The 53,190-nt window shown below is 60.6% G+C and carries 60 protein-coding genes, 1 tRNA gene and 3 pseudogenes (1 of these 64 only partly in view); 27 read left to right on the top strand and 37 right to left on the bottom strand.

Annotation, left to right across the window (positions count from 1 at the left end; translation table 11 throughout):
• A protein-coding gene (locus tag AB4Z13_RS22545; RefSeq protein ID WP_442206872.1) for a hemin-degrading factor crosses the window boundary here: on the bottom strand, nt 1-872 show its 5' portion. The gene continues 178 nt to the left of window position 1, outside the view; the window shows 872 of its 1,050 coding nt (coding positions 1-872); it begins with the start codon at nt 870-872; its stop codon lies off the left edge, out of view.
• 20 nt (nt 873-892) lie between these two features.
• The gene (gene hemP / locus AB4Z13_RS22540; protein WP_007815260.1) at nt 893-1,078 is read right to left on the bottom strand and encodes a hemin uptake protein HemP; all 186 of its coding nucleotides are present in this window, start codon (nt 1,076-1,078) and stop codon (nt 893-895) included.
• A 180-nt stretch (nt 1,079-1,258) separates the two neighbouring features.
• Between hemP and AB4Z13_RS22535 the strand changes: the two genes are divergently transcribed.
• From AB4Z13_RS22535 to AB4Z13_RS22510, 6 genes are all read left to right on the top strand, one after another.
• Nucleotides 1,259-1,690, top strand: coding sequence for a hypothetical protein (locus tag AB4Z13_RS22535; protein WP_442206935.1), 432 nt, complete (start codon nt 1,259-1,261; stop codon nt 1,688-1,690).
• Between the two features lie 55 nt (nt 1,691-1,745).
• Nucleotides 1,746-3,122 carry a TonB family protein gene (locus AB4Z13_RS22530; protein ID WP_442206871.1) on the top strand — a complete coding sequence of 459 codons (1,377 nt, stop codon included), beginning with the start codon at nt 1,746-1,748 and terminating at the stop codon, nt 3,120-3,122.
• A gap of 108 nt (nt 3,123-3,230) precedes the next feature.
• Nucleotides 3,231-3,638 carry a DUF2325 domain-containing protein gene (locus AB4Z13_RS22525; RefSeq protein ID WP_007815267.1) on the top strand — a complete coding sequence of 136 codons (408 nt, stop codon included), beginning with the start codon at nt 3,231-3,233 and terminating at the stop codon, nt 3,636-3,638.
• Nucleotides 3,635-3,907, top strand: coding sequence for a hypothetical protein (locus AB4Z13_RS22520; protein ID WP_113321675.1), 273 nt, complete (start codon nt 3,635-3,637; stop codon nt 3,905-3,907). Before AB4Z13_RS22525 ends, AB4Z13_RS22520 begins: the two co-directional genes overlap by 4 nt.
• A gap of 10 nt (nt 3,908-3,917) precedes the next feature.
• Nucleotides 3,918-4,232 carry an antibiotic biosynthesis monooxygenase family protein gene (locus AB4Z13_RS22515; protein WP_442206870.1) on the top strand — a complete coding sequence of 105 codons (315 nt, stop codon included), beginning with the start codon at nt 3,918-3,920 and terminating at the stop codon, nt 4,230-4,232.
• Nucleotides 4,229-4,594, top strand: a complete 366-nt coding sequence (locus AB4Z13_RS22510; protein WP_442206869.1) for a bleomycin resistance protein — start codon at nt 4,229-4,231, stop codon at nt 4,592-4,594. Before AB4Z13_RS22515 ends, AB4Z13_RS22510 begins: the two co-directional genes overlap by 4 nt.
• Nucleotides 4,595-4,597: 3 nt before the next feature.
• On the opposite strand, the gene AB4Z13_RS22505 is transcribed toward AB4Z13_RS22510, so the two are convergent.
• Both AB4Z13_RS22505 and AB4Z13_RS22500 read right to left on the bottom strand, forming a co-directional pair.
• The gene (locus tag AB4Z13_RS22505) at nt 4,598-4,969 is read right to left on the bottom strand and encodes a DUF423 domain-containing protein (RefSeq protein WP_439016180.1); all 372 of its coding nucleotides are present in this window, start codon (nt 4,967-4,969) and stop codon (nt 4,598-4,600) included.
• A 2-nt stretch (nt 4,970-4,971) separates the two neighbouring features.
• Nucleotides 4,972-5,373, bottom strand: coding sequence for a group II truncated hemoglobin (locus tag AB4Z13_RS22500; protein WP_442206868.1), 402 nt, complete (start codon nt 5,371-5,373; stop codon nt 4,972-4,974).
• A 246-nt stretch (nt 5,374-5,619) separates the two neighbouring features.
• Between AB4Z13_RS22500 and AB4Z13_RS22495 the strand changes: the two genes are divergently transcribed.
• The 5 genes from AB4Z13_RS22495 (at nt 5,620) to AB4Z13_RS22475 (ending at nt 9,586) form a co-directional block, all read left to right on the top strand.
• Nucleotides 5,620-6,183 (top strand): TetR/AcrR family transcriptional regulator, encoded by a 564-nt coding sequence (locus AB4Z13_RS22495; RefSeq protein ID WP_007815280.1) that lies wholly within the window; start codon nt 5,620-5,622, stop codon nt 6,181-6,183.
• A 19-nt stretch (nt 6,184-6,202) separates the two neighbouring features.
• A complete protein-coding gene (locus tag AB4Z13_RS22490) occupies nt 6,203-6,544 on the top strand; it encodes a DMT family transporter (protein ID WP_007815282.1) in 342 nt (113 codons plus the stop codon).
• A 183-nt stretch (nt 6,545-6,727) separates the two neighbouring features.
• Complete coding sequence (locus tag AB4Z13_RS22485; protein WP_442206867.1) at nt 6,728-7,513, top strand: ThuA domain-containing protein; 786 nt, start codon at nt 6,728-6,730, stop codon at nt 7,511-7,513.
• A 9-nt stretch (nt 7,514-7,522) separates the two neighbouring features.
• Nucleotides 7,523-8,566, top strand: a complete 1,044-nt coding sequence (locus tag AB4Z13_RS22480) for a Gfo/Idh/MocA family protein (protein WP_439016177.1) — start codon at nt 7,523-7,525, stop codon at nt 8,564-8,566.
• 180 nt (nt 8,567-8,746) lie between these two features.
• The gene (locus AB4Z13_RS22475) at nt 8,747-9,586 is read left to right on the top strand and encodes an aspartyl/asparaginyl beta-hydroxylase domain-containing protein (RefSeq protein WP_113322542.1); all 840 of its coding nucleotides are present in this window, start codon (nt 8,747-8,749) and stop codon (nt 9,584-9,586) included.
• Nucleotides 9,587-9,759: 173 nt separating this feature from the next.
• Here the strand turns inward: AB4Z13_RS22475 and AB4Z13_RS22470 are convergent, their stop codons facing one another.
• From AB4Z13_RS22470 to AB4Z13_RS22445, 6 genes are all read right to left on the bottom strand, one after another.
• Nucleotides 9,760-10,155 carry a DUF1236 domain-containing protein gene (locus AB4Z13_RS22470; RefSeq protein ID WP_113322509.1) on the bottom strand — a complete coding sequence of 132 codons (396 nt, stop codon included), beginning with the start codon at nt 10,153-10,155 and terminating at the stop codon, nt 9,760-9,762.
• Between the two features lie 239 nt (nt 10,156-10,394).
• The gene (locus tag AB4Z13_RS22465) at nt 10,395-11,507 is read right to left on the bottom strand and encodes an ABC transporter permease (RefSeq protein WP_007815292.1); all 1,113 of its coding nucleotides are present in this window, start codon (nt 11,505-11,507) and stop codon (nt 10,395-10,397) included.
• A 1-nt stretch (nt 11,508) separates the two neighbouring features.
• A complete protein-coding gene (locus AB4Z13_RS22460; RefSeq protein WP_007815294.1) occupies nt 11,509-12,633 on the bottom strand; it encodes an ABC transporter permease in 1,125 nt (374 codons plus the stop codon).
• On the bottom strand, nt 12,630-14,375 hold the full coding sequence (locus tag AB4Z13_RS22455; RefSeq protein WP_007815295.1) for an ATP-binding cassette domain-containing protein: 1,746 nt from the start codon (nt 14,373-14,375) through the stop codon (nt 12,630-12,632). Before AB4Z13_RS22455 ends, AB4Z13_RS22460 begins: the two co-directional genes overlap by 4 nt.
• The gene (gene hlyD, locus AB4Z13_RS22450; protein ID WP_442206866.1) at nt 14,372-15,379 is read right to left on the bottom strand and encodes a secretion protein HlyD; all 1,008 of its coding nucleotides are present in this window, start codon (nt 15,377-15,379) and stop codon (nt 14,372-14,374) included. The genes AB4Z13_RS22455 and hlyD overlap by 4 nt, the downstream gene beginning before the upstream one ends.
• On the bottom strand, nt 15,376-16,065 hold the full coding sequence (locus AB4Z13_RS22445; RefSeq protein ID WP_442206865.1) for a CerR family C-terminal domain-containing protein: 690 nt from the start codon (nt 16,063-16,065) through the stop codon (nt 15,376-15,378). Before AB4Z13_RS22445 ends, hlyD begins: the two co-directional genes overlap by 4 nt.
• A 177-nt stretch (nt 16,066-16,242) precedes the next feature.
• On the opposite strand from AB4Z13_RS22445, the gene AB4Z13_RS22440 reads away from it, so the two are divergent.
• Nucleotides 16,243-16,530 (top strand): hypothetical protein, encoded by a 288-nt coding sequence (locus AB4Z13_RS22440; protein WP_442206864.1) that lies wholly within the window; start codon nt 16,243-16,245, stop codon nt 16,528-16,530.
• A 64-nt stretch (nt 16,531-16,594) separates the two neighbouring features.
• Here AB4Z13_RS22440 and AB4Z13_RS22435 read toward each other — a convergent pair whose 3' ends face one another.
• The 6 genes from AB4Z13_RS22435 to AB4Z13_RS22410 all read right to left on the bottom strand — a co-directional run bounded on the left by AB4Z13_RS22435 (nt 16,595) and on the right by AB4Z13_RS22410 (nt 20,746).
• A complete protein-coding gene (locus AB4Z13_RS22435) occupies nt 16,595-17,473 on the bottom strand; it encodes an SDR family NAD(P)-dependent oxidoreductase (protein WP_442206863.1) in 879 nt (292 codons plus the stop codon).
• Nucleotides 17,470-18,255, bottom strand: coding sequence for a hypothetical protein (locus AB4Z13_RS22430; protein ID WP_442206862.1), 786 nt, complete (start codon nt 18,253-18,255; stop codon nt 17,470-17,472). Before AB4Z13_RS22430 ends, AB4Z13_RS22435 begins: the two co-directional genes overlap by 4 nt.
• 113 nt (nt 18,256-18,368) lie before the next feature.
• Nucleotides 18,369-18,956: a protein-S-isoprenylcysteine O-methyltransferase gene (locus tag AB4Z13_RS22425; RefSeq protein WP_439016167.1), complete on the bottom strand. Its 588-nt coding sequence runs from the start codon at nt 18,954-18,956 to the stop codon at nt 18,369-18,371.
• A 60-nt stretch (nt 18,957-19,016) separates the two neighbouring features.
• Complete coding sequence (locus tag AB4Z13_RS22420; protein WP_442206861.1) at nt 19,017-19,601, bottom strand: hypothetical protein; 585 nt, start codon at nt 19,599-19,601, stop codon at nt 19,017-19,019.
• Between the two features lie 159 nt (nt 19,602-19,760).
• The gene (locus tag AB4Z13_RS22415; protein ID WP_007815309.1) at nt 19,761-19,883 is read right to left on the bottom strand and encodes a hypothetical protein; all 123 of its coding nucleotides are present in this window, start codon (nt 19,881-19,883) and stop codon (nt 19,761-19,763) included.
• A gap of 266 nt (nt 19,884-20,149) precedes the next feature.
• Entirely contained in the window at nt 20,150-20,746 is a 597-nt protein-coding gene (locus tag AB4Z13_RS22410; RefSeq protein WP_113322500.1) for a L,D-transpeptidase, read from the bottom strand.
• Between the two features lie 201 nt (nt 20,747-20,947).
• On the opposite strand from AB4Z13_RS22410, the gene AB4Z13_RS22405 reads away from it, so the two are divergent.
• Both AB4Z13_RS22405 and AB4Z13_RS22400 read left to right on the top strand, forming a co-directional pair.
• Entirely contained in the window at nt 20,948-21,703 is a 756-nt protein-coding gene (locus AB4Z13_RS22405; RefSeq protein ID WP_442206860.1) for an SDR family NAD(P)-dependent oxidoreductase, read from the top strand.
• A gap of 177 nt (nt 21,704-21,880) precedes the next feature.
• A complete protein-coding gene (locus AB4Z13_RS22400) occupies nt 21,881-23,074 on the top strand; it encodes a peptidase M14 (RefSeq protein WP_442206859.1) in 1,194 nt (397 codons plus the stop codon).
• 220 nt (nt 23,075-23,294) lie between these two features.
• On the opposite strand, the gene AB4Z13_RS22395 is transcribed toward AB4Z13_RS22400, so the two are convergent.
• A complete protein-coding gene (locus AB4Z13_RS22395) occupies nt 23,295-23,585 on the bottom strand; it encodes a type II toxin-antitoxin system RelE/ParE family toxin (RefSeq protein ID WP_439016164.1) in 291 nt (96 codons plus the stop codon).
• Nucleotides 23,582-23,830, bottom strand: coding sequence for a type II toxin-antitoxin system ParD family antitoxin (locus AB4Z13_RS22390; RefSeq protein ID WP_113322497.1), 249 nt, complete (start codon nt 23,828-23,830; stop codon nt 23,582-23,584). Before AB4Z13_RS22390 ends, AB4Z13_RS22395 begins: the two co-directional genes overlap by 4 nt.
• Nucleotides 23,831-24,204: 374 nt before the next feature.
• Between AB4Z13_RS22390 and AB4Z13_RS22385 the strand changes: the two genes are divergently transcribed.
• The 3 genes from AB4Z13_RS22385 (at nt 24,205) to AB4Z13_RS22375 (ending at nt 28,416) form a co-directional block, all read left to right on the top strand.
• On the top strand, nt 24,205-25,287 hold the full coding sequence (locus AB4Z13_RS22385) for a substrate-binding domain-containing protein (protein ID WP_113322496.1): 1,083 nt from the start codon (nt 24,205-24,207) through the stop codon (nt 25,285-25,287).
• A 98-nt stretch (nt 25,288-25,385) separates the two neighbouring features.
• Nucleotides 25,386-27,641, top strand: coding sequence for an ABC transporter permease (locus AB4Z13_RS22380; protein WP_442206858.1), 2,256 nt, complete (start codon nt 25,386-25,388; stop codon nt 27,639-27,641).
• Nucleotides 27,634-28,416 carry an ATP-binding cassette domain-containing protein gene (locus AB4Z13_RS22375; protein WP_007815323.1) on the top strand — a complete coding sequence of 261 codons (783 nt, stop codon included), beginning with the start codon at nt 27,634-27,636 and terminating at the stop codon, nt 28,414-28,416. Before AB4Z13_RS22380 ends, AB4Z13_RS22375 begins: the two co-directional genes overlap by 8 nt.
• Before the next feature lie 43 nt (nt 28,417-28,459).
• Here AB4Z13_RS22375 and AB4Z13_RS22370 read toward each other — a convergent pair whose 3' ends face one another.
• The 3 genes from AB4Z13_RS22370 to AB4Z13_RS22360 form a co-directional block, all read right to left on the bottom strand.
• Nucleotides 28,460-28,984 carry an AAA family ATPase gene (locus AB4Z13_RS22370; RefSeq protein ID WP_442206857.1) on the bottom strand — a complete coding sequence of 175 codons (525 nt, stop codon included), beginning with the start codon at nt 28,982-28,984 and terminating at the stop codon, nt 28,460-28,462.
• 133 nt (nt 28,985-29,117) lie between these two features.
• A complete protein-coding gene (locus AB4Z13_RS22365; RefSeq protein WP_113322493.1) occupies nt 29,118-29,414 on the bottom strand; it encodes a hypothetical protein in 297 nt (98 codons plus the stop codon).
• A gap of 11 nt (nt 29,415-29,425) precedes the next feature.
• Nucleotides 29,426-29,761 carry a hypothetical protein gene (locus tag AB4Z13_RS22360; RefSeq protein WP_439016159.1) on the bottom strand — a complete coding sequence of 112 codons (336 nt, stop codon included), beginning with the start codon at nt 29,759-29,761 and terminating at the stop codon, nt 29,426-29,428.
• Between the two features lie 242 nt (nt 29,762-30,003).
• On the opposite strand from AB4Z13_RS22360, the gene AB4Z13_RS22355 reads away from it, so the two are divergent.
• Nucleotides 30,004-30,477, top strand: a complete 474-nt coding sequence (locus AB4Z13_RS22355) for an Hsp20 family protein (RefSeq protein WP_442206856.1) — start codon at nt 30,004-30,006, stop codon at nt 30,475-30,477.
• Between the two features lie 52 nt (nt 30,478-30,529).
• Entirely contained in the window at nt 30,530-30,760 is a 231-nt protein-coding gene (locus AB4Z13_RS22350) for a hypothetical protein (RefSeq protein ID WP_113322539.1), read from the top strand.
• On the opposite strand, the gene AB4Z13_RS22345 is transcribed toward AB4Z13_RS22350, so the two are convergent.
• A complete protein-coding gene (locus AB4Z13_RS22345; RefSeq protein ID WP_442206855.1) occupies nt 30,744-31,190 on the bottom strand; it encodes a MarR family transcriptional regulator in 447 nt (148 codons plus the stop codon). The genes AB4Z13_RS22350 and AB4Z13_RS22345 overlap by 17 nt on opposite strands.
• Nucleotides 31,191-31,325: 135 nt before the next feature.
• Between AB4Z13_RS22345 and AB4Z13_RS22340 the strand changes: the two genes are divergently transcribed.
• Entirely contained in the window at nt 31,326-32,933 is a 1,608-nt protein-coding gene (locus AB4Z13_RS22340) for an FAD-dependent oxidoreductase (protein WP_442206854.1), read from the top strand.
• An 18-nt stretch (nt 32,934-32,951) separates the two neighbouring features.
• Here AB4Z13_RS22340 and AB4Z13_RS22335 read toward each other — a convergent pair whose 3' ends face one another.
• Both AB4Z13_RS22335 and AB4Z13_RS22330 read right to left on the bottom strand, forming a co-directional pair.
• Entirely contained in the window at nt 32,952-33,635 is a 684-nt protein-coding gene (locus AB4Z13_RS22335) for a hypothetical protein (RefSeq protein WP_442206853.1), read from the bottom strand.
• 343 nt (nt 33,636-33,978) lie between these two features.
• Entirely contained in the window at nt 33,979-34,125 is a 147-nt protein-coding gene (locus tag AB4Z13_RS22330) for a hypothetical protein (RefSeq protein ID WP_439016154.1), read from the bottom strand.
• Between the two features lie 674 nt (nt 34,126-34,799).
• Here AB4Z13_RS22330 and AB4Z13_RS22325 point away from each other — a divergent pair.
• A complete protein-coding gene (locus AB4Z13_RS22325) occupies nt 34,800-36,122 on the top strand; it encodes a VapE domain-containing protein (protein ID WP_442206852.1) in 1,323 nt (440 codons plus the stop codon).
• 379 nt (nt 36,123-36,501) lie between these two features.
• Here AB4Z13_RS22325 and AB4Z13_RS22320 read toward each other — a convergent pair.
• Together AB4Z13_RS22320 and AB4Z13_RS22315 are read right to left on the bottom strand one after the other, a co-directional pair.
• Nucleotides 36,502-36,633: pseudogene (locus AB4Z13_RS22320) on the bottom strand (DUF982 domain-containing protein); the annotation flags it as partial.
• Nucleotides 36,634-36,769: 136 nt separating this feature from the next.
• A complete protein-coding gene (locus AB4Z13_RS22315; protein ID WP_439016151.1) occupies nt 36,770-37,588 on the bottom strand; it encodes an alpha/beta fold hydrolase in 819 nt (272 codons plus the stop codon).
• A gap of 260 nt (nt 37,589-37,848) precedes the next feature.
• Between AB4Z13_RS22315 and AB4Z13_RS22310 the strand changes: the two genes are divergently transcribed.
• Nucleotides 37,849-38,772, top strand: a complete 924-nt coding sequence (locus AB4Z13_RS22310) for a LysR family transcriptional regulator (RefSeq protein ID WP_007815334.1) — start codon at nt 37,849-37,851, stop codon at nt 38,770-38,772.
• A gap of 404 nt (nt 38,773-39,176) precedes the next feature.
• On the opposite strand, the gene AB4Z13_RS22305 is transcribed toward AB4Z13_RS22310, so the two are convergent.
• Nucleotides 39,177-39,440 carry a DUF982 domain-containing protein gene (locus AB4Z13_RS22305; RefSeq protein WP_439016150.1) on the bottom strand — a complete coding sequence of 88 codons (264 nt, stop codon included), beginning with the start codon at nt 39,438-39,440 and terminating at the stop codon, nt 39,177-39,179.
• A 478-nt stretch (nt 39,441-39,918) separates the two neighbouring features.
• The gene (locus AB4Z13_RS22300; RefSeq protein WP_439016149.1) at nt 39,919-40,422 is read right to left on the bottom strand and encodes a hypothetical protein; all 504 of its coding nucleotides are present in this window, start codon (nt 40,420-40,422) and stop codon (nt 39,919-39,921) included.
• 321 nt (nt 40,423-40,743) lie between these two features.
• Here AB4Z13_RS22300 and AB4Z13_RS22295 point away from each other — a divergent pair, with 321 nt between their 5' ends.
• A complete protein-coding gene (locus tag AB4Z13_RS22295) occupies nt 40,744-41,424 on the top strand; it encodes a hypothetical protein (RefSeq protein WP_439016148.1) in 681 nt (226 codons plus the stop codon).
• Between the two features lie 139 nt (nt 41,425-41,563).
• Here the strand turns inward: AB4Z13_RS22295 and leuS are convergent, their stop codons facing one another.
• The 4 genes and pseudogenes from leuS to AB4Z13_RS22275 all read right to left on the bottom strand — a co-directional run bounded on the left by leuS (nt 41,564) and on the right by AB4Z13_RS22275 (nt 45,443).
• Nucleotides 41,564-44,089, bottom strand: a complete 2,526-nt coding sequence (gene leuS, locus AB4Z13_RS22290) for a leucine--tRNA ligase (RefSeq protein WP_439016147.1) — start codon at nt 44,087-44,089, stop codon at nt 41,564-41,566.
• Nucleotides 44,090-44,380: 291 nt separating this feature from the next.
• Nucleotides 44,381-44,457 (bottom strand) — tRNA-Arg (locus AB4Z13_RS22285).
• Nucleotides 44,458-44,646: 189 nt separating this feature from the next.
• Nucleotides 44,647-44,844 (bottom strand): annotated as a pseudogene (locus tag AB4Z13_RS22280) (ATP-binding cassette domain-containing protein); the annotation flags it as partial.
• Nucleotides 44,838-45,443 carry a TetR/AcrR family transcriptional regulator gene (locus tag AB4Z13_RS22275; protein WP_439016146.1) on the bottom strand — a complete coding sequence of 202 codons (606 nt, stop codon included), beginning with the start codon at nt 45,441-45,443 and terminating at the stop codon, nt 44,838-44,840. The gene AB4Z13_RS22275 and the pseudogene AB4Z13_RS22280, both read right to left, overlap by 7 nt.
• A gap of 51 nt (nt 45,444-45,494) precedes the next feature.
• Here AB4Z13_RS22275 and AB4Z13_RS22270 point away from each other — a divergent pair, with 51 nt between their 5' ends.
• Nucleotides 45,495-45,944, top strand: a complete 450-nt coding sequence (locus AB4Z13_RS22270; protein ID WP_439016145.1) for a VOC family protein — start codon at nt 45,495-45,497, stop codon at nt 45,942-45,944.
• The gene (locus AB4Z13_RS22265; RefSeq protein WP_439016144.1) at nt 45,941-46,324 is read left to right on the top strand and encodes a nuclear transport factor 2 family protein; all 384 of its coding nucleotides are present in this window, start codon (nt 45,941-45,943) and stop codon (nt 46,322-46,324) included. The genes AB4Z13_RS22270 and AB4Z13_RS22265 overlap by 4 nt, the downstream gene beginning before the upstream one ends.
• 156 nt (nt 46,325-46,480) lie before the next feature.
• Here AB4Z13_RS22265 and AB4Z13_RS22260 read toward each other — a convergent pair whose 3' ends face one another.
• The 3 genes from AB4Z13_RS22260 to xylF form a co-directional block, all read right to left on the bottom strand.
• Nucleotides 46,481-47,263 carry an ATP-binding cassette domain-containing protein gene (locus AB4Z13_RS22260; RefSeq protein ID WP_007815343.1) on the bottom strand — a complete coding sequence of 261 codons (783 nt, stop codon included), beginning with the start codon at nt 47,261-47,263 and terminating at the stop codon, nt 46,481-46,483.
• Nucleotides 47,264-47,277: 14 nt separating this feature from the next.
• Entirely contained in the window at nt 47,278-48,588 is a 1,311-nt protein-coding gene (locus AB4Z13_RS22255) for a sugar ABC transporter permease (protein ID WP_439016143.1), read from the bottom strand.
• A gap of 258 nt (nt 48,589-48,846) precedes the next feature.
• Nucleotides 48,847-49,887 (bottom strand): D-xylose ABC transporter substrate-binding protein, encoded by a 1,041-nt coding sequence (gene xylF, locus AB4Z13_RS22250; protein WP_007815345.1) that lies wholly within the window; start codon nt 49,885-49,887, stop codon nt 48,847-48,849.
• Nucleotides 49,888-50,113: 226 nt separating this feature from the next.
• Between xylF and AB4Z13_RS22245 the strand changes: the two genes are divergently transcribed.
• A complete protein-coding gene (locus tag AB4Z13_RS22245; RefSeq protein WP_113322473.1) occupies nt 50,114-51,337 on the top strand; it encodes an ROK family transcriptional regulator in 1,224 nt (407 codons plus the stop codon).
• Nucleotides 51,338-51,417: 80 nt separating this feature from the next.
• On the opposite strand, the gene iolG is transcribed toward AB4Z13_RS22245, so the two are convergent.
• Nucleotides 51,418-52,410, bottom strand: coding sequence for an inositol 2-dehydrogenase (gene iolG, locus AB4Z13_RS22240; protein ID WP_007824705.1), 993 nt, complete (start codon nt 52,408-52,410; stop codon nt 51,418-51,420).
• A gap of 199 nt (nt 52,411-52,609) precedes the next feature.
• Between iolG and AB4Z13_RS22235 the strand changes: the two genes are divergently transcribed.
• Nucleotides 52,610-52,876 carry a hypothetical protein gene (locus AB4Z13_RS22235; RefSeq protein ID WP_113322472.1) on the top strand — a complete coding sequence of 89 codons (267 nt, stop codon included), beginning with the start codon at nt 52,610-52,612 and terminating at the stop codon, nt 52,874-52,876.
• Between the two features lie 143 nt (nt 52,877-53,019).
• Here AB4Z13_RS22235 and AB4Z13_RS22230 read toward each other — a convergent pair.
• Nucleotides 53,020-53,190: pseudogene (locus AB4Z13_RS22230) on the bottom strand (Hint domain-containing protein); the annotation flags it as partial.

Raw genomic sequence — 53,190 nt, 5'->3', positions numbered from 1 at the left:
TCGGCAATGTGGTCCTGGCGCAGATGCAGATGGAAGGTTTCGTCGAGGATGTTGATCCACGGACCCATCGGCTGGACGTTGAAGATCGGGCCGGAATGGATCTGCACGATGCCGTTATTGGCAACGAAGCACATGATCGGCAGGCCTGATTTGACGGAGGCATGCATCATCTCTGCCGTCGCCGTATTGTCGAGCTTCCAGGCATAGTCGTCGCCAACCGTGCGCACGGCGGCCTGGCGGCCGATCTTCAGGCGCTTCAGCATGCCGAAGAATTCATGCGTGTCGGTCATCTTGCTCCAGTTGTCGCGCAGCTCTTCGCGACTGACATCGCCGTCTTCGTCAACATCCGGGGAAGCCTCCGCTTCGACGAGTTCCTGGCCCTGGTCATCGAGCTTCAGCTCGGCGACGATGCGATGGTAGGCCTCGACATTGGATGCCGGGCGCAGGTGGATCTTGTGGACGGCGTTGCCCGTCTTGTCGAAATACTGGAGGCTGAGGCGCTCGGTGTCGCCGTCCTTCTTGGTGACGGCAAAGGCGTGGACCCAGCGGCTTGGAAAGACGCGCAGATCGATGTTTTCGCCGAGTACGATGGCGTTGTGCTCGCCGACCTTGATGTTTTCGTAGACACCGATCTTCTCGTGTACGGCGCTTTCGTTGCGCGACAGGGCCATGACTTCACCGAGATCGGCGACACGTTCGAGCAGCTTGACGGCGCTGGCATCGATTCTGATAGCACTGACGCCGACTTCGGCGGCGACGAGGGCCGCCTCGGAAATCTTGAGCTGCGCGGCAATATCGCGCTCGCGCATCTTCGGATTTTCAGCGCGGAATGCGCGGATTTCGGATGGTGCCGGTCTGGTCTGCTCGGTCATGTTCTACCCTGCTATTGAGCTTATTTGTTGAGAATGAGTTTGCCCTGACGGGTGATCTTCAGGCGGTAGATCACGCCGTCGTGCCGAATCATGATCTCGTTTGAGCCGGCAAAAAGATCGCCGCTTTCGAGAACGCGGATCTCGGCCACCGCAGGTCCGTTCCGCGGCGGTGCGAGCTTAAAGGTATCTGGCTTTTCAACCATCATTTCGGTTGGCTTATTCCGTGATTGCGGGGGTGAAGGCCCCGGTTCCGGTTACAATTAACTTGACTCTCATACTCATAGTTTTTTAAAGACGCAATAATTGAAGACAAAAGCAGTCAAGTTTTTGATCCTGCTGTTTTGAAGCCGCTGGACGGCGGTCAATTTGCTTATGGAGAGGCGATGATGACGGGTCGGTTTGCTGCGTTTGGGGCTAGTGTGCTGTTTTCGGTGTCGGGTATTGCACAGGCCTATGCGCAGGATGCAACTGCAGCCGCCAAACTTGACGTCGAGCTCAATGCGCTGGCGCCCTCGCAGAAGGGCTGCATGATGACCTTCGTTGCCGAGAACAATCTGCAGACACCGATCAACAAGATCTCCTTCGAACTCGCCTTCTTCAACGACAAGAATGCCGTCGACCGTATCACCGTGCTCGATTTCCGCGATCTGCCGCAGGGCAAGAAGCGCGTGCGCCAGTTCGATATGCCGAACGTCAAGTGCGAGACGGTCACGCGCATCCTCATCAACGACACGCCTGTTTGTGACGGGCCGGCGGCGGGGGAATGCATGAAGGGTCTGGTGACCCGCTCGCAGATCTCAGTTCCTTTCGAAGGTTAAGACGAAAGCCGGGATGAAGCCCGGCGCGCATGTTCCAGGCTGTCCGAGGCGTCAAATGGCAATTTCAGCGAAGTCCAGATCGAGACAGGTGCTCATCGAGGAGGCGAGCGCTGACGAGAGCCTGAACGACAACACTCCTGGCATGCATCCTGGCCACGAGCTTTCCGATCTGCGCAATGCGCAGCGCCAGCCGGCCGGCGAACAGGTCATCCATTATGCGCGTTTCGCGCAGATCTCGTCTTTCCCGGATCATCCGGAAACCACAGCGGCATCTTCCGTCACACCGCCGCCGATGGATGCGACGGTGGAGAAGCAGGAGGACGAGAAGGCACCGGTACGGCGCCGGCTGACGGTCACCTGCATCTGCTCGCTGATCTTTCACGCGGCACTGGTGGTCGTGCTGATCGTTGCCTTTGCGAAGGCGCCCGAGGAGGCGATTGAAGAAGCCGGCCAGGCGATGAGCGTCGTCATGTATGGCGATTCCGACGTCGACCAGACGGCGGCCGGCGAAACGGAAACGACTGTGCAGCAGGAAATCATTCCGGAAGAGGTGCAGCCCGACACGATCCAGCCTACGGAGACGGCGGAGGTTCGACCGGAAGCCGTGCAGCCGACCGAGGTCGTGCCTGTCGAGACGCAGGATCCCATCCAGCAGGCGCCGGCGCCGGAAGTGACGCGTGTTTCGGCTGAGACGGCTGCGGCTGTCGAGCCCGAGATTCTGGTGTCCGAAGTGCCGGCGGAAGAGTCTGTCGCGCAACCGATGTCGACGGTCGTTCCCGAACAGCAGCAGGTGCCGGTCGATACGGTCCCGCCTGAGGTGCTGCCCACCGAAGTACAGCAGACTGCGGTCCAGCCGACCGAAGTGCAGCCTGCAGAGACTCGGCCGGAAGTCGCGGAGACGCCGCAAGAGGTCAAGCCCGTCGAAACCGCGGAAGTACAGCCGGAGCCGGAGCAGCCCGAGGAGGTTGTCACGCCGACGCCGAAGCCCAAAGCGGAAACGCAGGAAAAGCCTAAGCCGGTCGAGAAGAAGCGTCCGCCGCAGAAGGCGGCAGGCAGGGAAGGCGAGCAGCAGCAGAATTCTCAGCGCGGTGTTGCTGAAGGCGATCCGTCAGCCCAGTCCGACCGTAATTCGCAAGCTGCCAGCAACAATAACGGGGTCGGCACAGCCGCTCGCGCCAATTACGGGGGAAAGGTTCGCGCCCGCATCCGGCGTGCGCTTCGCGAGCCTCGCGGCGTCGATGGGACGGCGGGAGTGACGTTGACCATCGGCGGTAGCGGTAATCTTGTCTCTGCCGTCATTTATAGAAGTTCGGGCGTTCCGGAGATCGATCAGGCGGCTACCGAGGCTGTGCGGCGCGCATCGCCTTTCAGCCCGCCGCCGGGAGGGCAGTCCGTGAGTTTCAAGCAGGAAATTCAGGTCGGCAGGAATTAAATATGATAAAAATAATCAACTTTATACTTTACTCTAAAAATCAAGTTTAATAAGGTCCGTTCGCACACGCAGGAATCGTGTGACGATCAACGAGCGAACGGGTGGTAAATGGCTCGAAAGGCGAAGAAGGGGGCGAACCGGGAGATCCGTGTTCAGGCCGATCAGGAGACGAAAGAGATCTCCTCGGGCCGCTCCAAGCTGGATGGCCGCAGTTTCCTCTATGTCGGCGGTCGTGATTGCCAGGTGGCGCATCTTCGCCAGATCGCCAGCAATTTCGGCGCCGAGCTCATCCACCATGATGGCGGCCTTCGCGAAGCCGTTTCCCGCATCGATACGTTGCTTCCCTCGGTCGACTGTGTCTTCTGCCCCATCGACTGTATCAGCCACGATGCCTGCCTGCGTGTGAAGACCGGCTGCAAGAAGTTCAGCAAGGCCTTCATCCCGCTACGCAATGGCAGCAAGTCCAGCCTGGAGCGTGCGCTGCAGACGATGAACGAACGAGACAACTCCCGATGAATGATGGGCGCCCTGACGGGTTTACAATGATCGGCCTGCATAAGCTCGCCGCTCACGGTGGCGACGGCCTGGTGCCGGAGCTTTACGAGGTTTTCCTAGAAAATGCTGCGCGCCAGCGCAGCTATCCCAATGTGGTACTGTTTCCCGCCTGGGAGGCGCGCATGCCCGGCGAAGCTGCTACAAAACCCATTGGCGCGGACGCTGTTGATGGCAATAATATCGTCGCCTTTCCGCGTTATGCGGAGCGGGCGGACAAGAAAAAGGCGTGAGGAGTTTTCCATGTATATCGCGATGAACCGCTTCAAGGTGGCCGCCGGCGCCGAGGGCGATTTCGAGAGTGTCTGGCGCAATCGCGATTCCAGCCTTTCCGAAGTTCCGGGCTTCGTCGAGTTTCGGCTGCTGCGCGGCAAGGCCAATGCGGAGGAGGGCTATACGATGTTTTCCTCCCACACGCTCTGGCGTAGCGAAGAGGATTTTCTGAACTGGACGAAGTCGGAGAATTTCCGCGCCGCGCATCGCAATGCAGGCGACAACAAGGGCCTGTATAAGGGCCCGCCGGTATTCGAAGGCTTCAACGTCGTTGACGGCATATGAGCGGCGATCCCGATCGTATTGAAGTCCTGCCGGTCCTGCCGTCGCTCGATATCGCGGCGACGCTCGCCTTCTATCGCGATCAGCTCGGCTTTGCCAAAATCGTGCACCAGACGCCGGATTATCTGATCCTCAGGCGCGGCGAGATGGAGCTGCATTTCTGGCTGACGGATGATCGAAGCCTGCCGGAAAAGACATCCGTCTACCTGCGCGGCGGCGGCATTGCCGCCCTTCATGCGGAATACCGTACGAAGGGCGTTTCACGCCTGTCGGATATGGAAGTGCGGCCTTGGAACATGGAGGAATTCTATATCCATGATCCGCACGGCAATCTCCTGCGCTTTGGCCGCATACCGCAGCCATAGAGTTTAACTCTTGACGCGGAAGAAGGCGCTCGCCGAAACTGCCAGCCAGCCCAGCATCATCGCCCAGCCGCCTGTCGGCGCGGCATAGGGAAAGAGGCTGGAGCCGGTAAAGCGCAGGGTGACAAGATCGCCCGCAAAGAGCAACGTCCCCACAATCATCAGCAAACCGGCCAGCCAGGCGCTTTTGATTTTGCCGGCACCCAGCGCCAGTGCCAGCAGGGCAGGGGCGTGAGCGAGACACATGGCAGAGGCCGAGGCGGCGAGATTGGCCTCACCGCCGCCGTGAGCAGCAAGGGCGGCAAGGGCCACGCCCGCAAGGCCAAACAGGCCGGCGAAAAGATAGAGCACCGGTTCCAGACGCGCGTTCAGGCTCATGACTATTCCTTGTTCTGCATGTGATGGGCGAGGCGCTCGACCGGCGCCCAGATGAGGTCGCGCAATGCCTGGCTGGCGATGGTCTCGTCCATCGCCTGGCGGAAGCAGATCAGCCATTCGTCGCGTTCGACGGGCCCGATCTCGGCGACGAAATGACGGCTGCGCAGACGGGGATGGCCGCGCTTGTCGGTATAGAGCGGCGGACCGCCCAGATAGCCGGTCATGTATTCGTAGAATTTCTCTTCGCTACCTTCGAGGCTTGGCGGATGCACGGCGCGCACGTTTTTCGCCTCCGGCAGTGTATCCATTAGTTCGTAGAAACGATGCGTCAGCGCCCGGACGACAGGATCACCGCCGATCGCCTCGTATAAAGTTGTCACCTGTGAAGTTGCCTGCTCCGGCACGAAACCATCCCTTAGTACCCGCCCCAGAGCGTCGGTGTCCCCTCCGCCACTCCGGATTTTTGTTCCAGCATCGGATTGTCCGAAAACCGTTTCACACCTTTCGGTCCGATGCTCTAGATGCACCCGATCAAAAAGGATCGCAACTGTCATCAAAACAGCGCGGCATTTCGCGCATAATCCCTGTGGGGCAGGGTTCCCAGCCGATTCTTCTTGACAAAACCGTCCGGACGGTATCTTTGTAAATCCATGTCAAACGCTCATCATCGCAAGAAACAACCCGTGCTCGTGCGCCAGCAGTTGCTGGAGGTCGCCGCGCGTCTTGCTGGTGAGAGTGGCATGAGCGCTGTCACGCTCGATGCGGTCTCGGCTGCATCAGGCGTCAGCAAGGGAGGACTGCTGCATCACTTCCCCACGAAGAATGCGCTCCTGGACGCCCTGTTCGAGAGCCTGCTGGAGAAGTTCGACGCCGATATAGACGAGCTGATGCGCGCCGATCCGCTGCCGCAGGGCCGTTTCTCGCGCGCCTATCTGCAGGCGGTGTCCGGGCTGAAGGATCGCCCCGACGATTCCAGAAGCTGGACGCAGGTGACGATCGCGCTTCTCGCCGAACCCCGGCTGCGCCTCCGATGGCGCCAATGGGTGGCGGCAAGAGCCGAGGAATATATCGGCACCGACTCGGCGCTCGACACTCTGATCGTGCGTTTTGCCGCCGACGGTCTGTGGTTCGCAGATACGTTGGAAAGCCATGATATCAGTGGCGCTCTGAGGCGAGAGCTGATCGCCCGCCTCATCGAGCTGACCCACAAGTAGATTAAGAAGGAATACCGCCATGAACCCGGCTGCCGTCTATGGGCTGCTCGTTGCAGCCATCGTGCTTGAAGTTATAGGCACGACAGCACTTCAGCTCTCCCAGCAGTTTACCCGCCTCGGGCCGACGGTGCTTGTCGTCGCCTGCTATGGGGCTGCCTTCTACTGCCTGTCGCTGACGCTGAAGCATATTCCTGTTGGAATCGCCTATGCGATTTGGAGCGCTTTGGGAATCGTGCTGATTTCCTCCGTCGGCCTCATCTTTTTCAAGCAGCGGCTGGATACGCCCGCCATCATCGGCCTCGGCCTGATCATCTCTGGCGTCGTCGTCGTCAACCTGTTTTCCAAGTCCATTTCCCATTGATGTGACAAGGGATTTTTCCCGGTCGTGAAACCGGGAAAAATCCTCTTTGTCAAAATACCGACAAAGGTCTATGTCTTCCTCTGACGCGGAGGAGGGACTGCTTTGGCTGGCCATCTTTCCAAAGCGCTTTGAATCCCACCTTCCTGCTTGCCAAAAATCCAAAGGTTCTAGAGGAGCATAGCCATGGCCATTCGCACCGTCGTATGGGGAGAGAACATCCATGAGACAACCAATGAGATCGTCCGGGGCATTTACCCCGAGGGCATGCACACCACGATCGCCAAGGCGCTGAACACCGATCCGGCTATTTCCGCGACCACGGCAACGCTGCAGGAGCCGGAACATGGCCTCAGCGAAGCCCGGCTTGCCGAGACCGACGTTCTGACCTGGTGGGGCCACAAGGACCATGGTGCCGTCTCCGATGCCGTCGTCGAGCGCGTCGCCAAGCGGGTTTGGGAAGGCATGGGCCTGCTCGTGCTGCATTCCGGCCATTTCTCGAAGATCTTCAAGCGCCTGATGGGCACGCCCTGTGCGCTGAAATGGCGCGAGGCGGGCGAGCGCGAGCGTCTGTGGACGATCAATCAGCGCCATCCGATCGCTGCTGGTCTCGGCGAGCATTTCGAGCTGGAAAACGAAGAAATGTACGGCGAGCAGTTCTCCGTGCCGGAGCCACTGGAAACGGTCTTCATCTCCTGGTTCCAGGGCGGCGAAGTCTTCCGGTCTGGCCTGACCTGGCGCCGTGGTGCCGGTAATATCTTCTATTTCCGTCCCGGCCACGAAACCTACCCGACCTATCACGATGCGAACGTGCAGAAGGTGCTGATCAACGGCGTGAAATGGGCCTATAACCCCGAGGGTGCGTTGACTGGTATCACCGACGCCCCAAATGTGCCGGTAGAGAAGGCACTGGAGCCGATCGTCGAACGCGGCCCGAGACTGCACCAGGCCGGCGAAGCCGGTTACCGCTGAGGAGCATTCATGCGACTACTCGTTCTTGGTACGGGCGTGATGGCGAAAAACCAGCTCGCCCATTTCGCGAATATGGACGGCGTGACCGTGGTCGGCGCCGTTGATACGGATTCCGACCGCCTTGCCGCATTCGCCGATAAGTTCAATATCGAGAAGCGGTTTCTGACGCTGGAGGAGGCGATCGCCTGGGGCGAGTTCGATGCGGCGACGAATATCACGCCTGACCGAATCCATTACCCGACCACCATGGCGCTGATCGCGGCCGGCAAGCATGTGCTGTGTGAGAAGCCGCTGGCGGAAAACTATCCCAAGGCGCTGGAGATGACGGAAGCGGCTGAGACCGCCGGCGTCATCAACATGGTCAATCTCACCTATCGCAACGTCGCACCGCTGCAGCGCGCCCGCGAGATGGTGCTGTCAGGCGAGCTCGGAACAATCAAGCATGTGGAGGCCTCCTATCTGCAGAGCTGGCTGGTGTCGCGGGCCTGGGGCGATTGGCGTACGGAATCGACCTGGCTGTGGAGGCTTTCCACCGGCCACGGTTCGAACGGCGTGCTCGGCGATGTCGGCATTCATATCCTCGACTTCGCGGCCTATGGCGCTGCGACCGATATCGATCATGTCTTCGCCCGGCTGAAGACCTTCAACAAAGTGCCGGGCGGCCAGATCGGCGAATATATGCTCGATGCCAATGACAGCTTCACCATGTCGGTTGATTTCGCCAATGGTGCCCTCGGCGTCATCCATGCCAGCCGCTGGGCGACCGGTCATCTGAACGAGCTGAAGCTGCGCATCTATGGCGAGAAGGGCAGCCTCGAGGTCATCCACCGTCCAAGCGGCTCCGAGCTGCATGGCTGCCTTGGCGAGGATGTGGAAACGGCGACCTGGAAGCCGGTCGACGTGCCGCCGGTTCCAACCAACTACCAGCGCTTTGCCGAGGCCGTGGCAACGGGCGTCCAGCACGACCCGAACTTCCGTCATGCGGCCAACCTGCAGAAGGTGCTCGACCTTGCCATGGTCACCGAGCGCGAACGCCGCGAGCTGAAAGTCTGATATTTATCAAACGGAACCGCCGTCACAATGTGCGGCGGTTCCTGCGGCATTTGATCGCAAAACCTGTACTTGAGCGGCGCGCGTGACTATCCATATCTAGGAAATGGTCAACGCGGTGATGTCGTGTCGGCTCCTGCGCGGAAGGCCATGCAATCTCCCAAGGCCCGCAATGGAACGCCCATGACAGACGGTATCGCCAACACCTCCCTTCCCGAACAATCAGTATCCACTCCCGAAACGCAGGGCTTCGCCACTGCCGGGATCGCTCCCATGGATCGCCCCAGCGCCATCACGCGCTTCTTCATGGGCATCGTCGCCTGGGCCGAAGGCCTGAATTTCAAACATGCCAAGCTCGGCAATCCGCCTGTTTATGACAACGCGGTGTTCCCGTGGGCGAAGGAGGTCGAGAAGGCCTGGCCTGAGATCCGCGCCGAGCTCGACCGCGTGCTGGTGCGCCAGAGCGAGCTGCCGAGCTTCCAGGAAATCTCCACTGATGTGCAGACCATTTCCAAGGACAATCGCTGGAAGACCTTCTTCCTCGTCGGTTTCGGCGTGAAGTCGGAGCAGAATATCCAAGCCTGCCCGGAAACCTGGAAGGCGGTGCAGAATATCCCGGGTCTGAAGACGGCGATGTTTTCGATCTTCGAGCCCGGCAAACATCTGCCGGCCCATCGCGGCCCCTATAATGGCGTGCTGCGCCTGCATCTCGGTATGATCGTGCCTGATGCGACCGATAAGCTCGCCATCCGCGTCAAGGACCAGATCTGCCACTGGCAGGAAGGCAAGGCGCTGATCTTCGACGACGCCTATGAGCATGAAGCCTGGAACCACACGGACAAGACGCGTGTCGTCCTGTTCATCGATTTCGTGAAGCCGCTGAAATTCCCGGCGCGGCTGATCAACTGGGCTCTGCTCAATCTTGCGATTTTCACGCCGTTCATCCGCGAAGGGCTCGATAATCACAAGGAGTGGGAAAAGAAGTTCTATGCCCAGGCGGAAGCGCTCAGGAATCGGGGGTAAGCGAGGGCCTCACTACTTGCTCTACGTCATCCTCGGCCTTGTGCCGAGGATCTGCCCACGTTGATGATAAAGGCTACGGCTTAGATCCTCGGGACAAGCCCTGACATGACGGAAGAGAGGGTCCGTAGCCGCGTCAAAAAAGCGAAGGCCCCGCTTTTGCGGGGCCTTTTTGCTTATTCAATGACCTGAACCACACGATGGGTCTGCGGCTCGACAATCACATGGCGGTCGTTGATGACGGTATAGGCATAGCGCGGATTATCCGGCACCGGGATCACCTGAACATCTGCGGGCAGCGGCTTGCCGACCACGATCGGCTGCTGCACCACCACTGCTGACGGGGGTGCCGGCTGCTGCTGGACGTAGGTTACGACCTCGCGCGGCGGCGGATCGACGACAGCACCGGCTACACCGCCTGCCACGCCGCCAATTGCAGCGCCCACGGGACCGCCGACAATGGCGCCGGTGATTGCGCCGCCGGCGGCACCCGTCACGGCTCCATCGGCCATCGCGTTCGTGGCCAGAGACGAGAGCGCAAGCGCGCTCGAGACAAGAATGATCTTGTACATTTTGCTTCTCCTTAGCTCTATGTCTTTGTTTTCACGCAATTCCGGACGCAAAACCGCTTCGCACTTTTGCTGGAATTGCTCGGTGTTTTCACGCAACACCGGACGCAAACCAATTCACATTTCTGCTGGAATTGCTTTGGTCTGCACTGGGGTAACGAGCCCATCAATGTCGATGTTCCGGCCGGAGAAGCGTTTCGGAGTCACGGTTTGGAAGCGCAGTTCACATAGTGTGAGGCGCGCTATTCCAGCCTACGGCGGAATAGCCAGGCGGCAGCACCAAGTGTCGCGCAGGCGATCAGCGCCAGCGGAATGGTCTGGTTCAGCACCTCGGCGGCCGGAATATCCTTCAGGAAGACGCCTTTGACGATGATGAGGAAATAGCGTAGCGGATTGACAATCGTCACGGGCTGCAGCCAGTCCGGCATGTTCTCGATCGGGGTTGCGAAACCCGAAAGCAGCATGGCCGGCACCATGAACAGGAAGGCTCCGAGGATCGCCTGCTGCTGCGTCATCGAGAGCGCCGAGATGAAGAGGCCGAGGCCTGCCACCGAACCCAGATAGAAGATCGAGCTGCCATAGAGCAGGAAGAGCGAGCCGCGTAAGGGCACGCCGAAGATGAAGATCGCCGCCAGCACATAAAGCGTCATGTGGAAGAGGCCGATCATCATTGGCGGAATGAGCTTGCCGATCAGGATTTCATGGACGCGCAGCGGCGAGACCATCAGCTGGTCGAAAGTGCCGAGTTCCCGTTCGCGGGCAATGGAGAGGGCTGTGACGATGAGGCCGATGAGCAAGGCGATGCTGGCGATCAGGTTCGGCACCATGAACCATTGATAGGTGAGGTTGGCGTTGAACCAGTTGCGCGGCACGGTCGCGACCGTCTTCGCCATGGCGCGCCGGCCTGCCGGCGTCTCAGTCGAAAGCGTCATGCCGATTTGGGTGAGATAGCCGGAGACGATCTGGGAAGCGTTGGAGCGGCGCCCGTCGAGGATGATCTGCAGATCAGCGGGGATACCGGCCTCGATGTTGCGGGAGAAATCCGGGCCGATCTCGATTGCGGCAATCACGGACTGGCCGTCGATCGCCTCGCGGATATCGGTCTGGTTATCGGTGGTCTCTATGCGCCGGAAGGTCGGGGAGCCCTGGATGCGCTGGATCAGTTCCTGCCCCCAATGACCGCTGTCGCGGTTCAGCACCATGACATCGACATTGCGCACTTCAAGCGTCGCCGCATAGGAAAAGACGAGGAGCTGCATGAGGGGCGGCACGATCAGCACGAAGCGTCCCTTGGGATCGCGCATCACGGCGAGCAGTTCCTTGACGATGAGGGCCTTCAGCCGGGTCCACCACATCTCAGCCGATCCTCTTTCTGGTGCTGCGGGCGGCGAGCACAAACATGATGCCGCCGATCGTGAGCATGACGGCGATGGAGCGGGCGAACATTGGCCAGATATCGCCTGCCAGGAACACCGTCTGCAGGCTGGGGATCAGATAGCGGGCCGGCACGATGATGGTGATCCACTGGATGATTGCGGGCATGGAATTGATCTCGAAGAGAAAGCCCGACAGCAGGAAGGCCGGCAGAAAGGCCGTGATCAGCGCGATCTGCGAGGCGAGGAACTGGTTCTTGGTTGCCGTGGAGATCAACAGGCCCTGGCCGAGCGCGGGGATCAGGAAGGCGGCTGACAGGGCATAGAGCGCTGCGACCGAGCCGCGGAACGGCACGCCGAAGAGGAATACGGCGAGCAGCACGCAGAGCGTCATCGAGGCGAGGCCGAGCAGGAAATAGGGAAGGATCTTGCCGGCAAGCAGCTCGGCAGATGTTACAGGTGTCGCCATCACCGCCTCCATCGTGCCGCGCTCCCATTCGCGGGCGACGACGAGAGAGGTGAGCAGCGTGCCGACCAGCGTCATGACGATGGCGATAGAGCCGGGGACGAGGAAGTTGCGGCTCGTGAGCTCCGGATTGAACCAGAAGCGCTGCTCGATGGAGATCGGCGGACCGGCGGCCACCGTCTCGGATTGCCGCTGCCGCTCCCAATTGGCGACGGTCCCTTGCGCATAGTTCTGCACGAAATTGGCGGTATTCGGGTCCGAACCGTCGACGAGAACCTGGATCTGCGGGTGGTTGCCGGCGGCATAGTCTGTCGTGAAATCGGCGGGGATGACGACGATGCCGCGCACATTGCCGAGAACGAGATCCTCTTCGAACATGCGCCGGTCGCGGCCAACAGTGACGGAGAAATAGCGGGAGGCCTGGAAGCTTGCCGCGAGGTCCTGCGTCAAGGGTGTGGCCTGTTCCAGCACGAGGCCGATGCGGGTGCGGGTCGTATCCAGCGACACGCCATAGCCGAAGAGGAAGAGCAGGATCAGCGGCAACACGAAGGCGATGAGAATGGTGCTGGGATCACGGATCGCCTGATAGCTTTCCTTGCGCACGAGGGCGACGAAGCGGCGGATGCGGGAAGAGGTGCTCACGCGGCTTCCCCTTCCGTTTCCGACTCCTGAACAAGGGCGATGAAGGCGTCCTCCATCGTCGGGTCCGGCTGCTCCCTGGTGGCGACACGCGCCTTCAGCTCATCGGGCGAGCCGAGCGCGATCGAGCGGCCGCGATAGATCAGCGAGATGCGGTCGCAATATTCGGCCTCGTCCATGAAATGCGTCGTCACGAGCACCGTGACGCCCTTTTCGACGAGTGCATTGATATGGGTCCAGAATTCGCGCCGCGTGATCGGATCGACGCCTGATGTGGGTTCGTCGAGGAAGAGGGCGCGCGGTTCATGCATAACGGCGCAGGCGAGCGCCAGCCGCTGTTTCAGGCCGAGCGGCAGGTCCTTGGCCGAATGGCGCGCGTGGCGGCCGAAATCGAATATATCGGTCATCAACTCGATGCGCTCGCGCCGGCGATTGCCGGAGAGGCCGTAGACGCCGGCGAAGAATTCGAGATTCTGCATGACGGTGAGATCGCCATAGAGCGAGAATTTCTGCGCCATGTAGCCGAGCTGGTTGCGCGCTTCGGCGGCATCCTTGCGCAGGTCGAAGCCGGCAACACGGCCTTCGCCCTCCGTCGGCTTCAACAGGCCGCAGAGCATCTTGAAAGTGGTGGACTTGCCCGCACCATTCGGGCCGAGCAGGCCGAAGATCTCGCCGCGGCTTATATCGAAGGTGATCTTGTCGGCAGCGGTGAAATCTCCGAAGCGCTTGGTCAGGCCATGCGCCTCGATGACGGGACGATCACCCATCTCGCTTGGCGCCGCTTGCGCTTCGGCGAGTTTCGAGCGCCCGCCGGGGCCACCGCCGAGCATATCGATGAAGGCATCCTCGAAGCGGGGAGGGGTGGGCGCGAGCTTTGCTTCACCGCCGGCACCGCCGATATCAGGCGTCTCATCCTTGCCGGTGACGAGGCGGATGGCATCGCCTTGGATGACGCCATCGATGACACCCTTTGTCTGCAGCAGTTCGGCCAGCACCTGCCGCCTGCGGCCCGTCACGCCCGATACCTTGAAGACGCGGTCTTCCACGCGGCCGGTCAGGTCATGCGGCTTGCCGGAAAAGAGCAGCTTGCCCTGATTGAGCAGCAGAACGTGATCACAGGCCTCTGCCTCATCCAGATAGGCGGTCGACCAGAGCACGCCGATGCCTTCCTGCGTCAGGTTCTCGACCATCTTCCAGAGGTCGCGCCGCGAGATCGGATCGACGCCGACGCCCGGTTCATCGAGCAGCAGCAGGCGCGGCTTCTTCAGCAGTGCGCAGGCAAGGCCGAGCTTCTGTTTCATGCCGCCCGAGAGCTTACCGGCAAGCCGCGTCGTGAAGCGCTTGAGATCGGTGAAGGTCAGCAGTTCCTCGAAGGAGGCTGCGCGTTCGGCCTTTGGGAGGCCGCGCAGATCGGCGTAGAGATCGAGATTTTCCTGAACCGACAGATCCTCATAGAGGCCGAAGCGCTGCGGCATGTAGCCGATCGAGGCCTGGATGGCGGCCGGGTTCTTCTGCGTATCGAAGCCCAGCACCTCCACCGTGCCGCTATCGGGCATCATCAGGCCGGTCATCAGTCGGATCAGCGTCGTCTTGCCGGCGCCGTCGGGGCCGACGAGGCCGGTGATCGCGCCGCCCTTCACCTCGCCGGAGACGGCATCGAGTGCCGGCGGGCCATCGCTGAAGCGCTTGGTTACATCGGCAAGCCGCACCAGCGCTTCATCCTTTGGGGCGGGAGACGCGCTCATTGTGCGGCCAGCGAGGGAAAGCGCACGGTGACCGGCATGCCCTGGCGCAGGTCCGGGCCGGGCTTGTCGATGACGATGCGCAGGCGATAGACGAGATCGGTGCGAAGCTCCGGCGTCTCGACCGATTTCGGCGTGAATTCGGCGACCGGCGAAATGAAGCCGATCGTGCCTTCATAGGGCTTGTCGGCTCGAGTATCGGAGGTGACCTCGACCTTCATGCCGGGATGCAGGCGGCCGAGATCGCCTTCCGCCACATAGCTGCGCACCCAGACCGGCTGCGTGAGGGAGAGGACATAGACCGTATCAGCCGGCGAAACGATGGCGCCGGGTTCCCGCACGCGCGACAGGATGACACCGTCATTCGGCGCGCGCAGTTCGGTATCAGCAAGCGAGATGCGGGCGGAGACCAGTGCAGATTGCGCGGCCTTCAATTGCGCCTCGGCATTGGCAATGTCTTCCACGCGGCTGCCCTCCTGCAGGAGTTTCAGCGCTTCATTGGCGGAATCCGCACGTGCTGCCGCCATCGAACGATTGGCGGTCGCCTGATCGAGGTTCGCCTCCGATATCGTGCCCTGAGGGCGGAGCTGGCGGGCGCGGTCATAGGCGATATTGGCATTGCGCAGCGCAGCCAGGCTTTCATCATAGGAGGCTTGCGCCTGGGCGATCTCCGTCGGGCGCGGACCGGCCTTCAGCTTGTCGAGCGTCGCCTGCAGGGCGGCGACATTGGCTTGCGCCGAGGCGACAGCCGCTTCGAAAGGTGCGACGTCGAGCTTGCCGAGCACATCGCCGCTCTTGATCATGTCGCCCTCATCGACGGCGAGCGAGGCAAGCCGGCCATCGACGCGGAAACCGAGAGAGACCTGGCGGATATCGACATTGCCATAGAGCGCGAATTCCTTGGTGCGTTCCGGCAGCCAGCCGAGCTTCTGGGGCAGGCCGTACCACCAGGCGGCAGCGCCCGCCGCAACGAGAATGAGGATGGCAAGGGGGAGGATCCGTCTCATCTTGTATTTCCTTTCGCCTGACGCAGCTGGCCGACAAGCTCCGCAACGAGGTTACGCAGGGTCTGGAGTTGTTCTGACCCGACCGACTGCCACTCCATCTGGGCGAGAACGGCCGCATGGGCGACGCGGAAGACCATGATGTTGCCGACGAAGGCGAGGGTGCGCAGCCGCACATGCTCGCTGGCCGGGTCTTCCTGCAGGATGGTGCCGATCATGCGGCGCGCCATTTCGATCATCGGGCGCATGAGGCCCTGATAGACACGGGCGAAGGCCTCGGTCGGCTCCATCTGCTCGCGGATGATGAAGCGCGCCCAGGGCTCGGACTCCTTGCTGACGAAAAGGCTGACCATGGTCGCGCCCATCTCCGTCAGCAGGCGTCGCGCATCCTCTTCGCTCAGTGTCCGACCCGCAGCCTCGAGCGCCATGAAATGGGCGCCGATCTGCTGGCGCAGGGAGCCGACATGGCGGTCGATGCGCGAGACCAGATATTCTGCCGTCGCGACATAGAGGCCTTCCTTGCCGCCGAAATAATAGGGAATGGCCTGAAGGTTGACGCCGGCGGCTTCGCTGAGCTGGCGCGTCGAGGTGCCGTCGAAGCCATAGCGGCCGAAGACATCGAGCGCCGCGGACAGGAGCTTTTCCCGGGTGATTTCGGCGCGGTTCGGTTGGTTTTGTTCATCAGTCATGTCTCATGTATAGCCCCAACGAAAGTTTCAGTCAATCGAATGAATGTTTATCTTGCTCGGCCCGTCCTGATATGTATGAGGGTTGCGGGCGCGAACCGTCAGTATATTTACGTTTACTGCCGGCGCATTTACCGTTTCGTACTTCCGTAAAGGCTAATATTCTGGCTGAATGGGCTGATGAGAAACCGGCCCGTCATGCCAAGCGCTGCAAGACATGCCTGGAGAGCGCTCCTCGCGAGCGCGGCTCTTGCTCTTCCTGTGACCATGGCTTGCGCTGACGATATTGCACCCGGAAAAGGCGATCGCATTCAGAACGAGGTCGTGAAACCATCGCCGCATGACGGACAACTGACGGCGCCGCATATGAGCGCGGTCTGGTGGCTGCGGATCAGCCGAGAGCCACCGCAGGCCGATCAGCCTGATCATTCAAAGCAGGTTTTCGTGCGCAGCGACGACCAGCCCTAATCCCGGCCAACCTCGGCCGAAGCGCTGCGCGTCCATTCTCAGGCACGAAGGACGCCTTCTGAGCCTAGACATCGGGCTTTCCGAAGGCCGATTCCGGTTTACGGGCCGGTGCCGCAGGGCTCGTTTCCGGCCGATGGGGGCTCGGGTCTCTTTTGCGGCGTTGAGCCCGGCCGATGAGGCGCAGGGCCAGCGCTGTCGGCAAGATCCTCGCGATGAAGGCGGCGAGCTTCGAGGAGATGCCTGGAATGACGAGGCAGCGGCCGGACTTGAAGCCGCGCCATGCCTGCTCGGCCACATAATCGGCATCGAGCTTGGGTAGGACCTTGAAGAGGGCGGCCCGGTCGGCGCCGGATTTTTCCAGAAAGTCGGTCGAGACAGGGCCGGGGGCGACGCAGGTTACCGTCACACCGAAGCGGCGGACTTCCTCATGCAGGGCGGTCGAGAAGGCGCGCACGAAATTCTTGCTGGCGTAATAGAAGGCCATGTAGGGGCCTGGCGTGAAACCGGCGACGGAGCCGAGATTGATGACGCCGCCGCTGCGGCGCGCCACCATGCCCGGCAGGAAGCGAAGGGTCATGTCGGCGAGCGCGCGGATGTTGACGTCGATGATCCCAAGCTGATCCTCGGCGGGCAGGGAGGTTGCCGCGCCGCGCAGCCCATAACCGGCGCTGTTAACCAGAACGCTGCAGGTCAATCCATTTTCGGCGAGATAGGATTCCAGCCGGGCGGATGCATCCGCAGAGGCGAGGTCGAGTTCAATCGTGAAGGCTTCGCCGCCCGCCTGTTTGATCTCGGCTGCGGCGGCCGCAAGGCCTTCGGCGGAGCGCGCCACGAGCACGGTGATATTGCCCTCGCGCGCGGCGACTTTGGCAATGGCCCGCCCGATACCGCGGGATGCACCGAGAACGACGACAGCCAAGCGCTGCTCGGCGCTTTCGCTCATGGGGCAATTCCTGCAATCGATATGCCGGCGGGCTTTTCCGCCTGCGGCAACCCCCTGACCTCGTCGGTGACCTCGCCGTTCAGGATCTTTTCGAACCGCTCCAATGCCCGGGCGATGCTGGCGCCATCCATGACGCGGTGGTCGTAGTGGATGCGCACGGTGACAGAGCCGTCAGCATCGATCGGACCATAGTTCAGCAGCGTGGTGAGCGGCGTCAGGGGGTTCAAGGATTCGGCGCCGAGGCCGGAATAGACAGAGAACTGGAACGTGCCGAAATAGTGCCCACGCCGTTTTGCCAGGTTGAGCCCGAGCCACATCATGGACCAGCGGAGCAGGGCAGGCGCCCGGGCAAGTTTGAGCGAACGCCGGAAGTCCTTGATCTCGCCAATCGGCAGCGAGCGGGCGTCGCGGATCAGTTTTTCCAGCTCGGGAATGGGGCGCTGTTCCGGTCCCTTTATCTTGCTCAGGAGGACGATCCGCTCGCCCTCATGCTCGCGCTCATGGGCGATGGAGGCCACGCTTTCGGGATATTCGTAGAGCTGATGAATCGGGAATTTGATATAGGCGCGCCGGAGATCCGGGGTCTCCTTCGAAAGCAGCGCATAGCCTTTCAGGAACAGCACGGTCCATGACGGGCGCGGATCGCAGGCGCTTCGGGCATCCAGCAGCGGGCGGATATTCATCTGCCGCTGCACGGTGACGCGCGGGATGCCGATCGAAAATCGCATGAGATCTCCGACAAGCCGCCTTGCGGGCGAAAGCCTGATTGTCCGTCCCCTCATCGTGCCCTCCTCCTAGAGCCTTTCCGTTTTTCCTCGAAACACGGAAATGCTCTATCTCCTTGTTTTCACGCAATTGCGGACGCAAAACCGCTGCACACTTTGCTGGAATTGCTCTAATAGAGATAAGGGATGATCCGCTTCGTTCTGTCCATATAGGCGCGGTACTCGGGACCAAAAACCTCCATCATCATACGCTCTTCCTTGTCCACCCGCAGGAAGAACAGCACGGCAAAGCCGATAAGGCCTGCGAGACCCGCCACCCAGTTCGACAGGAGGAAAGCCTGGGCAAGGCCCATCAGCATGAAGGAAGTGTACATGGGGTGGCGCACCAGCGCGTAGGGACCTGATGATATCAGCTCGTGCTTCTGGCGGATTTCCAGCGTGATGGACCAGTTTCGTCCCAGCTGCTTGTGGGTTCTGCGAAAGACCCACATGGCGAGCGCGAAGATGGCGGCCCCAAGCACGACCGCCCACAGGTGGGCAGGGTAGTCGGCAGCTTTCGGGATGCCTGTCGCTACGTAAAATCCGGGCACGATCGCAAGCCCCGCGAGAGCCGCCGCAAGGGCTATCTTCTCCGAGACGCTCCGCTGGCTGCTGACGACGGGCACGCGTTTGCCGCGGCGCTCAAATGGATATCGAATGACGTACCATGCGATAATTCCGAGGACCCAGACGATCTCGCCAATGGTGTGAACTGACAAGTTCAAATCGGCACCAGAACCTTTCCACGATCCGTTTTCCGGGATCGCCCTGCTTTTCTATCAACCCGTATTCATCTCCCGCAGATTTGTAATGAATTGCTGCGGGCGAAGCCAGATGCCGGGCGTCTTATACCCCATATGCTTGGCGATATCGGCCACGAAGGCATTGCAATTGTAGACGGTCGCTTCCCAGAGACGGCTGCGTGCCTGGAGCTTGCGAATATAGGCGACCGTGTCGTCATATTCGGCATCCGTCAGCATCACGCGCCAGCTTGCCGAGCGGTACTGCTCTTCGAGGTCGCCATCCGTTGGGCCTGTCGTGGCGGGGACGGGAATGAAGTGGCCGATGACATAGGGCGCGGCATCTTCCGAAGCCGGGGCAAGTCCCGCAACATCGGGATTGATCATTCTTCCGTTTTTGTCGGCGCTGCCGAAGACGACATAGGTGTGACCGTAGGTCAGCGCATAACGCGAGCGGAATTCGATGAAACGCCGTCCTGCCTGGTCTTGAGTCGTGCCCGGTTTCTTCAGGTCACGGGCATCGGATGTAAAACGTGGCTGGGGGGCTTTGTCTTCTGACTGACACGATGATACCACAACCGCCAAAATGGCGATCAAGCACAAGCGGCTTTTTCCAAGCGCCATCAACACGCTCCATGTGCAGGCTCCTGCGAATGCAGGCCTGATGATGCCAGCTGATGCGCCGTTCCTGCGTCCTGAATGGCAGGCGGGATCAATCCTGGCCGTTTTAGGATGTTAGAGAGAGGAAGGGCCTATCGAGCCCTTCCTAAGTTCATGCGAATTTTACTTGTAGACGGCCGTTGCCGCAGGCGGTGGAGCTTTCCCCTTGCCTTTACCAATCGACCCGCAGGCACTCAGATTGGCCACCGCAAGCGTTGCTAGGATCACGAATAAAATTCTGCTCATTAAGTCCTCTCCTCATCCTGGTGCAGGCCTGAAAGAGCTGCACCTCAAAGTTTGACGATAATCGGCACCTTGGACAGTGCGGGAGTGATGCAATGTGCAACGAATCTACATTAGCAGATACTTACCGGTGTGGCCAACCCCGTAATTTCACATGGTAAACGGCACTGAAGCGCGCCGCGATCTTTCAGATCCGTTTGCCACGTTTCAGGCTTTTGTTTTCGCATGTCGTTATCGCAAAACCGCGGCACACTTTTGCGCGACATGCTTTAAATGACGACCACACGCGTTCCCACCCGGGTGCGGGAATAGAGGTCGACGATGTTTGCATTGGTCAGGCGAATGCAGCCGTTCGACACTGCATGACCGATCGACCAGGGCGCATTGGTTCCGTGCAGCCGGAAGAGCGTGTCCTGGCCGCCCTGGTAGAGGTAAAGGGCGGCAGCCCCCAGCGGGTTGTCCGGTCCTCCCGGCACGCCATCGGCATACTGGGCGAGCCGCGGCTTGCGCGCGATCATGTCGTCGGTGGGCTTCCACGAGGGCCACTCCGCCTTGCGGCCGATCGTGGCTTCGCCCTTGAAGCTTAAGCCTTCCTCGCCAACGGCGACGCCATAGCGCGTGGCAACGCCGCCGTCCTCGACGAAAAAGAGATAGCGTGCGCCCGTGTCGACGACGATGGTGCCGGGCGGCTCGCCTCCGTCATAGGCCACTTCCTGCCGGCGATAGCGGGGATCGGCATCCGGATCCCTTCCCAAAACCCGGTAGCCCAGCGGCGGGCCATCCGATGTCGTACTGCATCCATGAAGCATCAGTGCCAGGCTGCCCAATACGAGGCCCCGGCGCGTGACTGCTGCCCTTTCGTTCATTTCCACCTACCCTCGTCAGCTTCGATGTTTTCCGGTCAGCAGCGGGCTCATTTCCGGCCCATTCGCTTCTGTGGAATTGCGTATCTGGCAGGCGGACAAGCTTCGCAACTTGTAATAGTATGCATTTTGATCATTCACGAATCTCCTTGCCTTGGCCACTCGTTTTGCAAGAGTATTAGAATACGGGAATGGAAGGAAGCGATGAAACTTTGCCTGGAAGGAAAAGTCGCGATCGTGACGGGTGGGGGCTCCGGTATCGGGGCTGCCGTGTCCCGGCAGCTCGCCAACGAGGGTGCCGAGGTCGTCGTTGCCGATCTCAATGAGGATGCTGCACACAAGACTGCCGCGGAAATTACTTCGGACGGCGGGCGCGCCCGCGCCTTTGTCGTCGATGTGACCGATTTCGAGGCCGTGCAGAGGCTTGTCCATTTTGCCGTCGAGGAATGTGGCGGTCTCAATCTCGCCGTCAATAATGCCGGGGTCGATGGCGTGCGGGCAGCGGTCGCAGACTATCCGCTCGACGATTGGCACAGATTGATGAACGTCAATCTGAACAGCGTTTTCTACTGCATGAAATGCGAGATCGGCGCGATGCTGAAATCGGGCGGGGGGGCAATCGTGAACATGTCGTCGGCCCTTGGGGCCGTCGGCTTGCCGACCGCGGCCGCCTATACCACAGCCAAGCACGGCGTTGTCGGACTGACGAAGGTCGCCGCAATAGAATATGCACGATATGGAATCCGGGTAAACGCTGTCGGTCCCGGCTGGATCGACACGCCACTCCTGTCGGAGCATCTGGAAGCAGCGAGCACAAGGCGGATGGCGGCGCTGCAGCCAATGTGCCGGCGAGGGACACCGGACGAGGTCGCCAATCTCGTCAGCTTCCTGCTGTCCGAGCAGGCGAGCTTCATTACAGGCGCTCATTACCTGGTGGATGGGGCCTATACTGCTCACTAGAGTAACCAGGAAAGGCTCTAGATGTGAGCTTTCGGGAGGTTGTCCGTTCATAGCCCGGCAAAGGTTTGCGGGAATTACCCAAGCTTGCCAGTTCGGCAGCTTACCCTAGATTGAAGTTGCGCGGGCTTCTCGCGACCGATGTACATGCCGTTGTTCTCAACACAAAGGGCTTCCATCATGTCGGACAAATCGAAGAAGGGCATCGATCGCCGCGATCTCCTGATCGCATCCATTGCCACGGTCGGCGCGTCGGCTGCCCTGGCCGTCAGCACCGGTGCTGCGAATGGCCAGGACGCAGCGAAACCCGCTGCCAATCCAGCCTCGGGAACGGTCTATACCGGCGATGTCATCCAGGGGAAAAAGGTCGTCAGCGCGCTCGACGTCGACGACCTGGAGCCCGGGCAGAAGCACCTCCTGTATTTTCAGGGTGCGCAGATGCCCACGGGGCAGCACTGGTACGTGTCGGTGACGGTCGCCAAGGGGGCAAAGCCGGGCAAGCGCGGCATCCTGACCAGCGGTGTGCATGGCGATGAAATGAGCAATATTCACACGGTCCAGACCGTGATGAACCAGCTCGATCCGGCGCAGATGTCGGGCACGGTCATGGCGGTCACCGACGTGGCACGCCCGGCCCTTGAAAGCATGCAGCGCAGGTGGCCCAATCAGGGCAGGGGCGTAGATCTGATCGATATGAACAGGGAATGGCCGGGGAACGAGAACGGTGCCTCCGCGCCCAGCCGGCATGCCGGGCTGCTGTTCAACCGGCTGCTGCGGCCGAACGCCGACTTCGCGATCGACTTCCACACCGGAACAACCGGGTTCGAAGTCACCGCATTCAATATTGGCGGCATGGATGTGCCCGAGGTCAAGGCCATGGTGGAGCTCTATCCCGTCGGCCAGATCTTCGACAACCATGTCTATCCCGGTGTCCTGCACAACGCGTTCATGGATGAGGGCATCCCCTCCTTTACGCCGGAGATCGGCGCAGCCCGCGTTCTGGACATCGAGATGATCGCGCTGTTCGTGGAAGGCACGATGAACGTCCTCAAGCATCACGGCATCGTTGCCGGGCCGATGGGCCGGACAGGCAAGGACGTGAATGTCTTCGTCGGCAACAGTGCATTCCCGATCCTGGCAACCCAGGGCGGGATCGTCGAGCATCTGGTCAAGCTCAACGACAAGGTCGAACCCGGACAGAAGGTGGCCATCCAGCGCAACAGCTTCGGCGAAGTGGTCGCGGAATATACGAGCGCCGTGGCCGGAGAGATAACGGGCCAGCGCAGTGATGCAATGTCCGAGCCCGGCAACCCCCTGGTCTTCATCCTCTTCCACAAGGCGGCGCTGGAGGGCGCTGAGGCCTATCCCGAGTAATCCGCGGTCACGCGGCGATCCGGCACCATTCCAGCATTGCGCTACGGCCTGTCTTTGCTGATCCGTTCGCCGCTTGCGCTTTTTTTCTCGCGGTATGCATGGCGTAACCGCGGTCGGCGGGCGATGGCGTTATCGCTAGCGGCGCTTCCGCTTTATGCGGGGCGGCATAGGGGAAGTGATATCAGGAGCCTGATTGAGGACACACGATTCCTGCCGGTTCCTAGCTGAAAAGACCTTGCCAATCCTGCCGACCGTGCAGGACGCGAACAATCAGAATGCCGTGCTCCCGGATTGTGTAGGCAATCATGTGTGCCTGATAGGGATGAAGCCGCATGGGCGGGTTCAGTTCCCGGCGCTCCCGGGCCATTTGCGGATTATCGGCAAGCAATTCGAACGTGCCGAACAACTCGTCCACATATCGCTCGGACTGCGCGACGCCGAACTGTTCGGCGCCGAGAACGTAGATATCGATTATATCCCGATCCGCTTCAAAGGTTGTGCGGTATTTCATGCCCGGCTGGCGGCCAACCGTTCACGCGCAGCCTGGAGAATATCTTCCTTCGTGCGGTCGCTGACGCCACTGTCCAAACCTTCGGTAACAAGCCGCTGCAGCTCTGCCAGCTTGTCCGATCGCTCCTGATCGCGCCGGATCAGATCACGGACATAATCGCTTGCGTTGCTGTAGCGCCCCGTCCTGGTCTGGGCTTCCACCCACTCCTTCATCGGGTCGGGCAGGGAAACATTCATGGTTGCCATATCAATCACCTCACTTGGATAGAATGGCATATTTTGGCAAGGATTGCCAATATTTGAAAGATGGCAACCGGCGATGCGTGCAGCCCTCCAGCATCGGCCCCAAAATCGTCCTTTGTGCATCCGAATGGACGGGCGGCGCTCACCCAATGGTCAGGTCGAGCGCAGAAACCGCACGATCAAAGAGATGCCTGCCAATCAAAATCGGTTATCGGATGCTTCCAAAGCAAACAAATTCGCCGGGATGATCAACTTATCCGTTTACTTGGGTCGGAATTGCGCAGAATATTAGCAAATGGGAGGATAAGCCTTCGGCCCCACTCTCGATACATTGCGCCCGACGGCTTTCCTCCCTTGGTTTCAAGGGAGGACCAATCATGAGGCGGGTATTGTTCTACGCGGCATCAGCCGCGATACTATCGCTCGGTGTCTCGCATGCATTTGCGCAGTCGGGCGGCGTCGAGAAAGCGGTTGGCGGCTACAACTTCGAGGAAGCCGCAAAAGAGGCCCCCGGCACGAAGGATTTCCATTCGGCTGACGGTCATCTGACCTTCGCGATCGTAACGCATACGGCAGGCAACGGCTTCTTTGACCCTGTCTATGTCGGCGCGACCGTCGCCGGCAATATGATCGGTGCCAAGATATTGCTGCTCGGTTCAGAATCGCCGGTGGACGACCCCGCCCGCGAGCTCGAGATCCTGAACCAGATCATTCAGGACCCGACGATCGACGGCATCATCATGACGACGCCGCAGGTCGGCGCCTATAACGACATCGTCAAGGCTGCCGAGGCGGCCGGCATCCCGATCGCGACGACCAACTCGTTCGACGGCAACATTCTGCACCGGAGCGCGATCAGCCACACCGGCCAGGATGCGTCGGCGGCGGCAATCGGCGGCGAGGCGCTTGCAAATTGCGTGCTTGCCAGTGGCGCGACCAGCGGCTCGATCGTGCTGCCGTCCTCCACGGCGATGGGCAATATCGAGGTGAACAACCGTGTCACCGCCGCCTTCAATGCCATCGTCAAGACGTTGAAGGACGCCGGCAAGCTCGATGCCTTCAAGGTTGACGCCGGTCCGGAGAATGTCGGCATCGACACGAACCCGAACGACCCCGTCAATGCACTTGTTTCGCTCTTCGAGTCCCGCGGCGACGTGGTCGGCGCCTTCACAGCCAACAACGTCTTTACGCCGCCGCTCGTCAAGGCGGTTGCCCAGATGGGGAAGACCGGCAAGTTGTGCGCTTATGGTTTCGATCTCGGCCCGGCACAGCAGGAAGGCATCGCAGCGGGGAATCTGACCGGCTCGCTCGGCCAGCAGCCCTTCCTGCAGGGCTTCTGGCCTGTCATGCAGCTCTATCTCCAGATCGATCGCGGTATCGCAGCTGCCAATCTCGACACGCGTGCCCAGCTCGTGACGAAGGAAACGGTCGCCAACGTCGGCAAGCGCTTCGAGAACTGACTGCCGTTCGAAACGTCTGAAATCAAGGCGGGAGGGTGCGAGCCGTCCCGCCACGTCAAAGCAAGGATCGGTCGGTAGAACTCATTCGGTAGAAACTCATGGAGCCCGCCACGACGACATCGCTCGGCCGTGCGCCGCCCCAGCTCGTCGGCGGCTGGGAGGCGGGGCTCCTCATGTTTCTTGCGCTGCTCTACTTCGGCGGGGCCATCGTCAATCCGGCCTTCTTCGGATCGACAGAGGCCCTTCACGCGCTTCTGCGCGATACGTCCCGTGTGGGGATCATCGCGGTCGGGATGACTTTCGTCATCGTCAACAGGGATCTCGATCTTTCGGTCGGTTCGACCTACGGTCTGATCGCCGTCGTCTTCGCCAGGCTTTTTTCCCCGAGCTTTCTCGATTTCGGCATGATCCAGTCGGCGATCCTCTGCGTGCTCTTGGGCACAGCGATCGGCCTGATCAACGGCGTGCTCGTCACGGTCCTGAAAGTGCCGGCCTTCATCGCGACGCTGACGATCCTCTTCATCGGTCGCGGCTTCGTGCTGGCGCTGACGCACGGTCAGGCAATCTATTATTCCGACAAGGCGAAAGACCATCCGCTGTTCTTCCACCTGGGAGAGACGAATATCCTCGGCTTCAACAACCAGATCGCGATCTTCTTCCTCATCGCCATGGTGGGGGCCCTTGTGCTTGCCAAGACCCGCTGGGGCTATGAGACTTTCGCCACCGGCGGAAACGAGCAGGCGGCGGTCTATGCCGGCATTCGCACACGCTGGGTGCGCATTCGCGCCTATCTGCTCTCCTCGCTTTGCGCGACCCTTGCAGCTCTCCTGTCGGCCGCGCAGGATAAGGGTGTCACCCCTCTCTATGGTGTCAGCTGGGAACTCACCGTTATCGCATCCGTCGTCATCGGCGGCGCATCGATCCTGGGCGGGCGCGGGCGCGTCATCGGGTCTTGCCTGGGTGCTGCGGTCGTCGTGCTGATCGACAAGGTGCTGCGCGAGGGATGGCCGATCACGCGCATCGTCGTGATCGACGGTGAAAGCATCGCAGTCGGCGCCAAGTTCACCCTGCCGGCCGGCGCCGTGCTGGTTTTCCTGGGTCTTCTTCTCGTCATCGCCGTGCTGATCGAGCCCTTCCTTATCCGGCGCCAGGTTGCGGCCCGGCTATGGGCATGGCTGCGCCGCCGGCCGCCCCCGCCGGCCTATGAGATGGGCGGCGTGGCGATCGAAGGTGTCCAGACCAAGGGGGCGATGGCGGCCGACATGGCGCTGTCTGCCACCGGGCTCGGCAAGTTTCTCGCCCGCCGCGACGCACTGGCCATCATCCTGACCGTCGTGTTGTGGCTGACGGGCCTCGCGCTCAGGCCGGATTACTGGTGGAACCTGCCCAATACCTTTGCCATCCTGCTCAATTACACGGAACTGGCCCTCATCACGGTCGGGCTCACCTATGTCATCGCAGCCGGCGATATCGATCTCTCCGTCGGCGCGGTGCTTGCCCTTGCCGGCAGCACGGCGGCCTATTTCCTGAAGGTGCTCGGCGCCGACCCGCTCACTGCCGTGGCGATGGGCCTGTTTGCAGGGACGTGTGCCGGCGCCGTCAACGCCATGGTCGTCGTCGGCTTCAAACTGCCTGCCTTCATCGCCACGCTCGGCATGTTCTACATTGCCCGGGGGCTCGCCGCCTGGTTCGTCGCGGGACAACAGCTGACCGGCTGGCCCGAGGGCTATAACCTGCTCGGGCGCAAGGTGAATGACGTTCTCCTGCATTTCGGCCTTGCGCTGCCGCCGGGGATCATTCGCTCGGTCGCCGAGGTCGTCAGCGTCCAGACGATCTGGATGTTTTTCATCGCCGTGATCGCCGGTATCGTGCTTGCCTATACGCCGTTCGGGCTGAAGGTCTGTGCGGCCGGCGGCAACGTGCGCGCCGCAGCCTATGCCGGTATCAACACCAACCGCGTGCGCTTCATCTCGCTCATGCTGTCGGCGCTCTGCGCAACCATGGCCGGGATCATCAATGTCGCCTACTTCCGCAGCTTCAACCCGGTCGCCGGCCAGTTTCGCGAGCTCGATGCGATCGCTTCCGTCATCATCGGCGGCGGATCGATCTTCGGCGGTTACGGCACGATGATCGGTTCGCTTGCGGGTGCCGCTGTCATCACGCTCGTCCGCGCACTGCTTCAACTCAACGTCCAGGGGTTCAGCATGCCGCAGCACTGGATCAACGTCTTTATCGGCGTCATCCTCATCGTCGCGGTGCTGATCGATATATGGGTGCGCCAGGCCAATATTTTCGGACGCCTGCGAGCCCGGCTGAGAAGAGGGGCGTCAACAGGGGACAGCAGTCATGGCTGAGGCGACACCATCCGCGCCGATCGTGGAAATGCGGGGCATCGAAAAAGCCTTCGGGGCCGTGCAGGCGCTTCGCAAGGTTGATCTGACGCTTTATCCCGGTGAGATTCTCGGCCTGGTCGGCGACAATTCCGCCGGCAAATCGACGCTCATGAAGATCCTGACCGGTGCTTACCAGCGCGATGCGGGTGATATCCTCGTTGCCGGGCAACCGGTGCGGTTCAAGAGCCCGCACGAGAGCCGCGGCGTCGGCATCGAGATGATCTACCAGGATTTCGCGCTCTGCGGCAACATGGATGTCGGCCAGAACATCTTCCTTGGCCGCTGGCCGCTCAAAGGCCCTTTCGTTAACAGGCGGAAGATGTATGCGGAAGCCGACAGCGTGCTGAAGCGGCTCAAGGTCGACGTGAACTCCGTCTATCAGAAGGTCGAAAGTCTGTCGGGCGGCCGACAGCAATCCGTCGCGATCGCCCGCGCAATCTCGTTCGAGCCGCGCGTCGTGATCCTCGACGAGCCGACCGCCAACCTTTCCGTGATGGCGACGGAACGGCTGCTCGAAACCATGCTGGAACTGAAGAGACAGGGCGTCGCCCAGATCATCATCTCACACCGCCTGGTCGATATTTTTGCCGTGGGCGATCGCGTCATGGTCCTCAAGCGCGGCGAATATGTCGGCGATCGTTACATCAGGAATACCGACGAGCATGAAGTGCTGGAGATCATCGTTTCCGGCACGCGAGAGAGCGCGCGGACAGCCGACGAGGCGAGAAAGATCTGATCGCTCGACCGCTCCGCTTGCGCCAGAGCGGACATTGCGGCCCTCAGCTGATCTCAGCGCATTTCGACAGGATATCGTCGACGACGGAGGCGAGCGGCCGGGTGGCGTCGATGGTCGTCGCATTCCCGGGAATGTCTTCCTTCGTCGCATGCAGGCGCAGGACCAGGTCCCGTTCGGCCGGTTTTCCGCCAAATTCGTCTTCGGCCCTGCCGGCGAGCCGGTTCTTCAGCGTGTCCGGATCGACATCGAGAACGAAGACCCCGTCAAACAGATCGATGAAGCGATGGAAATTCCGCGAGCCGCCGCAGAAGAAGGAGATCGGGTGGCTTTTATCGACCGCGAGCGACCTGACTTTGTCGACATGCCAGAGATGGTGCCTCTGCACAAAGGCCACATCGTTCTGCTCATGCCGAGAACCATCCAGCGGTTCACCCGTATGGGGATCGCCTCGATAGGCAAGCTCGCGGTCACCATGAATGACGTGATAACCGCGCCGCTGCAATTCGGTGGCGACCGAGGTCTTGCCGGTTCCGGAAACGCCTTCGATCAAATAGTTCCTGACGCCCATTTCGCTCTCGTTCGGTGAACCGCAGACCTTATGGCGCGGAATTGTAACGGATTTCCGACGCGCGATTCCAAGAGCTTGCATGAACCGGAAGCCCGGCAGCGCCGCGCATTCATCCAGCGCTGCTTAAGCGCGTTCAATGCAGGATCGATGCCTTCGCCTTGCGGTCGACCAATGCTTCCACCGTGCCGATGAGGCGTGCTGCGCGCCTCAGGATTTCGACGCCCGCATCGTTGATCGCGATGTCGTAGCTCATCCGGTCCATGCACCCGGCAATCTCCATCAGCTTCTCGCCGAGATCGCCGTGGCGCAGCCGGTCGGCCGAGCGCGAGAGCCGGCGCAGGCATTCCGCATATCTCGACGCGAGAACGAGCCTGTCGGTGATCGGGTTGCCTTCCGGAGCGGATGGAGACTGTGACGCCTTCTGTCGCATTCCGCCCTCCCTTATTCCAGCATGGTGCAGACCGGCTTGCGGGTCTGCCTTCTCATGGCGAAATCCCGCCGGCTGCCATCCAGGGCCTTCAAGGCAGAAAGGATGTCCTGGTAGCGGATGGAGCAGGCGACACCCGGAGGATGGCGCAACTCGGGACAGGATTCGACCGCGTGAAGGTCGGATGCCCAGGAGGCGAGGATCGCGCGCTTCTCTTCGGTCGTCATCGTGTCCGAGACAACCACTTCGTCCGGATGGGAAAAGTGCCGATGGGGATGCAGGATATGCGACGCCGAAATGGCGTCGAGGACATTGGCCGGGCCGGCTGTCGTCTTGCCTTCGATTGTCATGTTGGATCTCCTAAAAACTTTCGACGGTTGAGGAAAATCTCCAGGCGGATAAGAGATTGTTTCGCTGTTTTCGGCGTTCAAGTGGGCCGCTGCCGAACGTTCAAAAAAATTTTCGAAGCCTCTTGAAAGGCAAAAAAAGCCAAACCAAATCGATATTCGCCGGCAGCCCAAAGGGGGCCGGAAGCCGGGGACGCAGTTTCCGACGCGTCTCCTTTCCAACTCGCTTTACGGAGGATTTGGTCATGAGAAACGAATTCGACTTCGCACCCTTCTACCGCTCGAGCATCGGCTTCGACCGTGTGTTCAACCTTCTGAACAATCCGCAGCGTCTGCAGGCCATCGACACATGGCCGCCCTACGATATCGTCAAGTCCGGCGAGGACGACTACCGCATCCAGATGGCGGTCGCAGGTTTCGCCGACAGCGACCTCGACATCACCCAGGAACGCAACGTGCTGATCGTGAAGGGTCAGAAGGCGGAGGAGAAGCAGGGCGACTACCTGCATCGCGGCATTGCCGGCCGCTCCTTCGAACGGCGCTTTGAACTTGCCGATCATGTTCGGGTCGAGAATGCGTCGCTGACGAACGGCCTTCTGACGATCGAGCTGAAGCGCGAGATCCCTGAAGCGATGAAGCCGCGCAAGATCGCGATCGGCAGCGCCGAGGGTTCCGAGGCGCCGATGCAGATGATCGAGGGCGAAAAGAACGTCGCTTGATCGGAGGGGAGGGAGGAGCCGGCGCCACCGACGGCGCCGGCTTTTGAACGACATGAAGACCATCGATGTCCGAAAACCGCAGCCATTCGACGCCCGCGATCTTTCCGCGTGCCAGCCCGTTTTCGACACGCTTCTGAAAGAGGCGGGCGTCGATAAGGCTTCCGAAGAAGCCGCGCGCATTGCCGCAATCACCGTCGAGCTTTATCGGCAAGGCGTGCGCGACCCGGAGCATCTGCGTATCATAGTGGAAGCCGCGCGGGGGCTCTTTAACCGCGCGGTATAGTGCCTTCGGCGTGCAGCTTTCCGAAAATCCTGACGAGCGCCTCCAGATCGTCTGCCGACAGGCTTGCCAGTTCCGGCGGCGGCCGATGATAGGCCGCCAGCAATTCGGTCTTCGTTTCAGTCCCCTTTTCGGTTGCCCGCACGAGCTTCACACGTCGATCGCTGGGCGAGGGAATGCGATCGGCCAGGCCGGATCGCTCCAGCCGGTCTACCAGCCATGTTGCGGTCGAGGGATCGCAGCCCCATTCGCGCGCCAATGCCCCGATCGGCTTGCCGTCCGCGCCGAGCGAGAAAAGGGCGCGGGAATCGTTCGGCGTCAGCCCATATTTCTGCTGCGCAGCCAGACGCTGCGGCGCCGAACCCATCAGAAAGTTGAACATCAAGCGCCAGGCCTCATCGGCAAGGTTGGGCGCATCGCGAGGGGGTGTCATGTCTCGGCTCCGGTGCTGCTATCTTGACATATTTTGAGTCATCAAATATTTTTGTCAATCAAAGTAATAAACCTCCATTTGCAGCCTGGCTTTGCCGGGAGCGGACCTGTCGTGTCCCAAACATAGGAGAAACGCATGAGCACGCATATCCCGGTTCTGATTATCGGCGGCGGCCTGAACGGCCTCACGGCCGCTGCACTCCTTGCCCATCAGGGTGTCGGCTGCATGGTGGTGGAGCGTCATGCTGGCACCTCGATCCAGTATAAGTTCACCGGCATCTCGCCGCGCAGCATGGAGATATTCCGCAGTCTCGGGCTGGAGACGGAAATCCGCGCCAAACGCACCGGCGACCAGCAGGGCGGCGGTATTGCACGGGCAAGAAACCTTGCCGATCCGGATATTCGATGGAGCGATGCTGCATGGCCTGACGCCAGGCCCTACAGTCCCACACAGCCCGCGACCTGCGACCAGCATGTGCTGGAACCGATCCTGCGCAATTACGCGGAGAGGGCCGGCGCGGACATTCGCTTCAATACCGAGTTTTCATCCCTGGAGCAGGACCCCGCCTCGGTTCGTGCTGTCATCCGCAATCGCGAAACCGGAGAGGAGGAAACTGTTGTCGCCGACTATCTGATCGCCGCTGACGGCGCCAATGGCACGCTGCGCGAAAAGCTCGGTATCGACCGGAAGGGCCCAGGCGTGTTGCAGCACTGGATGAGCATCATCTTCGACACGGACCTGTCTCCCGAGATCGATGGCAGGCCGCTCACCTCCTGCTTCGTCAGCGATCTCAACGCCACCATCACGCCGCGTCCAGGCGGGCGTTGGCTGCTGGCGTTGCAATATTTTCCGGAAAGGGGCGAGCGACCGGAGGACTTCGACCGCGACCGTTGCCGGGAACTCGTCGAAAAAGCGGCCGGCCGATCCGGCGTCCAGGCGGAGTTGGTCGATGCGCGGTCCTGGGAGATGGCGGCGTTCGTTGCAGACCGTTTCTGTGCGGGCCGCTGCTTCCTGATCGGCGACGCTGCGCACCTCATGCCACCGACCGGCGCATTCGGGGGAAATTCGGGCATCCACGATGCGCACAACCTGGCCTGGAAGCTCGCGATGGTCGTTCGCGGCGAGGCGGATGCCAGCCTGCTCGACAGCTACGACGCGGAGCGCCGGCCGGTGATCGCCGCAACGCTGGCGCAGGCGCTCGCCCGTCTGCAGCAATGGTTCAAGGACCCTGCGGGGCGGTTGCCGCCTGCCGTCGCCATCGTGGATGACTACGATGTCGTGTTCGGACAGCGCTACGACGCCGGCGCATTGGTGTTCGAGGCTGCCGCTCGCGACCGGTCATTCGAACCGGTCGCGGAACTCGCCGGCGTTCCCGGCACCCGCGCGCCGCATCTCGTCATCGAGCGTGAAGGCGAAAGGCTCTCGACGCTGGATCTGTTCGGACGCGGTTTCGTGTTGCTGGCAAACGATGCGAACTGGCGCGCTGCGGCGGATCGCTTGCGCAAGGACGGCGGCATCCCGCTCGCTTGCCATGTCTTCGGCGCGCACGGCGATCTCGGCGACCCGGAAGAACGCTGGCCTCACGCTTATGGCGTGGGCGATGGCGGCGCCGTGATGGTTCGCCCCGACGGCTTCGTTGCGTGGCGTGCGCCAAGCGCGGAGATCGACATCGAAGGCCGGCTTGTCCAAGTTCTGGATGGGATCGGTATGCGTGTCGACCACCTCGAGGGCGTGTGTCGATGACCTGCTGAACTCAATTGCTCAACGTCCGTCGTCGCCCAGCATGTGATCCGCCAGCCTGTAACAGTGGCTCGCCTGATAGGCGTTCCGGCCACGGTTCATGTGCGTCAGGTTGAATGCCCGGATAGCCTGCAACGCAAGGGGTGTGGCGAGAAATTTGCCGATTGAGGAGAAGCCGCGGACCTTGACGCCGAAAATGTCCTCGCCCCTGGGAAAGAAATAGCTGACGTCATCAGGCATCATGACACAGGACCCGAGGAAATCCTCGTCCACCTGGCCGTGATCGAGCGAGTGGTCGGTGGTGAAATCGGAAAGATGCACCAGGAAGAGCGCGCGGATGTCCTCATCATCAGCATAGAGCGAGAAGAGCTCCATCCAGCTCGCATTGACGCGAACGAGGGCTTTGCCCGGTGTCGACGGCAGACAGGAAACCGACCAGTAGTCCCGCTCCGTCCGGCGCGGGATCGGAATGCAGTCGCTCCCGTAGCGCCTGACAATGTCCAGAACCGCTTGTGCCTGCGGCCGGCGCAGCAGCTTCTCAAACCTGGGGACGTACTTGAGACGCAATTCCAGGGACTCCGAGCGCTCGTCGGCATCGTGCAGGATCGTCTCACCGTGCATCCAATCGCGCTGCTGCTCAAGGTCGAGGAACCGGCGCAGACCGGCGGTGTTTTGGCGGCGCCCCGCGCTCACGTCATGTACCATTGAAGCAATCCCAGGCTCCGCTTCTGGACAGCTCTTCACCTTGTCGCGGCGACAGAGCTTTACGAATGTTTCCCTCTAGCAGCATATATCCATCATTTGCTGCGGGAGAACTACGGCCCCTATGCCGAGACACTTGTCGGACCTGCCGCTCAAGCGAAGCCGCAGACAGCCAGAAGCGGGTGTGGAACCACTCTATCTCTTTGTTTTTACGCAATTCCGGACGCAACACCGCTATGCACTTTTGCTGGAATTGCTCTAACCAGACAGGGTTCGAAAACTGTGATCGACAGGCCGGTTTCCCGAACCCATCGGTGGATCAGCTCTCAATGGAAATCAGCAGCTACTAATAGCCACCGATATTGCCGCGAACGGGACCAATCCCCAGTGGAGTTGCGTAGGTCGTGTTGTCGCCGCCGGTGCCGGTGGTCGCGCACCCTGAAAGGCTCAGAAGCGCGATCGTTACCGCGGCCAAAAGGTATTTTACAGGCATGACATTGTCCCCCTTATCAGTCACCGCGCAGGCCTTCAGGGCCAGAGCACGAGTATTCCCCAAACCATCGGCATCGGCAACTGCGGCGAGTACCTATTCGACGCAATTGCCTCAAGATATCGGGGCTGGGAATAAGCCCGTTCACTCTCGGCCCGATGGGCCTCTTCGGAAGGCGTGGAACGAATTCATTTCCAAGCTGGGGCCTGCCCGGTGGCGGTATTGAAGCCGTGGACGACGGCGTTTAGCGCCTGACAATCGTTTTTGATCGTGCACCCGGGACGGTCGAGCTATACCGGCGGATCGCGGCGCTTTCAGGAGCGTGCCCTAATTTTCAGCAGCGTACCCTGGGTTGAAGCCGTGCGGGACTTCGCGACCGCTGTGCATGCCATTGTTCGATATCCTCGTTTCCGGCACGCGAGAGCGCGCTGACCGCTGATGAGGCGAGAAGGGGCCTGACTGGCCGGCTATTCCGCCATCCACTTCGCCTTGGAGGCGTCGAACCCTGTCTCGCAGCGCGATTCTATCTGCCAACCGTTTTCCGAATAGGTCTGGCGACGTTCGAAACAGTCCACGTCGCCTTCTCTCCAGCGGGGGTCGAGCCACGGGTCGCGACCCGTCCTTCGGACCCCCGCCGGGGAGAAGGGAACGCCACTTCACCCTACGCGGAAAATCTCATGCCACATATGACCGCACACGAGCCGCCGCGCGACTGGCTCGCCATGCTCAAGACGAATGACAAAGGCAATCCCCATCCGGGACTCACGCTCAATTGGACCGTGATGCTGGAACACCATCCCGACGCGCGCGGAATGCTCGCCCTTGATGAATTCAGCGGCCAGACGATGTTGCTTGCCCGCCCGCCGTGGGATTTGCGCCAGGGCGACTGGAAGCCTCGTCCCGTCGGCAACAATGACCTTGCCGAAGCGGTGGAATGGCTGGAAGGCTTTGGCCTGACGCCGAAGGTTTTCAACATCAATCCAGTTATCGACAAGGTCGCCAGCCGGCATCCCTATCACCCCGTGAAAGGGTGGCTGTCATCGCTGCCGGCGTGGGATGGAATGCGGCGCGTCGATACTTTCCTGACCTGTTATCTCGGCGCCGAGGACACGCGCCTGAACCGCGCCTTCGCGCGCAAATGGCTCTCAGCGCTGGCCAGACGCGTGTTTCAGCCAGGGTGCCAGTTCGACCACGTGCTGACCCTGCAGGGCAGGCAAGGCCTCGGAAAATCATCCTTCGGCCGGGCTCTCGTTCCGATCGAGGAATGGGTGACCGACGGCGTCACGGTGGGCGATGGCGCGCGCGAAGCGATAGAGAACACGCGTGGGCGATGGCTTGTCGAGCTTGCGGAGCTTGCCGGCAGGTCGAACCGGGAGATCGAGGCGATCAGGAAGTTCATCACGGTTCGCACGGATACCGCGCGCGGGGCGTATAAGCAGAGGGTCGACGACGTGCCGCGCCAGTTCGTGTTCTACGCCACGACGAACGCCGACGAGTTTCTGACGGATACGACGGGCAATCGCCGCTGGTGGCCGGTCAAGCCGACGGCGATCGATATTGCGGCAATCCGGGCTGATCGCGCGCAGGTCTGGGCCGAAGTCATGACGATCTACGAGCGCGAGCCGCTGTGGCTGGATGACCCGGCATTGCGGGCCGATCTTGAAGCCCTGCACCAGGGCCTGATGGATTTTGGCCCCACCTACGAGATCATCCGCGACCTGATCCCCGATGGCGACATGATGGTGCCGTGCGCGGACGTGCGCAAGCTGCTGACGGGCGGAAGCGAGGATGCCAGCCGGTTGCCGGCAGGCTGGCGCGCCAATCTGCAGAGGGCGCTTGTCGGGCTGGGGTTCGAACCTCAGGCGGTGGTTTCCAATCGCGGGCGGGAAGCTGTGCGTGTCTATGTTCGCGGCGATGTGAGCAGCAGGCACTGGTCGAGATGGGTGGATGGACGGATTGAATTCGAGCACGGCCGGCGAGGGCGGGAACGGGTCTTCTGAAGTGTGCGAGCGTAACGCCTCGCAGACGCTGGCCTTCCGGCGGCTCTGTCGTGCCGGCCGACCTACAGATTTGCTTACGGCGCTTACGATTGCACACATAAACTTCGTAGGCGCGTTTCTCCAATGGTTTCAATGATTTATTGCTTCGCTTACGGACTTACGGAGATAATTGCGAAACACAGGTGCGGAGACAGACCGGTATTCCAGGACTGTCGGCTGTCCGCATGAGAGTTGGAGACATGCCGAAATATCGTAAGTTCGTAAGCGTAATTGTTAAGATACTGATTTTGCTTTTGGATCTTGCTTACGAAATTTGCGGATGAATGGCAGCGCTTACGAAATTCAGGCGTCAAGCCGTCGTTGTCGCGAAAGCGAAGGTTCAGTGAAGTACGGCGATAGCGGTAATCCCGGCCTCGTCTGCAGCGCGAATAATCGCCGCTCTCAATTCCCAAGGGACAGCGTTGCCGTGCACGACATCAAGACAGGTCTTGATCGCCGCAAGAAATTCCTCCTCGCAGTGGCGGTGCCGCCTGCGCCTGGGCCGGAAAGCACGCTGGCCTGTCGATGGCGACAGGTGTCACCCGGTACTGCCGGGTGACAGATCGTCCTGATGACGTTGGGTGACGGCCGCGGTCCGGTCGATGTCGTCAAGACCTGATGAACGAGAGCAGGTCGGGGTTGAGGACATCCGCATGTGTGGTCAGCATGCCATGGGGGTAGCCCGGATAGGTCTTCAGCGACCCGTTCTTGAGCAGGTCGACCGCACGCGGTACGGAACTTGCGAAGGGGACGACTTGATCGGCCTCGCCATGCATCACCAGCACCGGCACGGTGATCTTCTTGAGGTCTTCGGTATAATCTTCCAGCCAAGAGTCGACAGTCGCGTAGTGAGCCAGGGCACCACCGGCCATGCCCTGGCGCCACCAGTTCGCAATGATCGCCTCCGAAGGCTCGGCCCCGTCGAGGTTGTAACCGTAGAACGGGTTCTCAGGGACGAACCGGAAGAACTGCGACCGGTTGCCCAGCACACCCGCGCGGATCGCTTCGAACCACTCCGGCGGCTGACCGGACGGGTTGTCTTCGCTCCGGTACATGTTCGGCGTCAGGGAAGCGACCAGTACCGCCTTTGCGACCCGCTCCGGGTGGCGGGCGACATAGCGAGCTACCTCACCGCCACCCGTGGAGTGGCCGATGTGGATCGCGTCGCGCAGGTTGAGGTGCTCGGTCAGGGCCGCGAGGTCAGCAACCCAGTGGTCCATGTCGTTGCCGGTGCCGGGCTGGTCGGACCGGCCGTGGCCGCGCCGGTCGTGGGCGATCACCCGGTAGCCGTGGTGAAGGAAGAAGGTCATCTGGGCGTCCCAGTCGTCCGCCGACAGCGGCCAGCCGTGGCTGAAAACGATCGGCTGGCCTGAGCCCCAGTCCTTGTAGAAGATGTTTATGCCGTCAGTGGTAGTGATTGTAGGCATCGAGTCTCTCCATCTGCGCTGTTAAACATTCCTTTGAAGGTCAAAATAATCAATTAGAGCCATTCATCCACGCGCTACTGCAATAATCAACGCAAGATTGCCACGCATGCCTCATCTTTCTTTTCGACGTGCAGGCGAAATACTCCGGTGAGGCGCGTTCGATTATATCCCGAAATTGCGACGTTAATTAAATCCCCCTTCTATCGAAGACAAATACCTTGTACGTTCGAGCTATGCCTTAAAGGTATAGCGAGGACCCGATGGAACTGAGGCATTTGCGCTATTTTGTTGCTGTTGCGGAGGAGGGAAGCTTACTGACCGCAGCAGAGCGGCGGCTTCACACGTCCCAGCCCTCACTCAGCAGGCAAATTCGCGATCTGGAAACCGAAGTCGGTGTAAAGCTGCTGGAACGGCAGTCGCGCGGCGTGACGCTCACCGCCGCCGGTAAAGTGTTTCTTGATCACGCGCGGCTGGCCTTATTGCAAGTCGAGGCGGCTGCGGAAGGGGCCCGGCGGGCAGAACGGCCGGAAAAGCAGTCGTTCACTATCGGTTTTCTCGCAGGGCAAGAGATTGTGTGGCTACCCCATGCATTGCGTATTATTCGTGAGGAAGCGCCGGAGGTTGAAATCATATTGTCCAGTCAGTCTTCCCCGGACCTTGCTCTGGCACTGATGCGAGGCAAGCTGGACGTCGCTTTCCTTCGCCCCGAGACGCTGAGTGTTGGTGTGTCCTTCAAGTTTTTAGCCAAGGAGCCACTGATCGCCGTGCTGCCGGCGGACCATCGCTTGACGTCGCGCAAAAAGATCCAGCCGCAGGACCTTGCCCGCGAAACTTACGTCAGTGCGGCTAAAATTTCTCCCGTATTGCAATCCGTGATCCAGGATTACGCGTCGAACGTTGGGATCACGCTGAAGGCAGAGTACGAAGGTGACGGTCTACCATCAGCAATGTCGCTCGTCGTGTCTACAGGTGGAATAACGCTTATTCCGCTTTATGCGCAAAATATGCTGACGCCAAATGTCGTTGCTAGAGCACTTGAGGGTGTGCCTCCGACAATTGATCTCACCTTAGGATATAACGATTCAAATTCCTCACCCTTGCTCCGCCGATTTTTGTCTCGTTCTGATGAACTGGTCGCCAACGTCCAAAATCAGAGCATCATCCGCTATGCTGAAGTTCCATAATAGGGACCCCTTTACAAAGAAAAGCAGGCCCCCCCTTGCGGCAGCCGTGAAGAGTAGCGTCGCGGCGTTCACATCCTCGCCCCCGTGTAACCATAATCCATGTGTGGCGAACGCCCCTGTGATGTTGGGTGCTGCAGAATGCTTTCCCTGTTTTGCGACAAATCACTTTAAGCGGGCCGTCTGTGCGACATGCGCCCTGAAAGGCAAGGAGGCCTGTAAGGGGCGCTCGATCCCGATGGACAGGCTCGACAGGCTGGTGACGGAGCGCATCGTCGATCAGCTTCTCACAGCCGAACGGATCGGTCGCCTCCTGGGCGGTCTGATGGATCGGCAGGCAAAGGGGCGGTTTCCCGCTCCGTGGCTTCCGCACGCGCCGCATTCTATCTGGTCAAGAAACGGCCGGCTCAGTGCAATATGGCGATGGCGGTAATCCCGGCCTCGCCTGCGGCGCGAATAATCGCCGCTCGTAGCTCCTCGGGCTCAGCGTTGCCCTTCACGACATCGATACAGATCTTGATCGCCGCAAGAAATTCCTCCCCGTCATCGCAGGGGAATTCCTTCATGAGCGCATTGGCTGCTCCAATAGCCGTGCGGACGGACAGGAGCCTATCCGGATCGTGAAACATCAGGATCACGGGATCGAATTCGATTGGGGTGTCCCATTCCACTACACAATACTCCCGATGGGATGGCGTAGTGTTAACGAAGCAAGAGGCGTGCCAGGGGCGGTCGGGGGATGGCAACGCACTCGGCAAGACCAAAGGCGATAGAAGCCACGGTTCGCCGGCTTACGCCCTTTGCAAGCCTGCCTTATGGGCGCCTGCTGATGAATTGGACGCTTTTGCCGGAAGTGAAAGAGTCGGCGGGCGATTGAATCCGGCGCTCACAACTGCGACTAGCAGACGCTCGCCAACAGCTTTTGCAAAAGCCATTCCATGAAGTCACCCGCTTTCGTCAGACGGGTCGGTCGGGCTACGCACCCACACTGTCCAGCGTTTGCCGAAAGCGTCAGATATGTTGTTCGGAATGATCTGTTTGGGGAGTCTCTCATTAGGCGTCGTATGTGTTGGAGATCCCAACCCGGAATCTGGAAGTGACAGGTCATCTGTGGGTCGATCCAGGTAAGTTACTGCCTTTAAGCTCACTTCAAATCATGTAAAGCAGAAACGCTGAGCCCAAAAAAGCTATTAGCACGCCGAAAGTCGCGCGAACGTACCTATTGCCGATGGTTTTGAATAAATCGGTTACGATCCAGCGCCATACATACCAAACGATGACTAGCGCGATCGGGGCGGCAAGCACGACAATTGCGAACTTGTTGTAGCCAGAGAAGGCAAAGCGTATTGCCGCGCATGCCGTCGCAGCCCACACCAACATGAACGCATCTAGCGCCATATTAAACACCGTTTCGAACGCACGGACAGACCAGTCGACATTGAAGGCGAAATTGATACCCGTGGCGAAGCATACCGCCGCTGCGAGTATGATTAATAGGCTCGGGTCCGAAAGAGCCGTCAGCTTTTCGGTAAGGGGAGCGCCAGTCACGCGCTCGCAAGCCAATGCAACTACCCAAAGCACGACGCACACAAGAAGCGGTGGCCAGAGGCGTCCAAGCGGGGATGCTGCTGGAGACTTCGAAGATTCATTCATGATCAACAATCCTTTTAGTGAATGTCGTTGCTATTAAATCTTGCAAGTAAAAAGGTCGTATCGATATTCGGTCAAACACTACCGGACGCTTCCAGTATCTGCGGCCTCGCTCATGCGCGAAAGCTATAAACGGCCTTCTCGATATGAGCCTTGGGATCAGCAGGTTCGGAGCCGTTGACAGACTGTGGCATGGTAGTAACACGCATCCGGCCGACAATATCGCCTCCGATTCGACGAGCCGCTCGAGACATTGTTTGGCGGTCACGCTGCCGTACTTTCTTCGCTTGCATCGTTTGAATTTCCCCTTATAGTTGCAGTTCAATGAAGATATTCTGGCTCGTTATCGTATCCATTGTGATCATCATCGTGCCGGTGCTGGCGGTGTTCCAACCCGTCGGCATTGACTGGCCCGGTCGCTGGTGTGCAGCAGGTGAAATTCCGGGTCGCTGCTTGAGGGACTGGCTCGCAAGCTATTCTGGGTGGGCCGCAGCGGTTGGCGCCCTGGCCGCCGCCCTTATGACGCTCGATCCGCTCAGGGAGCAAGTTCGCGAGGCGAGACGCCAATCGGATTTCTTGGTCGGCGACGCGCAGCCCGAGTTCGTGCTTTTGCGAAATCGCAAAACAAAACGGGTAACACTTCAGGCTAACAACTGGAACCGAAGAACAGTGATGATCGAGGAAGTCACTTGTTTACATCCACAAGATGCAAAGGTGTTCAAGTTTGCCGAACGTATCAAAAGGCAATCTTGGGAAGAAGTCGCTGCCCCAAAACCTTGGGAGAACTATCGTATGAAAGGGTGGATCGATCGGACAGAACCCGCTCCAAGCCGCACTTTCAACGTGGTTCTTGAGCGGGGCGGTAAGGTTGACCAGTCAATTGCTGCAAATGGTGACAAGATCACTGTTCGCGTCAGATATCGTGTCGTCGGCCAAATTCATGAACGAACCTCCGCTGTAGCTACGGCTCTGGAAATCACCGACGAATCCGATGAGGAACCGTGATCGCGGGTCTACGACGGCCGGGCAAGCGATCGTTGCCTGCATAGCACGGCAGTCCTAGCCGCCCTGACCAAACTGGGGCGACCAGTTGCAAAGGAAGCCGTGGCCGACAGTGTCGACCACGTTCCAGAGCGGCTCGATGCTATGGAGCAAGCACGAAGTTCACCAGCCGTCCAGGGACAACGATTTCCTTCAGCACCGTCTTCCCCGTCAACCTCGAGCGAACGTCAGGATCTTCCGCAGCCAGTCTGACGAGTTCATCAGCGGCGAGCGTCGAGGGAGCCTGAATCCTGCCACGCAGCTTGCCGTTCACCTGAACGACAAATTCGCGGATATCATCGTCGGCGAGGGTGGGGTCGTATGTCGGCCAGGGTTCATGCGACAGACTTTCCGGATGCCCCAGCATTCTCCAGAGTTCCTCGGCAATGTGCGGCGCGAACGGTGCCAGCAGCAGAACGAAGGATTCGACCGCCGACCGTGGCTTGATGTCCAGCCCCGTCAATGCGTTTGACAGCTCCATCAGCTTTGAGATCGCCGTGTTGAAACGCAGGGCCTCGATGTCATCGCCGACAGCCTTGATCGTCTTGTGAAGAACGCGCGCGATCTCCGGGGACGGCTTCGCATCGATAATTTTGCTCGACAACATGCCATCCTCTCCAATTGCGATCCGCCATACGCGATGGAGGAAGCGGCTGACCCCGGCCACGCCGGACATTTGCCACGGCTTGGCAACGTCCAATGGCCCCATGAAGAGTTCATACAGACGCATGGCGTCTGCGCCGTATCGTTCGACCACCTCGTCAGGATTGACGACATTGAACTTCGACTTCGACATCTTCTCGACCTGGCGCTCGACCTCGATTTCTCCGACATGCCAGCGACCGTCGCGCTCGGCCGCGTCCTCGGGTCGATAGTACCTCCCAGTCGCATCCTTGTAGCTGAAAGCCAGGATCATTCCCTGGTTGAACAGCTTGCGGAACGGCTCTTTGGACGTCACGACGCCGATGTCGAACAGGACTTTGTGCCAGAAGCGCGCGTACAGCAGATGCAGCACCGCATGCTCGGCTCCTCCCACGTACAGATCCACGGGCAGCCAGTATTTCTCCTTCTCGGGATCGATCGGCGCGGTCACGTTCCAGGGATCGGCAAAACGCAGGTAATACCAGCACGATCCCGCCCATTGCGGCATCGTGTTGGTTTCCCGCAGAGCTTCCATGCCGGACTTCGGATCGGTCGTCCGAACCCAATCGTCCGCCCGTGCCAGCGGCGGCTCCCCGTCCGGCGTTGGCCTGTACTCGTCCAGTTCAGGAGGCAGCAGTGGCAGGGCGTCCTCTGGCAGGGGCACGACACTGCCGTCGGCGGCATGCAGGATAGGAAAGGGTTCTCCCCAGTATCTTTGCCGCGAGAACAGCCAGTCGCGCAGCTTGTATTCGACGCGCCCCACACCAACGCCCTGCTCGGTCATCCATGAGATCGCTGCCGTTCTCGCCGCTTTCGTCTCCATGCCATCCATGAACCCGGAGTTGACCATCAAGCCTTCCCCAGTCTGCGCAGCGGGCGGCACATCGCCGGAGGGGGAGCCAAATGCCGACACGACTTCGACGATCGGCAGCCCGAACTCCTGCGCGAAATCGCGGTCGCGGTCGTCATGAGCGGGAACGGCCATGATTGCTCCGGTGCCGTAGCTCATCAGTGCGTAGTCAGCGGCCCATACCGGAATCCGCGATCCATTCGCCGGATTGATCGCATAGGCTCCGGTGAATACTCCGCTTTTCGACTGGGATTGCGACTTCTCTATCGCGCTCATTGCCGCCGCGCGGGCGCGGTAGGCGTCGACTTCTCCGCGTTGGCCGACGGTGGCAATGGCATCGATAGCAGGGTGCTCAGGGGACAGGACCAAGAAGGTAGCGCCGAAGATCGTTTCCGGACGCGTGGTGTAAACCGTCAGGGAGCTCTCTCTATCCTCGACGTCGAAAGTCAGTTCAGCGCCTTCCGATCTGCCAATCCAGTTGCGCTGCATCGCCTTGATGCCTTCCGGCCAGTCCAGCTCGTCCAGATCCGCGAGCAGGCGGTCGGCATAGGCGGTGATTTTCAGCATCCACTGACGCATCGTGCGACGTTCCACCGGGTCTCCGGTTTCCACGTAGCGGCCGTCCTTCACTTCCTCGTTGGCGAGGACCGTACCTTGTGCCGGGCACCAGTTGACGGCAACTTCTGCCTGGTAGGCCAAGCCAGCCTTGTACATTTGCAGGAAGATCCATTGCGTCCATCGTACGAACTCGGGATCGGTGGTCGAAATCTCCCGACTCCAATCGTAGGAAAAGCCCAGACGCTGGACCTGCTTCCTGAAATTCGAGATGTTGCTCCGCGTGGTGATCGCTGGATGGACGCCTGTCCGCACTGCGTATCGCTCGGCGGGCAGCCCGTAGGCATCCCAGCCCATGGGATGCAGGACATTGAAGCCCATCATGCGCTTGTACCGAGCCACGACGTCGGTCGCGGTATAGCCTTCCGGATGACCTACATGCAGGCCGTCGCCGGACGGATAGGGAAACATGTCCAGGACATAATATTTCGGACGGCTTTGGTCGTCCTCGGTCCTGAACGTCTGGTTTTCCTCCCAGTATCGTTGCCATCGCGGCTCGATCGTCTTGGGGTCATATGGCATTGCGACTTCCCTTCTGTCTCGAAATCCGACCGAAGAGGAATGGCAACAAAAAACCCGCCTCTTCGGCGGGTTGCTGCATCTTTGAAACGCAAGCGCGTGCTAACCCACCATCGGAATGATGGCGAGTAGGAGCTTTGAATTGGTGCGCGCGGGGTTCATGCCTTTTTTGATGACACGGAACCGCTTTCCTGTCCAGACGCCGGCAGCGCGGTCAGTTTGACAATGTGCCAATGGACTATGCCGAGCGTGTTCCTCACGAGCTCTGTGTCTTCGGTATGGACATTTGAAAAATGGCGCACCCGACAGGATTCGAACCTGTGACCTTTGGAATCGGAATCCAACACTCTATCCAGCTGAGCTACGGGTGCATCCCTGACGATGTGACTCGTCGTCCGATGACGTGGTTCTTAGCCTAGCTTTGGCTCTGCTTCAATCGCGAAGTTCACGGAAATTCTGGGACTTGGCTTTTAAAGCGATTTCCGGCCAAGCTGTTGCCGAAATGAAAACTCCGCCGGTCCTTTCGGGCGGCGGAGTTTCCTTGTCGAGCTATCGGTCGATCGGACCTGCATGGCGCCGGGGCCGACCTTCGCCGTTTCCTGCGGACCCAGCGCTGCTGTCGGCTCGTCCATGATCAGGATGCGGGCGTTGAACAGGATGGCGCGGGCAATGGCGACGGACTGGCGCTGGCCGCCTGACAGTGCCTTGACCGGCTCCTTGAAGCGCTTAAAGTTCAGGTTCAGGCGGCCCATCACTTCGTCCCCGACGGTGCAACGGCCCGCAACGCGGTCCTGACGATCGCATCGCCGAACTCCGGCGAGACCGGGCGATGGCCGACCAGCAGCCGGAAGAAGACCGGTCCGTAGATCATGTCGAGCAGCGCCTCCATATCAAGCGGCGGAACGATCTCTCCCCGAGCCAGCGCCCCCTCCAGGATGACGCGACCCGCGTTGCGGCTCGACAGGATCACCTGATTGCGGAAGGCCTTGGTGAATTCGCTTTCCGGGTCGGCGGCAGCGAGTGCCATGGTGATCTGCCGCCCGCGCGTGCTCGCAAAGGCAGTCACCAGTCCGCTCATCTGCGCGCCGAGAGCCGCCTGCGCCGTGCCCCCTCCGACCTCCGCTTCCGGTAGCCGGTTGACCAGAAGGGCGGCCATCGCCAGTTCCTGCGCGTTGGCCCAGGAACGGTAGATCGTCGGCTTGCCGACACCGGACCGCGCCGCCACGGCTTCGATCGTCATGCGGCCAAAACCTTCGGCCATCAGGATTTCATGGGCGGCCTCCAAGGCACGCCTCTGCGCAGCAGCGCTTGGCGGCCGCCCTCGTTTCTTCGGTGTTGCGTTATTCTCTTGACTCATATCTTTACGATACGTAACGTTAATATAAGAACCAGTCAAGGAGGGTCATCCATGCCGAGTTTTGCCCGAAAAGTGAGCTCCTACTTCATCGTCAAGGATGCGGCGCGGGCCATCGACTTCTACAAGGAGGCTTTCGGCGCCACGGAAGTCTTCCGCATGACCGATCCTTCGGACGGGCGGATCGGCCATGCCGAGCTGCGTTTCGGAGAGACGCTGATGATGTTGGCAGACGAGTATCCGGACTTCGGCGCCCTGTCTCCCGATACCGTCGGAGGCTCTCCGGTGACCTTCCACATGGACACGGTGTCGACCGACGCAGCACTGGCGCAGGCGCTGTCGGCCGGGGCGACGATGTTGCGCCCGGCTACCGACCAGAGTTTTGGCGAGCGGGTGGCGCAGGTGCTTGATCCCTTCGGTTATCGCTGGATGCTGTCGCAAACCATCGAGCAGGTCACGCCTGAGGAGATGCAGCGCCGCTGGAACGAGGACATGTCGGCGTGAGTGCCGCAGCCCTTGAAGCGCTAGAGGAGGCTGAGCGCGCCTTCAACGCGGCGATGGTTTCCAACGATCCCGTCAAGATCGCCGCCTGCATCACGAAGGACTGGGTGCTGGTGACGCCTGAGCGTGGCCCAATCCCTGCACAGGCTATTCTTTCGGCGATCGGATCCGGTGTCCTGAGCCATGACACGATGACCAAGACGACGCATCACGTCCATCTGCTCGGCAATGTCGCCACGGTTACCGGTCGCGGGCAGAACACGGGAATGTTCCGTGGCGAACCGATATCAGCCGACGAATGGATCACCGACGTCTATCACCGGGAGGGCAACAGGTGGCGGTGCGTACTGACCCACCTCTCCCCGGCCAGGAGCGGTGCCTAGCGTCCCTTGCGGCGGATGCCGCCTGTCTCACTGATCCACGAAGAGGTCATGCGCGACGCCCGCAGCCCTTTCTTAGAGCCACGTAATCCATAAAAACTCCGCCGGCCTTGCGGGCGGCGGAGTGTGATTGTCGCAGCGCTGGTCGCCTTGCGGCGGTCAGACCTGCATGGCGCCAGGGCCGGGGATGGCCTTGGGGGGCACCTTGCCGAGGATGATCATGCCGAGGACTTCGTCCTTGGTGACATCTTCGGTGCGGGCGTGGCCGACGACCTGGCCGTTTTTCATCACCGAGACACGGTCCGCGAGGTCGAAGACGTCGTGGATGTCGTGGCTGATCAGGAAGATGCCGATGCCTTCCTTCTTCAGCTGCTTGATGAGCTCGCCCACCTGCGCCGTTTCCTGCGGACCAAGGGCTGCCGTCGGCTCGTCCATGATCAGGATGCGGGCGTTGAACAGGATGGCGCGGGCAATGGCGACGGACTGGCGCTGGCCGCCGGAGAGTGCCTTGACCGGCTCCTTGAAGCGCTTGAAGTTGGGGTTCAGGCGGCCCATCACCTCGCGGGCGGAATGTTCCATCGCGACGTCGTCGAGCGTGCCCCAGCGGGTCTTCAGCTCGCGGCCGAGATAGAGGTTGGCGGCGGCGTCGACATTATCGGCGACGGCCAGCGTCTGGTAGATCGTCTCGATGCCGAACTTCTTGGCATCGCGCGGATTGCGGATGTCGGCCGGTTCGCCATTGATCAGGATCTCGCCCGAGTCACGCTTGTAGGCGCCGGAGAGGATCTTGATCAGCGTCGACTTGCCGGCGCCGTTATGGCCGAGAAGGGCCACGACTTCGCCGGGATAGAGGTCGACCGAGGCATTGTCGACCGCGTGGATACCGCCGAAGGAGATCGAGATATTCTTCAGTTCGACAAGGGGAGTGCGTTGTTCAGCCATGGTTCGTACTCCTCTTACTTCGCACGGGAGCGATAGACAGTGTCGAGCCAGACGGCAATGACGAGCACCGCGCCGACGACGACGTTCTGGATGGGCGTATCGACATTTGCGAGACCCATGCCTGACTGGAGCGACTGCATGACGAGCGCGCCGAGCATGGCGCCGGCAATCGTGCCGGTACCGCCTGCCAGAGACGTGCCGCCGATGACGGCTGCTGCGATCGTATAGAGTTCGTAGGTCGTGCCCTGCGAATTGGCGGCGGCGTTGAGGCGTGCCGTGGAGATCGCGGCGGCCACCGCTGCGAGGAAGCCCATCAGCGCGAAGATGCGCACCGTGACCCAGCGGGTCTTGATGCCGGCGAGTTCTGCCGCTTCCGGGTTGCCGCCGATCGCGAAGACGTAGCGGCCGAAGCGCAGGCGCGTGGCGATGAAGGTCATCACGATGCCGACGAGGATGGCGATCAGCACCGGCACGGCGATGCCGTAGGGGATCATCAGGCCGGTTTCCGGCATGGTGATGTTATTGGCTTCGGCATAGCGCTTGGCGATGGCCGGCGGCCAGTAATAGATCGTGGAGACCCAGATGGCGCCGAGCACCATGGCACAGCCGAGCACGCCGAGGACATATTCGGCCCAGAGCGGACGGCGCGGGAAGTTGAAGCGCCGGCGCTGGTGACGCGAGCCGATGATGGAAATGACGATCAGCACGCAGGCAGCCGCACCGATGATCCAGCTCCAGGTGGCGCCGATTGCGCCTTCGGCGCCGCCGCCCATGATGCGGAAGGTGGTGTCGAGGGGGGCGACCGTCTGGCCGCTCGTGACATACCAGGCAAGGCCGCGCCAGGCGAGGAAGCCGCCGAGGGTGACGATGAAGGAGGGAACGCCCATGAAGGCGATGATGACGCCCTGGAACAGGCCGATCGCCGAGCCGACGATGAGGCCGCAGATCAGCGTGATGACCCAGGTGAAGGAATTGTCGAAGCCCAGATATTGCGGCAGGAACTTCGCCTGGACCACACCCATGATCATGGCGACGAAGCCAAGGATCGAGCCGATCGACAGGTCGATGTTTCTGGTGACGATGACCAGCACCATGCCGGTCGCCAGAACCGCGATTTCGGTCGTCTGGACGGAGAGGTTCCAGAGGTTTCTGGGCGTGAGGAACAGGCCGCCGGTATAGAAGTGGAAGCCGACCCAGATGACCAGCAATGCGCCGATCATGCCGAGAAGGCGGGTGTCTATTTCCGTTGCCCTGAGGAAGCGCGTGAAGGGGCCTTCAACTGCCGTGCGCGGGCCGGAGGAGGTCGATTGGGTGATGTCTGCCATGGGTTTGCCGTTTCCCCCATTTGTTTGGGCGCAGGCCTGCTCCTGATAGGAATAGCTGGCCGATGACCGCCTGTTCTTGTTGTGACCACCGGGACGCTTCCGAAAATAGCCGATCACAACGGCACTATTCTGGCAGGGAATCAAAGCATCCGCGATGTGCGCGAGAACGGAGAAGCACCACTGAGCGGGCTTCATCCGCATCCGGCGCCGCAGCGGATGGCCGCTGCGGCGCCGGTATTTCAGATCGTCAGGCGAGGATTAGTCGCAAGCCTTGACGGAGCCGGCCTTGACGCCCTGGCAAGCTTCAGCCTTGGAGATCCAGCCGGCGTCGATGACGACGTTCAGGTTGTCCTTGGTGATGGCGAGCGGGGTCAGGAAGATGGACTGCATCTTCACCTTCTTCGGGCCGCCTTCGAAGGTCTGCACACCTGCAACCTTGTCGAGGGCCGTGCCGCCGGCGAGATCGAGAGCGACTTCGGCAGCGCGCTTGCCGAGTTCGCGGCTGTCCTTCCAGACGGAAACCGTCTGCGTGCCGAGAGCGATGCGGTTGAGTGCTGCCTTGTCGGCGTCCTGGCCGGAAACCGGAACGGTGCCGGCGAGGCCCTGTGCGTCGAGAGCGGCGACGGCGCCACCGGCCGTACCGTCGTTGGAAGCAACGACAGCGTCAACCTTGTTGTTGTTGGCGGTCAGGAACTGCTCCATGTTGCGCTGAGCGTTCTGCGGCAGCCAGCCGTCGGTATAGGCTTCGCCGACATTCTTGATCTTGCCGGCGTCGATTGCAGCCTTCAGGACTTCCTGCTGACCTGCGAAGAGGAAGTCAGCGTTCGGGTCGGAAGACGAGCCCTTGATGAAGACGTAGTTGCCTTCCGGCTTTGCCTTGAAGACGCCCTGAGCCTGCAGGCGGCCGACTTCCTTGTTGTCGAAGGTGATGTAGAAGGCAGACGGGTTTTCGATCAGGCGGTCGTAACCGACGACCGGGATACCTTCGCTGGCGGCCTTTTCAACCGCCGGACCGATGGCGTCGGAGTCCTGAGCGAGAATGATGAGGGCGTTTGCGCCCTGGGAGATCAGCGACTCAACGTCGGTGAGCTGCTTTGCAGCCGAAGACTGTGCGTCAGCGGAAATGTACTTTGCGCCCTTGGCTTCCAGAGCCTTCTTGATGGCGGCTTCGTCCGTCTTCCAGCGTTCTTCCTGGAAGTTGGACCAGGAAACGCCAACGACGAGGTCGGCAGCCATGGCAGCCGACTGCAGCGAAACGAGAATGGCAGCACCTGCCATCAGCTTATAAATAGACTTCATAATGTCCTCCCGAGTGAATTGCAGCCGGCCCAGCCTCTGCTCCTCCGGCCACCGCGAAAGCCTGTCCAGAAAGGTTCGGATTTTTTTCTCGACAGTCGAGAAATTTAGTGTCAGAGATTTTTTCAACTGTCAACACCGCACTACCGGCTTAATTTCCTTTGACTGGAGGGGCTGGAGATGCTGTGGCAAACCAAGGGCGGAACGAACGGGGAAGAGGCGGCGATAGATGCTGACCAAGTCGAGCACGGAGCTCGTACGGCAGAGAAACAGCGTGCTTGTGCTCGCCACTCTTCGCCGCCACGGGCCACTTGCTCACACTGAAATATCCGATTTCACGCGGCTTTCGTCCGCGACCGTTTCTGCGATCACGGCCGATCTCGAAAAGGCGCAGGTGATCGAAAAATCCGAGCACCAGGCAGCGAGCGGGCGAGGGCGCCCGCGCGTGCTTCTGCGCCAGCGCCGCGACTGCGGCTATCTCATCGTCGTCATCATCTCCTCGGACGCCGTGCAATATTCGCTCGTCGATTACTCGGGCAAGCTGATCGACCGTTTCAGCGAGGAAAGGTCGCATGATCCCGATGGGGCTGGCCGCTTCGTGAACGGGGTGCGGGCGGGGCTTGAGCGTATCCTGTCGCGCTCGCGGATCGAACGGGAGAAGGTGCTGCTCATTTCGATCAGCAGCAAGGGGCTGGTCAACTCATCCGAACCGGTTCTCGTCTGGTCGCCGATCTTCGGCAGCGACCAGATCGATTTCGAACTGGCGCTCAAGCCGGAATGGAAGGCGAAGGTCATTCTCGACAACGAGACGCTGCTGGTCGCTGCCGCCCTCGGCGCGCGTGAGGAGAATGTCAAAGGCGCGGATTTCCGCTCGCTGGCCGCCCTTTCGCTCGGCCACAGCATCGGGCTTGGGATCGTGCGGCGGACGACCCATGGCGGGCATGAAGTCTCCGCGCCCAATTTCGGGCATATGCTGCATATGGCCAATGGCGGGCTTTGCCGGTGCGGCACGCGCGGCTGCATCGAAGCCTATGCCGGTTTCTACGCGATCCTGCGCACCGCCTTCGAAGTGCCGCTCGATACGATCCCGGCAAAGTTCGTGCCAGTGGCCGAGCTCGACAAGATCGCGGCGCGGGCCCGGCAGGGCCATCGTATCTCGGGCTTTGCCTTCCGGCAGGCGGGGCTGGCACTCGGCAACGGGCTGTCGCGCATGCTGAGCCTGACGGAGCGCATGCCGATCGCGATCACCGGACCCGGCACGCGCTATTACGATCTGCTGCGGCAGGGGATCGAGGAGGGGCTCGGCCAATCTCATATGGTGCGCATGGAGGGCATGCCGGAACTCAGGGTCGTCGCGGACGAACAGATTCTCGTCTTCGAAGGACATCTGAACCGGGCGCTGGCCGTCATCGATGAGGATATCGTCGTGGCCGGTCTCCAGGGAACGGATTGAAACGCAGGATACTGCTTAAACGAGAAATGGCCGGGCAAGAGCCCGGCCATCTCATTATGGCGACCGTCGGGAGAGGGCGGTCAGCCGATCTTGATGAGCTTGCCTTCCTTGACCGACTGGACGGCGGCATCTGCGAGCGCGAGAGCAGCCAGGCCATCGGCGCCGGAGGGGGAAATCTTCGAGCCCTTTTCGATCGCGGCGATGAAGCTTGCGATCTCGTTGGCATAGGCTTCGGTGTAACGGGTCATGAAGAAGTCATGCAGCGGCGGGCGGGTATAGCCTTCGCCATTGGCGACTTCGATCGAGACCGGACGCTGGTTTTCGGCCGAAACGAGACCCTTGGAGCCGTGAGCCTCGATGCGCTGGTCGTAGCCATAGGTGGCGCGACGCGAGTTCGAGATCACGGCCTGCTTGCCGGATGCGGTCTGCAGGATGACGGAGACGCTGTCATAGTCACCGGCTTCGCCGATCGCCTTGTCAACGAGCACTGCGGCCGTTGCAAAAACGGAGACCGGCTCTTCGCCGAGCAGGAAGCGGGCCATGTCGAAATCGTGGATCGTCATGTCGCGGAAGATGCCGCCCGAACGCTTGATGTAATCGACCGGCGGGGCGCCGGGATCGCGCGAGGTGATCGTCACCATCTCGACATCGCCGATCTTGCCTTCGTCGATGACCTTGCGCACCGCCATGAAATGCGGGTCGAAGCGGCGGTTGAAGCCGACCATCAGCTTGGCGCCGGTTTCTTCCACGACCTTGATGCAGGCTTTTACGCGCGCAACGTCGAGATCAATCGGCTTTTCGCAGAAGATCGCCTTGCCTGCGCGGGCAAAGCGCTCGATCAGGTCGGCATGGGTGTCGGTCGGCGTGCAGATGACGACGGCGTCGATATCCTTGGCGGCCTCGATCGCTTCAATGGTGCGCACTTCGCAGCCATAGGCGGAAGCGATCGCTTCGGCAGCCTGCGGGAAGGCGTCGGCGACGGCCACGAGCTTTGCATTGGCATCGCCGCTGACGGCCTTTGCATGGACCTTGCCGATGCGGCCGGCGCCGAGAAGACCAAATCTCACTGTCATTACTGCCTCCCTATATTCGGAACAAATAAACCGAATTGATATAAGTTTGGAATTTTCATTCCATTTTCCAATCGCCGCGTCAAGTCCGCGGGCCTTTCACATTTGTGAAATCCATCCTAAAGACAAGTGACGTCATCACAACAGTGAGACGTGCGTCATCACAAGAGTGAGACGGCGTTATCACGACAATAGGACAGAGATGCAGCTGATCGATCCTAACCATCCGACCTATCGACACCTTTGGGTTCGTGTCCTCATCGTCGTGGTCTGTTTCGGATGGGCGATCTTCGAATTCATCGGCGGCGACCCCTTCTGGGGCGTGCTTGCGGGCGGCGCCGGCGCCTATTCCTTCTATATGCTGATCTGGACCTTCGATCCGAAGCCGCCGGAAACGGCAGCAGTTGTCACACCCGATGATGAGGACGGGGACAAGCCGGCAATAGAAGAAGAGAAGAAGGCCGAATAATTAAGGCGTGCCGCGATCTTTCGGATGCGCGGCACGCTTCAGGTCCTTGTTTTCACGCATATCGTGCTTGCAAAACCGCTGCACAGTTTTGCGTGACACGAGTTCTCCGGCCCTCCGATTCGGCGCGGAAGGCCCGCAGCTGGTCAGAGCGACAGCTCTTTGGCTTGTGCGTCGATCTTTTTGCAGGCATCCCCGAACGGATCGCGCATCGGCACCAATGGCGAAGCACCAAGGAGGAGAAGCGCTTTCAAGTGTTTCCAGCCGCCTTCCTCGCCCAGCACCGGCGCATAGGACGTCATCGTGGTGCGTTCCTT

The sequence above is a fragment of the Rhizobium sp. YAF28 genome, from assembly GCF_052113285.1.
Classification (GTDB): Bacteria; Pseudomonadota; Alphaproteobacteria; order Rhizobiales; family Rhizobiaceae; genus Rhizobium.
Note: the sequence above shows the minus strand (reverse complement) of the source record. Positions and strands in the feature narration are given on the sequence as shown.

Excerpts from the sequence above, each read along its gene's own strand:
- AB4Z13_RS22335 (WP_442206853.1), bottom strand. The coding sequence starts at position 33,635 with ATGGTACATGACGTGAGCGCGGGGCGCCGCCAAAACACCGCCGGTCTG.
- AB4Z13_RS22520 (WP_113321675.1), top strand. The coding sequence starts at position 3,635 with ATGAATGATGGGCGCCCTGACGGGTTTACAATGATCGGCCTGCATAAG.
- AB4Z13_RS22390 (WP_113322497.1), bottom strand. The coding sequence starts at position 23,830 with ATGGCAACCATGAATGTTTCCCTGCCCGACCCGATGAAGGAGTGGGTG.
- AB4Z13_RS22275 (WP_439016146.1), bottom strand. The coding sequence starts at position 45,443 with ATGAGTCAAGAGAATAACGCAACACCGAAGAAACGAGGGCGGCCGCCA.
- AB4Z13_RS22340 (WP_442206854.1), top strand. The coding sequence starts at position 31,326 with ATGAGCACGCATATCCCGGTTCTGATTATCGGCGGCGGCCTGAACGGC.
- AB4Z13_RS22375 (WP_007815323.1), top strand. The coding sequence starts at position 27,634 with ATGGCTGAGGCGACACCATCCGCGCCGATCGTGGAAATGCGGGGCATC.
- AB4Z13_RS22465 (WP_007815292.1), bottom strand. The coding sequence starts at position 11,507 with ATGTGGTGGACCCGGCTGAAGGCCCTCATCGTCAAGGAACTGCTCGCC.
- AB4Z13_RS22365 (WP_113322493.1), bottom strand. The coding sequence starts at position 29,414 with ATGCGACAGAAGGCGTCACAGTCTCCATCCGCTCCGGAAGGCAACCCG.
- AB4Z13_RS22490 (WP_007815282.1), top strand. The coding sequence starts at position 6,203 with ATGAACCCGGCTGCCGTCTATGGGCTGCTCGTTGCAGCCATCGTGCTT.
- AB4Z13_RS22385 (WP_113322496.1), top strand. The coding sequence starts at position 24,205 with ATGAGGCGGGTATTGTTCTACGCGGCATCAGCCGCGATACTATCGCTC.
- AB4Z13_RS22315 (WP_439016151.1), bottom strand. The coding sequence starts at position 37,588 with ATGCCTACAATCACTACCACTGACGGCATAAACATCTTCTACAAGGAC.
- AB4Z13_RS22405 (WP_442206860.1), top strand. The coding sequence starts at position 20,948 with ATGAAACTTTGCCTGGAAGGAAAAGTCGCGATCGTGACGGGTGGGGGC.
- AB4Z13_RS22435 (WP_442206863.1), bottom strand. The coding sequence starts at position 17,473 with ATGAGCGAAAGCGCCGAGCAGCGCTTGGCTGTCGTCGTTCTCGGTGCA.
- AB4Z13_RS22515 (WP_442206870.1), top strand. The coding sequence starts at position 3,918 with ATGTATATCGCGATGAACCGCTTCAAGGTGGCCGCCGGCGCCGAGGGC.
- AB4Z13_RS22415 (WP_007815309.1), bottom strand. The coding sequence starts at position 19,883 with ATGAGCAGAATTTTATTCGTGATCCTAGCAACGCTTGCGGTGGCCAAT.
- AB4Z13_RS22410 (WP_113322500.1), bottom strand. The coding sequence starts at position 20,746 with ATGAACGAAAGGGCAGCAGTCACGCGCCGGGGCCTCGTATTGGGCAGC.
- AB4Z13_RS22270 (WP_439016145.1), top strand. The coding sequence starts at position 45,495 with ATGCCGAGTTTTGCCCGAAAAGTGAGCTCCTACTTCATCGTCAAGGAT.
- AB4Z13_RS22360 (WP_439016159.1), bottom strand. The coding sequence starts at position 29,761 with ATGACAATCGAAGGCAAGACGACAGCCGGCCCGGCCAATGTCCTCGAC.
- AB4Z13_RS22445 (WP_442206865.1), bottom strand. The coding sequence starts at position 16,065 with ATGACTGATGAACAAAACCAACCGAACCGCGCCGAAATCACCCGGGAA.
- AB4Z13_RS22480 (WP_439016177.1), top strand. The coding sequence starts at position 7,523 with ATGCGACTACTCGTTCTTGGTACGGGCGTGATGGCGAAAAACCAGCTC.
- AB4Z13_RS22310 (WP_007815334.1), top strand. The coding sequence starts at position 37,849 with ATGGAACTGAGGCATTTGCGCTATTTTGTTGCTGTTGCGGAGGAGGGA.
- AB4Z13_RS22485 (WP_442206867.1), top strand. The coding sequence starts at position 6,728 with ATGGCCATTCGCACCGTCGTATGGGGAGAGAACATCCATGAGACAACC.
- AB4Z13_RS22535 (WP_442206935.1), top strand. The coding sequence starts at position 1,259 with ATGACGGGTCGGTTTGCTGCGTTTGGGGCTAGTGTGCTGTTTTCGGTG.
- AB4Z13_RS22345 (WP_442206855.1), bottom strand. The coding sequence starts at position 31,190 with ATGACACCCCCTCGCGATGCGCCCAACCTTGCCGATGAGGCCTGGCGC.
- AB4Z13_RS22350 (WP_113322539.1), top strand. The coding sequence starts at position 30,530 with ATGAAGACCATCGATGTCCGAAAACCGCAGCCATTCGACGCCCGCGAT.
- AB4Z13_RS22380 (WP_442206858.1), top strand. The coding sequence starts at position 25,386 with ATGGAGCCCGCCACGACGACATCGCTCGGCCGTGCGCCGCCCCAGCTC.
- AB4Z13_RS22370 (WP_442206857.1), bottom strand. The coding sequence starts at position 28,984 with ATGGGCGTCAGGAACTATTTGATCGAAGGCGTTTCCGGAACCGGCAAG.
- AB4Z13_RS22260 (WP_007815343.1), bottom strand. The coding sequence starts at position 47,263 with ATGGCTGAACAACGCACTCCCCTTGTCGAACTGAAGAATATCTCGATC.
- AB4Z13_RS22505 (WP_439016180.1), bottom strand. The coding sequence starts at position 4,969 with ATGAGCCTGAACGCGCGTCTGGAACCGGTGCTCTATCTTTTCGCCGGC.
- leuS (WP_439016147.1), bottom strand. The coding sequence starts at position 44,089 with ATGCCATATGACCCCAAGACGATCGAGCCGCGATGGCAACGATACTGG.
- AB4Z13_RS22525 (WP_007815267.1), top strand. The coding sequence starts at position 3,231 with ATGGCTCGAAAGGCGAAGAAGGGGGCGAACCGGGAGATCCGTGTTCAG.
- AB4Z13_RS22470 (WP_113322509.1), bottom strand. The coding sequence starts at position 10,155 with ATGTACAAGATCATTCTTGTCTCGAGCGCGCTTGCGCTCTCGTCTCTG.
- AB4Z13_RS22475 (WP_113322542.1), top strand. The coding sequence starts at position 8,747 with ATGACAGACGGTATCGCCAACACCTCCCTTCCCGAACAATCAGTATCC.
- AB4Z13_RS22245 (WP_113322473.1), top strand. The coding sequence starts at position 50,114 with ATGCTGACCAAGTCGAGCACGGAGCTCGTACGGCAGAGAAACAGCGTG.
- iolG (WP_007824705.1), bottom strand. The coding sequence starts at position 52,410 with ATGACAGTGAGATTTGGTCTTCTCGGCGCCGGCCGCATCGGCAAGGTC.
- AB4Z13_RS22395 (WP_439016164.1), bottom strand. The coding sequence starts at position 23,585 with ATGAAATACCGCACAACCTTTGAAGCGGATCGGGATATAATCGATATC.
- AB4Z13_RS22420 (WP_442206861.1), bottom strand. The coding sequence starts at position 19,601 with ATGGCGCTTGGAAAAAGCCGCTTGTGCTTGATCGCCATTTTGGCGGTT.
- AB4Z13_RS22255 (WP_439016143.1), bottom strand. The coding sequence starts at position 48,588 with ATGGCAGACATCACCCAATCGACCTCCTCCGGCCCGCGCACGGCAGTT.
- AB4Z13_RS22510 (WP_442206869.1), top strand. The coding sequence starts at position 4,229 with ATGAGCGGCGATCCCGATCGTATTGAAGTCCTGCCGGTCCTGCCGTCG.
- AB4Z13_RS22355 (WP_442206856.1), top strand. The coding sequence starts at position 30,004 with ATGAGAAACGAATTCGACTTCGCACCCTTCTACCGCTCGAGCATCGGC.
- AB4Z13_RS22295 (WP_439016148.1), top strand. The coding sequence starts at position 40,744 with ATGAAGATATTCTGGCTCGTTATCGTATCCATTGTGATCATCATCGTG.
- hlyD (WP_442206866.1), bottom strand. The coding sequence starts at position 15,379 with ATGAGACGGATCCTCCCCCTTGCCATCCTCATTCTCGTTGCGGCGGGC.
- AB4Z13_RS22300 (WP_439016149.1), bottom strand. The coding sequence starts at position 40,422 with ATGAATGAATCTTCGAAGTCTCCAGCAGCATCCCCGCTTGGACGCCTC.
- AB4Z13_RS22325 (WP_442206852.1), top strand. The coding sequence starts at position 34,800 with ATGCCACATATGACCGCACACGAGCCGCCGCGCGACTGGCTCGCCATG.
- AB4Z13_RS22495 (WP_007815280.1), top strand. The coding sequence starts at position 5,620 with ATGTCAAACGCTCATCATCGCAAGAAACAACCCGTGCTCGTGCGCCAG.
- AB4Z13_RS22400 (WP_442206859.1), top strand. The coding sequence starts at position 21,881 with ATGTCGGACAAATCGAAGAAGGGCATCGATCGCCGCGATCTCCTGATC.
- hemP (WP_007815260.1), bottom strand. The coding sequence starts at position 1,078 with ATGATGGTTGAAAAGCCAGATACCTTTAAGCTCGCACCGCCGCGGAAC.
- AB4Z13_RS22530 (WP_442206871.1), top strand. The coding sequence starts at position 1,746 with ATGGCAATTTCAGCGAAGTCCAGATCGAGACAGGTGCTCATCGAGGAG.
- AB4Z13_RS22330 (WP_439016154.1), bottom strand. The coding sequence starts at position 34,125 with ATGCCTGTAAAATACCTTTTGGCCGCGGTAACGATCGCGCTTCTGAGC.
- AB4Z13_RS22440 (WP_442206864.1), top strand. The coding sequence starts at position 16,243 with ATGAGAAACCGGCCCGTCATGCCAAGCGCTGCAAGACATGCCTGGAGA.
- AB4Z13_RS22455 (WP_007815295.1), bottom strand. The coding sequence starts at position 14,375 with ATGAGCGCGTCTCCCGCCCCAAAGGATGAAGCGCTGGTGCGGCTTGCC.
- AB4Z13_RS22430 (WP_442206862.1), bottom strand. The coding sequence starts at position 18,255 with ATGAGGGGACGGACAATCAGGCTTTCGCCCGCAAGGCGGCTTGTCGGA.
- xylF (WP_007815345.1), bottom strand. The coding sequence starts at position 49,887 with ATGAAGTCTATTTATAAGCTGATGGCAGGTGCTGCCATTCTCGTTTCG.
- AB4Z13_RS22235 (WP_113322472.1), top strand. The coding sequence starts at position 52,610 with ATGCAGCTGATCGATCCTAACCATCCGACCTATCGACACCTTTGGGTT.